This window comes from Bacillus sp. SM2101, from assembly GCF_018588585.1.
Lineage (GTDB): Bacteria > Bacillota > Bacilli > Bacillales > SM2101 > Nanhaiella > Nanhaiella sioensis.
On sequence record NZ_JAEUFG010000011.1, the window covers coordinates 1 to 57,671 of the forward strand.

Genomic DNA, 57,671 nt, shown 5'->3' on the forward strand with positions numbered 1-57,671 from the left:
CTGTCTTAGGAAGGGTAATGGCATACCCTAATCTCGAGGTCATACTCCGATAGCAGAAATGCACTTCGGTTTAATCACTCGAGAATCCCACTGGAGCCGTAAGACTATCAGCTTGCTCCTTTAGGGGTGGGAGTGTCAAACCCTCATTGTTATTAATAGATCTTCATCTGGTGTGACAAAGACCGTTTGCTGGTTGTCATAAATAACATAGCCTGGTTTTGATCCATTTGGTTTTTTCACGTTTCGAATTTTTGTGTAATCAACAGGTACAGAACTTGAATGCTTTGCTTTACTAAAATATGCTGCGAGATTAGCTGCTTCTAAAATTGTTTGATCGGAAGGTTGGTCATGTCGTATAACAACATGTGAACCTGGTATATCTTTTGTGTGTAGCCATACTTCTTCCTTTCTTGCGACTTTACTCGTTAAATAATCATTCTGCTTATTGTTTTTCCCCACAAGTATTTCTGTCCCGTCACTTGCTTTATAACGTTCAATTTGGGGCTTGGCTAGTTTATTTTTCTTTTGGCCCTTGTGCTTTTTAGATCTAATATATCTTCCTTCAACAAGCTCTTCACGGATTTCTTCGATATCGCTAGCAGTTGCAGATTGAATTTGTTGCTTAAGTGAATCGAAATATATCACTTCTTCCTCAGCATGGCTAATTTGTTCATGAATGAAGGCTATGGATTTTTTTGCTTTTTGATACTTAGTGTAGTAGCTTTGGGCATTATCTGCAGGTGTTTTTCTTGGATCTAAAGGTATTGTTATAGTAGTTCCGTTTTCGTCATAATAGTTCACTACATCAACTTCACTATCACCTTGGTTAACCATAAATATATTCGCTGTCAACAACTCACCGAGTAGTTTATATTGATCAGCATTTTTGGCTTTATTTAATGAGTTAGTTAATTTTTTTATCTTTTTTTCGTTTTTCTTTTTTTCATTTTCAATAAAACGCTCTAGGTCTACAGCTCTTTGCTTGACCCTCTCTCGGTCGGCCTTGCCATAGTAGTATCGATCGAGCAATGTACTGAGTGATGAATATGTTTTAGCCTCTCCCTTTATATGGTCTAAGGGGAATAAATAAAAACTTTCTTTCAAGTCATCCCTTGTTATTTGAGGGCAAATATCCATATTTTTCACTTTTAATATGAGAGTCATAAACGCTTTAGGTAATGAATTTCTGTTTGCAATTCCAGCATGTAACATCACTTCTTTAGCGAACATGGGAGAAACCCCAGCAAACGTATTAACTAGTTGTTGATCAAGCTTACCAGCGTTAAAATCGAGTTTTTTCAATATACGATCTTCAGTTACTGAAAAAGGGTTTTCCTTATCTTGTGACGGTGGTGCCACATACTCAAATCCAGGTAAGATTGTTCTGTGACGATTTAAGGCTGGTGTTATATGCTTAATGGAATCAAGAATCACCTGCTCATCTTTATCAACAAGAATAATGTTACTATGCCTTCCCATCAATTCAATAATTAATTGTTTATGAGAAACATCACCTATTTCATTCTTCCCTTTTAATTCAATAATCATAATTCTATCAAGCCCAACCTGCCGAATGCTTTGGATTATACTACCTTCTATATGCTTTCTTAGCAACATACAAAACATCGGTGGCTCAGGTGGGTTGTTGTATTGCTCTTCTGTCAAATGTATTCTCGCGTATGTGGGATGGGCAGAAATCAGTAACTTATGATTTTTTCCTTGCGAACGAATTTGTAGTATTAATTCATTTTGAAAAGGTTGATAAATACGGCTAATACGGCCATTTAATAATAATTGTTGTAATTCGTTAGTTATCGCATATGTAAACAGACCATCAAAGGACATTGTCATTCACCCAATTCTATTTCTAATTTTGTTTTAATTTCTTAGCTATGAAAACAAACCCTGTCCATCATTTGAATACTCATTAACATGAAAAGTATAGCATTTTTTTGGACAAGTGCGAATAAGCTGTCCTTAGAGATAATTGAAATAACCGTATAGTATAAGGGGTGAAGGTTGGATGAACTGGCATGAAATGCGCTTAGAAGAAGTGGAAAAAGTGATGAATTCCAACTCTGAAACAGGCTTAACTGAGCAAGAAGTAAATCAACGGCAACAAAAAAGTGGTTTGAATGAATTGGATGAAGCCGAGCGACCTTCTGCTTTTTTATTGTTTTTAGCACAATTTAAAGATTTTATGGTTTTAATACTTTTGATTGCTACTTTTATCTCTGGATTGTTAGGTGAGTATATTGATGCCATTGCAATCATTGCTATTGTCTTAATTAATGGTTTTCTTGGTTATTATCAAGAAAGAAGAGCAGAGAGGTCAATGGAGGCACTGAAGGAGTTAGCAGCCCCACAAGTACATGTGTTAAGAAATAAACAATGGTGTCGAATTCCATCTAAGGAACTTGTGTCAGGGGATATAATCCAATTTGTTAGCGGAGATCGGATTGGTGCCGATGTGAGGTTATTACAATCAAACAGTCTTGAGATAGAGGAATCTGCTCTAACTGGAGAATCTGTACCAGTTATGAAGGATATAAATCCAATTTTAGGTTCAAAAACTGCACTAGGTGACAAAAGCAACATGGCATTTATGGGAACGATGGTAACAAGGGGGAGTGGAACTGGCATTGTAATTGGTACTGGAATGAAAACAGAAATGGGGAATATTGCCAATTTACTCCAGTCGCAACAAACGCTTGAAACACCATTGCAACGCCGCCTTGAACAATTAGGAAAAATCTTAATTGGTGTTGCATTAATATTAACTTTTCTTGTTGTAATTGTTGGTGTGCTTCAAGGGCACGATCTATACAGTATGTTTTTGGCTGGAGTATCCTTAGCTGTAGCTGCTATTCCAGAAGGACTACCTGCAATCGTAACTGTAGCATTATCTCTTGGGGTTCAACGGATGATAAAGCAGAAATCAATTGTACGTAAACTACCTGCAATTGAAACTTTAGGGTGTGCATCAGTCATTTGCTCAGACAAAACTGGAACGTTAACACAAAATAAAATGACAGTTACACATTTGTGGACAGGTGGGGAAACCTGGAATGTAACAGGGACTGGATATGAGCCTAAAGGCAGTTTTTTTGATGGGAATACAGAGGTAGACCCAACAACCAGCAAATCATTTTATCAACTACTTACGTTCGGATTATTATGTAATCATGCTCAAATTAATGAGAAGGATAATCAATTTATTGTTGATGGTGATCCAACTGAAGGTGCTTTAGCTGTAGCTGCGATGAAAGGGAAGCTTTCAAAGCACCAACTACAAGAAGAGTTTAAGATAATTAAAGAGTTCCCATTTGATTCTTCTCGGAAAATGATGTCTATTATTGCTAGTGATAAACAGGGAAAACAATATGTAATCACAAAAGGTGCTCCTGACGTCCTGTTAAAACAATGTGATTCAATTTTGTGGAATGATAAAAAACAGCTACTAAATAACAATTATCGTAATGAAGTGGAAAAGTCGATAGCGCGTTTAGCCAATCAAGCTTTAAGAACAATTGCGATAGCTTACAAACCAATCCCTTCAAATAACAAAATAAGTATGGAGACTGAAGCGGAAAAAGACTTAGTTTTCATAGGGTTACAAGGAATGATTGATCCACCTCGTCCGGAAGTGAAGCAGGCTGTGAAGGAATGTCATGAAGCAGGGATAAAAACAATTATGATTACAGGGGATCATGTAAATACTGCACAAGCGATCGCAAAACAGATAAATATTTTACCTGAGCATGGTTTAGTCCTCGATGGCTCATCATTATCATCTATGAGCGTTGAGGAATTAGAAGAAATTGTTGATGATGTCTATGTTTTTGCTCGTGTATCTCCTGAGCATAAGCTGAAGATAGTCAAAGCGTTACAACAACAAGGTCACATTGTAGCTATGACCGGTGATGGAGTAAATGATGCACCAGCAATTAAAGCGGCCGATATTGGAATATCGATGGGTATTACCGGCACAGATGTAGCTAAAGAATCCTCCTCTTTAGTTCTCGTTGATGATAACTTTGCAACGATTAAAGCTGCGATAAAAGAAGGAAGAAATATTTATGAGAACATTAGGAAGTTTATACGTTATCTACTTGCTTCCAATGTAGGGGAAATTTTAGTTATGCTTTTTGCTATGATTTTAGCCCTTCCGCTACCGTTAGTTCCGATACAAATTTTATGGGTTAATTTAGTAACGGACGGCTTACCAGCTATGGCGCTCGGATTAGATCAGCCTGAAGAAAATGTGATGAAAAGGAGACCTAGAAGTGCTACTGAAGGTGTCTTTGCAAGAGGTTTAGCATGGAAGGTGATTAGTAGAGGCTTTTTAATTGGGATAGTTACTTTAATAGCATTTATCATCACATATTCCCGTAATCCAAATGAATTACAATATGCACAATCAATTGCTTTTGCAACGTTAGTCATGGCTCAATTAATTCATGTATTTGATTGTCGTTCTGAACGATCAATATTTGAACGGAAGCCATTTGAAAACATTTATCTAGTGTTTGCAGTACTATCTTCAATTTTACTATTAATGGTTGTTATCTATTTACCATCTCTACAAGTCATTTTTCACACTTCCTCAATCATGTTAATCGATTGGTTGCTAATTTTAGGATTATCTGCAATTCCAACTTTTTTGCTTGCTACTACACATTTTTCAAGAAAATAATTTAATTATATGATATAATACAATTGGTAATGGAGTGTACTCTATTACCTTTTTATCTTAATGCGTGAATCTATATGTGTAAAATAGTGGAATAGAGGCTAGCTCTACCATTAAACTTTGCTTAGACAAGTTCTCTTGAAATGGGTGTGTGTTTATATGGTATACAGTATGACTGGCTTTGGAAGAGCGACAGTTGAGTTGGAGCATTATTCTGTAACTGTTGAAATGAAATCAGTAAATCATCGGTTTAGTGATGTTAGCATTAAAGGGCCAAAATACATATATGCATTAGAAAAAAAAATTAAAAAATTAATTTCTACATATGTAAAACGTGGTCGTGTAGAAGTATTTATTACTATAGAAGGTGATGAATTAGTAGAGCGGTCGCTTCAAGTTGACTGGCATTTACTAGATCAATATTACGAAACGATTAAAACTGCAATAGATAAATATAAGCTTCCAGAGCAAATAACGATAAAGCAATTGTTTTCATTACATGATGTCGTCATGATTAAAGAAAAAGACGGTGGAAATGAACAAATTGAGAACACAGTACTTGAAGCGATTGAGGATGCTGTAGTACAGTTGAAAAGAACACGTTATTCCGAAGGACAGCAACTGCTAATTGATATATCAACTCAATTAGAAAATATGCAAAATAGCGTGAATGTCGTTTCAAAAAGATCAGAAATTGTGTATGATTTATACCGAGAAAAAATAACGAAACGTATTTCTGAATTTTTATCAGGTACAGTCGATGAACAGCGACTACTAACTGAAGGTGCTATTTTCGCCGATAAAGCGGATATTAATGAAGAATTAACACGAATTAATAGCCATATTAGCCATTTTTTCGACACGATGCAACGTAAGCAAGAAATTGGCAGGAAACTAGATTTTTTCGTGCAAGAATTAAATCGTGAGATAAATACAATTGGCTCAAAAGCAAATGACGTATTAATTGCTCAGCATGTTGTTGAAATGAAAAGCTTTCTGGAAAAAATAAAGGAGCAAGTACAAAACATTGAATAAGTTTCAGTGGTTACAGCAGAGCTATGACGGCTAAACTAATTAAGTAACATATAGGAGGAACCGTTATGTATATAAAATTAATTAATATAGGTTTCGGTAACATCGTTTCAGCAAATCGTATCATTTCTATTGTCAGCCCTGAATCTGCTCCTATAAAAAGGATTATTCAAGAAGCTCGTGATCGTGGAAAGCTTATTGATGCAACTTACGGTAGAAGAACGAGAGCTGTCCTTGTGATGGATAGTGAACATGTTATTCTTTCTGCGGTGCAGCCTGAGACAGTGGCACAACGTTTAATAAACAAGGATGATTTATCTGATGAAGGGTAGGTTCAAAAATAAGTTATGAAAGAAAGAGGTTTATTAATAGTACTTTCGGGACCTTCTGGTGTTGGAAAAGGTACAGTACGTAAGGCATTATTTTCACAATCTGATATAAAGTTACATTATTCAATTTCAATGACTACCCGTAAGCCGCGTGAAGGGGAAGTCGATGGGGTGGATTACTTTTTTAAATCAAGAGAAGAGTTTGAATCGTTAATAGCACAATCTAAACTGCTCGAATGGGCAGAGTTTGTAGGGAATTACTATGGAACTCCTGTAGATTATGTTGAAAAGACTCTTCAAGAAGGTAAGGATGTCTTTTTAGAAATTGAAGTTCAAGGTGCTATGCAGGTTCGTAAAGCATTTCCTGAGGGCTTGTTTATTTTCCTTATGCCTCCGAGTTTAACTGAATTAGAAAATAGAATTACTACTCGAGGTACTGAATCAAATGAGGTAATTAATAATCGAATGAACGCTGCTAGGCAAGAAATTGAAATGATGAACGCTTACGACTACGTTGTAGAAAACGATGAGGTTGAACTAGCGTGTGAACGCATAAAAGCAATCGTTACGGCAGAACATTGTCGCAGAGATAGAATTGCTAACCGATATAGAAAAATGCTGGAGGTTGAATAAAAAAATGTTATATCCATCTATTGATTCTTTAATGGGGAAGTTACATTCAAAATATACCCTTGTAACTGTTGCGTCAAAGAGGGCTCGTGATATGCAAGAAAATAATAATGCAATGCTTGAAAAGACGGTATCAGAGAAATATGTAGGTAAGGCGTTAGAAGAAATAAATGAAGGTATTCTAACATATAAGAATAAATAAGAAATTTCAAATAGATCAATGACAACCTATATTCTTAGGTTGTTTTTTTATCAACAATAGTTTTTCATCATTTTTTCTTTTTATCTTAGCTTTTTTCGCTTTAAGAGCTTAACATGAATATGGCTAACGATCGTGGCATCTTTTCTTCAGTACAACGATGACTCATAAAACCACTTTTAGAATGCCAATTTGGTAATATTAGTACAAAGTATATGAAAAGAGCCTTTTTAAATGGCTTTTTTCAACATTGATTGTTTTTCGTATTAAGAGCTTAACACTTATATAGATAGCATTCGTGGCATCTTTTCTTCAATACAACGATGACCTACACGTAAAACCACTTTTTAGAATGCCAATTTGGTAATATTAGTACAAAGTACAAGAAAAGAGCCTTTTTAAATACAGAAATAGTAATTTCATTCCAAGGTGGCGAGAATTATGTTGTTAAATAAAAATATATTGTTATGTGTGAGTGGAGGCATTGCTGTGTATAAAGCAGCGGCTTTAGCCAGTAAGCTGACTCAAGCTGAGGCAAATGTAAAAGTTATAATGACAGAATCTGCTTGTGAATTTGTAACACCACTGACATTTCAGGCACTTACTAGAAATGATGTATATATTGACACTTTTGATGAAAAAAACCCGTCTAAGATTGCTCATATTGATGTAGCTGATTGGGCTGACATCGTCTTAATTGCTCCCGCTACGGCAAATGTTATCGGCAAACTTGCAAATGGGATAGCTGATGATATGTTAACTACTACGTTATTAGCAACCACTGCGCCAGTGTGGGTTGCTCCAGCTATGAATGTCCATATGTATGATCATCCAGCTGTAACACAAAATATTAGCAAGTTAGCAAGCTTTGGATATGAATTTATTGAGCCTAGTGAAGGATATTTAGCGTGTGGATACGTTGGAAAAGGAAGGTTAGAAGAACCGGAAAATATCGTTAAACTATTAACTGAACATTTTTCTAACAGTAAAAAGCCTTTAAAAGGGAAAAAAATGATTGTGACTGCTGGACCAACACGGGAAAGAATTGACCCGGTACGTTATTTCACAAATTACTCTTCTGGGAAAATGGGTTATGCAATTGCTGAAGAAGCAGCTCGTTTAGGTGCAGACGTCGTTTTAATATCTGGACCTACAAACATTGATCCACCGTTAAATGTTGAAACCATAAAAGTAGAATCTGCTCAAGATATGTTGAATGAGATACTGAAATTATATGATCAAAGTGATATTGTCGTTAAATGTGCAGCAGTAGCAGATTATCGTCCAAAGAATGAGCGGAAGCAGAAAATAAAAAAACAACCTGTTGATTACATTGTTGAAATGGAACGTACAACAGATATCTTAAAAACATTAGGTGAAAGAAAAGAGCATCAATTACTAATTGGCTTTGCAGCTGAAACCGATCGTGTTGAAGAGTATGCCCTAGCCAAGATGAAGAAAAAGAATCTAGATATGATCGTAGCGAATAAGGTTGATGATCACGGTGCTGGTTTTGGTGTAGATACGAATATCGTCACAATTTATAAACAAGATCATACGAAAATAGCGCTCCCTTTATTAACTAAAAAAGAGGTTGCTGAATCTTTATTATTAGAAATAAGAAACATGGTTGATGTTCATCTATGAAAATAGCAAGCGTAATTGTTGATGTTCCAGCACATCAAACTGACAAAACATTTGATTATGAAATCCCTGCTAAATGGACTGTGATTATTCAAGCAGGGATGAGAGTGATTGTTCCGTTCGGCTCAAGAAAGGTACAAGGTTTTGTAGTAGAAATAAAAAACCACTCAGACTTTGATAAATTAAAGCCTATTCAAACAATATTAGACGTTACGCCAGTGTTGAATAATGAGTTACTTAATTTGGGGTCTTGGTTATCGAATTATGCACTTTGTTATACTATTTCAGCTTATCAAGCAATGCTCCCAGCAGCGTTGAGGGCAAAATATGACAAAGAAATAAAGTTGAGCTCGTCAGCAAGCTTAAAGGACTTACCAAACCAATTACAACAATTGTTTAGCAGCAAACAGACAGTGCTATGGAAAGAACTTGAACAATCAGATATGTTGTATGATATTCAAAATGAAGTGCGGCAAGGTAATTTAGAAGTGATTTATCAAGTCAAAGATCGTGCCAAAATGAAAAAAAACAAAGTAATTAACTTGGGAATCTCTATTGATGAAATTGATCACATTGTAGAGAGTTTACCAAAGCAAGCTGGTAAGCAAAAGGAAATACTCAGCTATTTTCGTGAACATTCTTCTGAGATCTCCAAAAAGGAGCTAGCTCAAATGTTTGGGAACACTTCTGCTATTAAATCATTATTGGATAAAAGCTTCCTAATCGAGCGTGAAAAAGAAGTGTATCGAAATCCGTTTGAAGGTCGCGTATTTGAGAGAACTCATCCATTACCATTAACAAATGAACAACAGGAAGTCATTTCACCAATATTAAGTGATATTGAAAAAGAAATTCATAGTGTTTTTTTAATGTACGGTGTAACGGGTAGTGGAAAAACTGAAGTATATTTGCAATCAATTGATGCAGTTCTTAAAAAAGGGAAAGAAGCAATCGTATTAGTTCCTGAAATATCATTAACCCCTCAAATGGTAAAAAGGTTTAAAGGAAGATTTGGATCAAAAGTTGCTGTTATGCACAGTGGTTTAAGCACAGGGGAAAAATACGATGAATGGAGAAAAATACAAAGGAATGAAGTGAGCGTTGTAGTTGGAGCAAGGTCTGCGATCTTTGCACCATTTGATAATGTAGGAATTATCATTATTGATGAGGAACATGAAACGAGTTATAAACAAGAGGAAAACCCTAGGTATCATGCTCGAGATGTTGCAATTTATCGAGGTGAGTATCATAATTGTCCAGTTGTGCTTGGCAGTGCAACGCCGACGTTAGAATCATTCGCTAGAGCCAAAAAAGATGTGTATAAACTATTAACACTGTCTAAACGTATGAACGACCAACCATTGCCAACAGTAGATATCGTTGACATGCGAGAAGAGCTTAGGAGTGGGAATAGATCAATGTTCTCTACCCTATTATTTGAGAGATTAATGAATCGGATTGAAAAGGGAGAACAAGCTGTGTTACTGCTGAACAAACGTGGCTATTCTTCTTTTGTCATGTGCCGTGATTGTGGTTTTGTCGTCCAATGTCCACATTGTGATATATCTCTCACGTACCATAGAACTGAACATCAGCTGAAATGTCATTATTGTGGATACGAACAACAAGCTGTTAATGAATGTCCCGAATGTCAAAGTGATCATATACGTTTTTTTGGAACGGGTACACAAAAAGTCGAGGAAGAATTAACTAAAGTAATTCCGAATGCACGAGTAATTAGAATGGATGTTGATACAACGAGTCGTAAGGGTGCGCACGAGCGTTTATTAAATGACTTTGGTGAAGGGAAAGCAGATATTTTGTTAGGTACACAAATGATAGCTAAAGGGCTTGATTTCCCAAATGTTACATTGGTTGGTGTACTAACAGCAGATACAATACTTCATATTCCAGATTTTCGTTCATCTGAAAAGACTTTCCAATTATTAACCCAAGTGAGTGGTCGAGCAGGTCGACATGAATTACCAGGTGAAGTCGTTATTCAAACATACACACCTGAGCATTATAGTATTCAATTAGCAAGTGAACATAATTATGATATTTTTTATCAAAAGGAAATGGTTCTTAGAAAGCTTCATCAATACCCACCATTCTATTATCTTGCATTAATTACAGTTTCACATGCACAATTATTAAAAGTCGTAGATATAACTGAAAAAATTACTGCATATTTAAGACAACAATTAAGTGACCGAACAATCATATATGGTCCTGTAGCATCACCGGTGGCGCGAGTAAATAATAGATATCGATACCAATGCATGGTAAAATACAAAAATGAACCCAAACTAAGATTAGCTTTAAAGAAAATAATAGATAAATACCAAGCAGAGATGCTTAGAAATAACTTATCTGTTGCTATTGATTTAAATCCACACATACTCATGTGATTAAATACAGAAGAAATTTAAAGTTAACGTATGGACTAGTAAAGTAAGAACGTATAATGAATGGTAATAGGTCATGAAATGGTTACGGACTTATTCATTCTATAGAAGGGCAGGATGAGCATGACAAGAGTAGTATTTATGGGAACTCCAGATTTTTCTGTTCCCGTATTGCAACAATTAATTAATGATGGATACGACGTAATAGCAGTTGTAACACAACCAGATCGTCCGAAAGGAAGAAAGAGAGTTTTGACCCCACCCCCTGTGAAGGTGGAAGCTGAAAAGCATGGCATACCCATTTTACAACCAGAAAGGCTTAGTTTAAAAGATGAGTATGATAAGGTGCTCAGTTTACAACCAGATTTAATTGTGACGGCAGCTTTCGGTCAACTTTTACCGATAGAAATACTAGAAACTCCTAAGTTTGGCTGTATTAATGTTCATGCTTCACTACTTCCTGAACTTAGGGGTGGTGCACCAATCCATTATGCTATTATGGAAGGGAAAAAGAAGTCTGGGATTACGATCATGTATATGGAAAAGAAGCTTGATGCTGGAGACATTATTACTCAAGTAGAGGTTCCAATAGCAGAAACTGATCATGTGGGTACATTACATGATAAGTTAAGTGTTGCTGGTGCTAAGCTATTATCAGAAACAGTTCCTTTGTTACTAAACAATGAGATTAAAGCAACAAAACAACATGAAGACGAAGTTACTTTTGCTTATAATATTAAGCGTGAACAAGAAAAAATAGATTGGTCTAGACCTGGAGATGCAATTTATAATCAGATTCGTGGCCTTCACCCATGGCCTGTAGCATATACAATGCTAGATGGACAGGTAATGAAAGTTTGGTGGGGAGAAAAGTTGAGTACACATAATGATCACGTAGCTGGAACAATCACCTCTATTGAACAGGATGGTTTTATCGTATCCACTGGCGATGATACTAGTATAAAAATTACTGAGCTACAGCCAGCAGGCAAGAAGCGCATGACTGCTGAAGAATATTTACGTGGCATGGGTTCTTCATTGCAAGTTGGTGTACAATTAGGAGAAGGACATGAAAAAAAGTAATGTAAGAAATGTTGCACTTGATATACTACTTTCTATAGAAAAAAATCAATCGTATAGCAATATTTTATTAAATCGTATGATAGAAAAAAATCACCTAAATAGCAAAGATATCGGTCTTCTTACAGAAATAGTTTACGGGACGATTCAACGAAAAATGACGCTGGATTATTTTTTACGTCCGTTTACACAATCTAAACGTAAGATAGAAAAGTGGGTATACATCCTTTTAAGAATGTCTGCTTATCAAATGGTATACCTTGACCGTGTCCCTGACCGCGCGATCATTTTTGAAGCAGTAGAAATTGCCAAGCAACGGGGGCATAAAGGTATTTCTTCAATGGTAAACGGGGTTTTAAGAGCATTTCAACGGGAAGGAGCTCCTTCCTTCGCAGAAATTACGGATCCTTATGAGCGTCTAGCTATTGAAACGAGTCACCCTAAATGGCTCATCAAACGCTGGGTTGACCAATTAGGTTATGAAGCTACTAAACAAATGTGTGAAGTAAATTTGATGCCTCCAGTTCAAACTGTTAGAGTGAATACGAATAAGTTGACGAAAGACGAGCTGTTAGCCCATCTAAATAATGAAGGATATGATGTTGTACAAGGTGATCTGTCAGACGATGCAATAAAAAGTATGAAAGGAAATCTTGCGAAAACAACAGCCTTCCAAGAAGGTTTGTTCACCGTCCAAGATGAAAGCTCTATGCTTGTAGCTAAATCTTTAAATGTAAAGGAGCAGAACACTATTCTTGATGCGTGTAGTGCGCCAGGGGGGAAGGCTACACATATAGCGGAACTATTAAAAAATACAGGACGAGTTGTGTCCATTGATCTTCATAAACATAAGGTGAAGCTTGTTCAAGAGCAGATAGATAGGTTAGAGCTGTCAAATGTTGAAACAAATGTGCTTGATAGCAGAGAAGTTCAGCAATATTATGCGCAAGAAAGCTTTGATAGAATTCTTGTTGATGCACCTTGTTCGGGGCTAGGAGTTGTTAGAAGAAAACCGGACATCAAGTATGCCAAGACAGAGGAAGATGTATTGAAGTTAGCGGAAATCCAAATGAGTATTTTAAAAGCTGTAGCACCTTTATTAAAAAAAGATGGGATATTGGTATATAGTACATGTACAATAGATAAAGCTGAAAATAGCGATGTCATCAATAAGTTCTTACTAGAACATGAAGATTATGAACAGGATTTAACAATTAATGAGAGGCTCCCAGAAAATGTACGTCCATATGTTCAAAATGGACAGCTTCAGCTTTTGCCTCATTATTTTAAAACAGATGGTTTTTATATAGCATGTTTAAGAAAGCGGGTGTAATGTAAATGGAAGATACAACAAAAACAGAACAAAAGAACAATACAACTAATGATGTGATTAAACCTTCTATTTACTCGTTGAAATTAGAAGAATTACAAAGCTGGCTCAAGTCGAATGGTGAAAAGTCTTATAGAGCTAAACAGGTTTTTGAATGGCTTTATATAAAAAGGGTTGATTCATTCGATGATATGACCAACTTATCAAAAAGTTTGAGAGAATTATTGGTGCAACATTTTTCGATCACTACTCTAAAAACGATTATTCAACAAACATCATCGGATGGAACGATGAAGTTTTTATTCGAATTGTATGATGGTTACTCAATAGAAACCGTGTTAATGACGCATAATTATGGAAATTCTGTTTGTGTAACTACACAGGTTGGATGTCGAATAGGTTGCACATTTTGTGCATCAACTTTAGGTGGTCTAAAACGAAATCTTACTGCCGGCGAAATCGTTGCACAAGTTGTAACAGTTCAAAAGGCGTTAGATGAATTAAATGAACGTGTCAGTCATGTTGTGATAATGGGTATTGGTGAACCATTTGATAATTATGATCAAATGCTATCCTTTCTAAAAATTATCAATGATGATGCAGGTTTAAACATAGGTGCGAGACACATTACGGTTTCAACGAGTGGTATTATTCCTAAAATTTATCAATTTGCAGATGAGAACATGCAAATTAATTTTGCTATATCACTACATGCACCAAATTCAGATATAAGAAGTAATTTAATGCCTATTAATAGGGCTTATAAATTGCCAGAATTAATGGATGCGGTACGTTATTATATTGACAAAACGGGAAGGCGCGTATCATTTGAATATGGTTTGTTTGGTGGGGTCAATGATCAAGTTGAACACGCAGAAGAGTTGGCCAAGCTGATAAAAGGAATTAACTGTCATGTGAACTTAATTCCAGTTAACTATGTGCCAGAACGCGATTATGTACGCACACCGAAAAACCAAATATTTGCTTTTGAGAAAACGTTGAAGAAACGTGGAATCAATGTAACGATCAGACGTGAACATGGACATGATATCGATGCAGCCTGTGGTCAATTACGTGCAAAGGAACGTAAAGAGGAGACGAGGTGAACGTTGTGAATTCAGCATTTCTCACAGACAAGGGGAAAGTTCGTCCTCATAACGAGGATAATGGTGGGATATTCAAAAATCAACATGGAGATCTTCTTGTAATCGTAGCAGACGGTATGGGAGGTCACAGAGCAGGTGATGTTGCTAGTGAAATGACGAGTAATCAATTACGAGATTTTTGGGAGAACAATGAACGTATCAACACACCAGAAGAAGCTGAGAAGTGGATGATGGAGCATGTCGTGAAAGTGAACGAAGCTCTGTTTAAACATGCTCATGACAATCCTCACTGTAATGGAATGGGTACAACTTTAGTCGTAGCATTATGCACATCTAACTTTACAACAGTTGGGCATATTGGTGATAGTCGTTGTTACCTTCTAAATGATACGGGCTTTTCTCAGCTTACAGAAGACCATTCTTTAGTTAACGAATTGGTCCGTTCAGGTCAAATCACCAAAGAAGACGCAGAACATCATCCAAGAAAAAATGTTTTACTTAGAGCGTTAGGAACTGAGGAGGATATCAAACTCGACATAAAGACCATTATTTTAGAAGAGGATGATATACTCCTATTATGCTCCGATGGACTATCTAATAAAATATCAGAAGATGAATTTACCTCGACATTACAGTCTGACCTTTCGTTAAGTGAGAAAGCTCATGCATTCATCGATCTTGCTAACGAGCATGGGGGCGAGGACAATATAACGCTTTCGATCATCGAATATACATCGGAATATGAGAGCAGGTGATCTAAAATGTTAATTGGAAAACGTCTAAATGATAGATATGATCTTGTTGAGGTGGTCGGTGGAGGGGGAATGGCTAACGTTTACCTTGCCAAAGATATGATTCTTGACAGGGAGGTTGCCATCAAAGTTTTGCGCTTAGATTTTTCTCATGATGAGGATTTCATAAGACGCTTTCGACGAGAAGCCCAAGCTGCAACGAGCTTATCCCACCCTAATATAGTGACGATTTATGATGTGGGAGAAGAGGATAATATTTATTACATTGTTATGGAGTATGTACGTGGAAAAACATTGAAGCAATATATTCAAGCATACGCTCCTTTGTCAGTGCAGGAAACTTTAAATATTATGGAACAATTGACATCAGCAATTTCTCACGCTCACCAAAACCAAATCGTTCACCGAGACATTAAACCACAAAATATATTAGTTAACAATAACGGAACAGTGAAAATTACGGACTTCGGTATAGCAATGGCATTAAGCTCAACTACGATTACACATACTAATTCTGTATTAGGTTCTGTTCATTATTTATCTCCTGAACAAGCGCGTGGTGGTTTGGCGAATAAAAAATCTGATATCTATTCATTAGGTATTGTCATGTTTGAATTGTTGACCGGAGAAATACCATTCTCTGGCGAGTCTGTAGTGTCTATCGCACTAAAACATTTACAATCAGAAACACCATCACCAAAAAGGTGGAATCCGGACATCCCTCAAAGTGTAGAAAATATTATTTTAAAATCTACTGCAAAAGATACATTGCATAGGTATGATTCTGTAGACAACATGGAAGCTGATATAAGATCAGCTCTTGATCCGCAGAAAATGACAGAAGAAAAATTTACACTGCCTGTTGAAGATGATGAGGTTACGAAAGCGATTCCGGTGTTAACTAACGAGAAGTTGTTAGCTAATGAAAAAACAAAGGTACAAGAGCCACAACAGCCATCATCTGAGGAAACAAAACAACTTAAAAAAAACAAGCGAAAAAGACTTCCTATGATTATTACTACGACGTTTTTTATGTTAGTCATTGCGGCGGTCTTAGCTGTGACCCTTATTCCTTCTTTATTAACACCAGATGATGTTGCAGTACCCGACGTTAAAAATATGGAGTACGATGAAGCTGTAAAAAAGCTTGAAGCATTAGATCTTGTTATTACAAAAACAATAGATCAAACAAGTGATGAAGTCATTGAAAGCCTTGTTATTAAGACTGATCCTGAAGACGGTGCTATGGTAAAACCTGGTGCAGGAATAAATATTTATAGAAGCAGTGGGAAAGAAAAATTTGAGTTTGGTGATTATATAGGGGACGATTACAACAGAACAAAAGACCAATTGCAAGAAAAACATAATTTTACAGATGTTACTAAAAGGGAACAGTCAAGTGATGAATATGATGCTGGAATAATCATTGATCAATCCCCAGATCCGGATTCCCTTGTCATACCTGATGAGCAGGAAGTAATTTTTACTGTCAGTAAGGGACCCGAAAAAATAATATTGAAGGATTTGACTCTAAGATCACAAAAAGGAGTCAACGACTATGCTGAAGAAACAGGTTTAAATATTAAAATAGAAGATGAATTTGATGATGAAGTCGCAAAAGGTTTGGTTTTTAAACAATCACCACAAGAAGGTACAGAGTTAGATAAAGGTGCTGAAGTGATAGTTTATTTATCAAAGGGCAAAGAGGAAGAACCAGAAGAACCAGAAGAGACCATAAAGACGCTTGAACAAACTTTTATAATACCTTTTGAGCCTAAATATGACGGAGATACATTTAATGAAATCGTTATTTATATTGACGATGCGGAAAGATATATAAATGAGGTATACGATAAATTCGATATAACTGAAACGATTGATAAAAAAATTGAGTTTATTATAGAGAAAGGCGGCAAAGCAGAATATAAAATTTTGCGTGATAAAATAATTCTTTATGAAGAAACGATTCGATACAAAGATATTCAAGACTAGATAGTAGGAGTGAGTCAATGCTAGAAGGTAAAATCATCAAAGCTTTGAGTGGATTTTATTACGTGTATAACGATGGACAAACGGTTCAATGTCGAGGTAGAGGTGTATTTCGAAAAAAAAATATTACACCACTAGTTGGTGATCAAGTTGTCTATCAAGCAGATAATGATCAAGAAGGATATATATTGGACATTAAGGAACGGAAAAATGAATTAAACCGTCCGCCAATTGCTAATGTTGATCAGGCAATCTTAGTATTTTCTGCATTTGAGCCTGCTTTTAGCACAGCATTACTAGATCGTTTTTTAGTATTGATAGAGTCAAAGAATATTGAGCCGCTTATTTGTATAAGTAAAATTGATTTAGCCAGTGAGACATTGATTCAAGAAATTCACCAATATGCTGATGATTATCGCCAAATTGGATATGAAGTAGTTTTGACATCGTCGATTACAACGGAAGGTATTCAAAAGCTCACACCTTTCTTGAATAACCATATTTCTGTTTTTGCAGGCCAATCTGGTGTTGGGAAATCTTCATTACTCAATGCACTCAGGCCAGAGTTGGAATTAAAGACAGACGATATTTCTTCACATCTAGGGAGAGGAAAACATACGACACGTCATGTGGAGTTATTATCCATCGGTAATGGGTTAGTCGCCGATACCCCAGGATTTAGTTCTTTGGATTTTACCGATATTGAAGCGAATGAGCTTTCTTATTGTTTCCCCGAGATGAGCGACATAAGTTCACGTTGTAAATTTCGGGGATGCACTCATGTATCGGAACCTAAGTGTGCTGTAAAAGATGCTGTAAAATCCGGTACTATAGCTTCTTATCGATATGATCACTATATTCATTTTTTACAAGAAATTAATGATAGAAAGCCGAGGTATTAATATATGATAAAGGTAGCACCTTCAGTATTAGCAGCAGATTTTTCACGATTAGCGGATGAAATAACAGATGTGGTTGAAGGAGGCGCTGATTATATTCATATTGATGTGATGGATGGGCATTTTGTCCCAAACATTACAATAGGCCCTCTAATCGTTGATGCGATTCGTCCAATTACAAATATACCGCTAGATGTTCATCTAATGATTGAGAATCCAGATACATACATTCCATTGTTCGCAAAGGCAGGAGCTGATATTATTTCAGTTCACGTAGAAGCATGTCCTCATTTGCATAGGACCATTCACCTTATTAAAGAACACGGCGTGAAGGCTGGTGTAGTCCTTAATCCATCAACTCCAGTTGAATCAATTCAACATATTCTAGAAGATATTGATTTAGTATTACTAATGACAGTGAACCCAGGTTTTGGAGGTCAACAATTTATACGTTCAGTTGTTCCGAAAATAGAAGCAGTATCAAAGATGATACAAGATAAAAGGTTACAAGTTGAAATTGAGGTTGACGGTGGTGTAAATGTTGAAACAGCCCCAATATGCGTAGAAGCAGGAGCAAATGTCTTAGTGGCTGGATCTGCAGTGTATAATAAACAAAATCGTAAAGAGGCTATTGAGAGTATCCGAGGGATAAACTAAACTCTCTTATTGGTAGCTTACATACGAACTTGAAAGGATATCTTTGGTGATATCCTTTTTTTACGTAGGCTACGGAATTCTGCGAGTTATCCTAAAAACATAAACACATTTTCAGATCAATTTCGTGGTACTCTTTCTTCGATAAAACAATGGTAATCGAATAAACAACAATAGATAGCTAAAATAATGTTGTAACAATAGTAACAAAGTTTATTAAAAGAGCTTTTACAAATATAACGTAATATAAAGATAGGTGATGGTAGGAATGATCATAAATATTGTAGGTGGAGGTCCTGTTCGTTATGTTCCGTCACTTCAGCAGTATAACTGTGAAGAGTGCTTATGGGTTGGTGCTGACAGAGGTGTGTTATATTTAATCCATTCAGATATTGTTCCGAGACATGCATTTGGAGACTTTGATTCTATTACAGCAGATGAGATGAGGTATATTGAACAACAGCTAAAACACGTTCATATATTTCCGGAAGAAAAAGATTTAACTGATATAGAAATTGCTCTTCAATGGGCTTTAGCACAACAACCAACAACCATTCAACTGTTTGGCTGTTCTGGGGGGAGATTAGATCATCTGTTAGGCAATATACAGCTTCTCGTGAATGGACTGGCAAAAGACGTACAAATTCATTTAATTGATACCCAAAATATTGTGACGATGTATGAACCAGGTTCATACTCTGTAAAAAAACATGAAAGTTATCGTTACATATCTTTTCTTCCTTTTTCTAAAGAAATAGAGCAACTATCATTATCTGGGTTTAAATATCCATTAGAAAATTGTCATATTAAATTAGGGTCGACATTATGTATTAGTAATGAACTAAATGATGATCGAGGTACTTTTTCATTTACTAGTGGCATATTATTGATGGTAAGAAGCACAGACTGATACCGCTAATGAGAGTGTTAATAGGTACTTTTTTTGCATTCTTGAATATACTTATAGAGGAAATTATACAGAAAAATTACAGGCTTATTGAATCGAAATGTCATGCGTGGACCATTGGTGAGGAGGGAAACAATGAAATTTTATACGATTAAATTACCGAGATTTTTAGGTGGAATTATTAGAGCAATGCTTGGGACTTTTAAGAAAAAGGAATAGTAAAAAAAGCACCGATAGTCAGGTGCTTTTTTTACTGATGCAAACGGTTAATATACTTTATTAAACGCGTTCTACCTTACCAGATTTTAGAGCTCTAGCAGATACATATACACGTTTAGGTTTTCCGTCAACTAAAATACGTACTTTTTGAAGGTTCGCACCCCATTTGCGCTTTGTAGCGTTCATTGCATGGGAACGTGCATTACCTGAACGAGTCTTTCTACCAGTAACAACACATTTACGTGCCATGTCTATCTCCCTCCTAACTTCCATAAAGCTTTCAAAAAGACTTCAATATTTGCTATAAGAAATACTTATATAATTTACCACACATCAATTCATATTGCAACAGTTCAATAAGAAGCTTTCAAGAAAATCTACTTGACAGATACGTATTGGGGCAGATTATAATTAGCCGTCGGCTAATTTACAGTATTACTTTTAAAAAAATTGTTATTATAGTAAAATGACCTTAATCAGGTGTACAATTCCAAAGGAGGAACGTTTATGTCCATTGAACTAAAAACAAAATACGGGCAGATTGAAATCTTGAACGATGTGGTTGCAACGATTGCTGGCGGAGCTGCAATAGACTGCTACGGGATAGTTGGTATGGCATCAAAGAATCAAATTAAAGATGGCTTAACGGACATATTACGCAAAGATAATTTTACCAAGGGAGTCATTGTTCGACAAGTGGATGATAACCTTCAGATTGATATGTATATTATAGTTGGTTATGGAACGAAGATTTCCGAGGTTGCAAATAATGTACAAACAAAAGTGAAATATACGTTAGATCAAACAATCGGACTAGCAGTAGACGCTGTAAATATTTATGTACAAGGAGTTCGTGTTACGAACGCATAGTAAGGAGGAAACATCTTGTCTTTAACGAAATTAAGTGGAGAACGTTTTATTAAAATGGTCATCCAGGGGTCTAAAAATTTAGCTAATCATTCAAAACTAGTGGATGCACTAAACGTTTTTCCTGTTCCAGACGGTGACACTGGAACTAATATGAATTTATCTATGTCGTCTGGAGCAAAGGAAGTTTCCAACGTTACTTCCGACCATATTGGGAAAGTAGGAAAATCGCTTTCAAAAGGTTTGTTAATGGGCGCGAGAGGTAATTCTGGTGTTATATTATCTCAGCTTTTTCGAGGATTCGCTACAGCGATAGAACATAAGGAAAGTATTAATAGCGTGGAGTTTGCTGAAGCGTTTGCCTCGGGAGTTAAAACTGCTTATAAATCTGTGATGAAGCCTGTTGAAGGGACGATCTTAACAGTCGCAAAGGATGCTGCAAATCGAGGACTTTCAGCTGCTGAACATGAAACAGATATAATCCTGTTAATGGAAGAGATTGTGAAGGAAGCGAGATCTTCTCTTAGTAGAACGCCTGAATTGTTACCAGTATTAAAGGAAGTTGGGGTTGTTGACAGTGGAGGTCAAGGCCTTGTTTTTGTGTATGAAGGTTTTTTGGCGGAACTTAAAGATGAAACAATTATACAATCATCTACCATCCCTACTATGACTGAATTAATTAACGCAGAACATCATAAAAGTATACAAAGCCATATGGATACAGAAGATATTGAATTTGGGTATTGTACAGAATTTATGGTGAAGTTTAGTGAAGACAACCAAGATACGCCATCTTTTTCTCAAGAGCAATTTCGTAATGATTTAAGTGCACATGGTGATTCATTATTAGTTGTTTCTGATGAAGAGGTTGTGAAGGTCCACATTCACACTGAAGAACCAGGAGAAGTACTGTCATATGGGAAACGATACGGCTCTTTAATTAATATGAAAATAGAAAACATGAGAGAGCAACATAGTAATATAGTTAACACTACGGAAGAAATAATACAGCCAAGAGAGGTTGCTCAACAAAAGCCTTATGGAATTATTTCAGTAGCAATGGGGTCAGGAATTGCAGATTTATTTAAAAGCATTGGCGCACATTCTGTCATTGAGGGCGGACAAACGATGAATCCGAGTACTGAAGACTTTGTTAATGCGATAAATGAAGTAAATGCCGATAATATTATTATTCTACCGAATAATAAAAATATCATCTTAGCTGCTCAACAAGCAGCTACAGTTGTTGAAGGAAATGTAGTAGTCATTCCGTCTAAAACAGTACCTCAAGGTATGGTTTCATTACTGGCTTTTAACCCGACAATCGAATTAACTCAAAATGAACAGTTAATGACAGATGCACTAAGTGGTGTGAAAACTGGACAAGTTACTTATGCCATTCGTGATACGAATATTGATGGCTTAGATATATCCAAAAACGATTTTATGGGAATAAATGATGGCAAGATTGAAGTAACGAATGAAGACAAGGTAGCTGTTGCGGAAGAATTGCTCGACAATATGATAGATGAAGATGATGAAATTATCACGATTCTCTTCGGTGAAGATGCTGCTGAAGACGAAGTAGAGGAGCTTGTCTCTTATATAGAAGCTCAGCATTCAGAAATTGAAGTTGAAGTGCATAATGGGAAGCAGCCTCTTTATTCATTTGTTTTTGCTATAGAATAAATGGCGTAGGTTAACAAATTATATCATTCATATACGCTCTTTCATTTTAATTTAGCTGATATTCTTCTTCGCTAGAGTTTCTTCACCCATTCTCCAAAGATAAAGTCTTAGGTGAATGGGTGAAGCACTTATAATAGATAAAGCACTAAAAAGCAGCTACGTAATTATTATCGGCTGTTTTTACTTTGAATGTTTATTCATAGGCTGTTTTCGCATAGCTTGTTACTTTTCGTTCTAAAACGTATACGCTCGTAATCATCTAGCTTTTGTGGCATCTTTTCTGCTTTTAGAATGATGTTGAGCTCTCATAACATTGATTATATTGTCCAATTTTAGTAAAAATAGCAACCGTGTTTACAAAAAGAACTTTGTATAATTAGAAATTAACACGCATACAACTAGAATTCGGTGCATCCTTCGTGATAAGTGTTGTGGTAAACCACATCTTTATCCTCAATTATAGGAACAAGTATACGAATAGAACCTTATAATAATTAAAGGTGTTGCACTAGCTATGTTGTCTAGCACAGATGCTAATCCCATCGAGGTTTCTTCATCAATGCACTCGACATCAGAAAGCGCATTCATTGAAACGGCACCAGTATTGTCTTCTGGAAGCTACTTGTCTTTAGTGCATCTCAAATATGATAATAAAGGGAGAAGTTTATTGTGAAATATAAAAGTGTATTTGATATTATTGGCCCTATTATGATTGGTCCATCAAGTTCACACACTGCAGGTGCTGCGAGAATAGGTAAAGTTGCGCGAAGTCTATTTGGGCGTCAGCCTAAATGGGCAAAAATATCTTTTTATGGGTCTTTTGCTGAAACGTATAAAGGACATGGTACTGACATTGCACTTGTTGGTGGATTGCTCGACTTTGAAACAGATGATGAACGAATTAAATCGTCGCTAGATATTGCCAATCAGTTAGGCATAAATATTATTTTCCGAAGAGCAGAAGCTATTACTGACCACCCTAATACTGCTAGGGTACGTATAGGAGATGATGATGGAGAATTAGAGCTAGTTGGTATATCCATCGGCGGTGGGAAAATTGAAATTATTGAACTAAATGGATTTGAACTTAAGCTATCTGGTCATCATCCAGCAATACTCATTGCTCATAATGACAAATTTGGAGCGATAGCTGCTGTTGCCAACGTATTAGCAAAATTTAAGATTAACGTTGGACATATGGAAGTTTCACGTAAAGAAAAAGGCAAGCTTGCATTAATGACAATCGAACTAGATCAAAATATTGAGCAATTTGTTTTAGATGAGCTTGATTCACTTCCGAATATATTACAAGTGACGAAAATCGTAGATTAAGAAAAGTATGTCCAGCTAAGTATATAAGGGGGAAATCTAAATGTTTCGTAACGTAGCTGAGTTAATTGAGTTAGCGAATGAGCAGAACGTAAAAATTTCTGAAGTGATGATTCAGCAAGAGATGGAAGTAAAGCAAAAGAGTCGTTCAGAAATACTCAATCAAATGGGAAAAAATTTAGAGGTTATGGAAAAAGCAGTTGAGAAGGGTCTTTCAGGAGTAAAATCATTTTCTGGATTAACAGGCGGAGACGCATTGTTATTACAATCATATATACAAAAAGGAAATTTCTTATCAGGAGAAACGATTTTGGATGCAGTAAGTAAAGCAGTAGCGACAAACGAAGTTAATGCTGCAATGGGAACGATATGTGCTACACCAACTGCTGGTTCAGCAGGAGTTGTACCTGGCACACTCTTTGCTGTCAAAAATAAGCTAAATCCATCTAGGGAACAGATGGTAGAGTTTTTATTCACTTCAGGAGCTTTCGGTTTTGTAGTAGCTAACAATGCATCAATTTCAGGTGCTGCAGGTGGATGTCAAGCTGAGGTGGGTTCAGCCGCAGGAATGGCAGCAGCAGCAATCGTTGAAATGGCAGGGGGAACACCTAGTCAATCAGCAGAGGCGATGGCTATTACGTTAAAGAATATGCTCGGCTTAGTTTGTGACCCAGTTGCAGGGTTAGTAGAAGTTCCTTGTGTGAAAAGAAATGCCATGGGGGCTGCAAATGCAATGGTTGCAGCAGATATGGCATTAGCAGGTATAACGAGTCGAATCCCTTGTGATGAAGTAATAGATGCTATGTATCAAATTGGTCAAAATATGCCAACTTCATTAAAAGAAACAGCGCGAGGAGGGTTAGCGGCAACGCCAACTGGTAAAGAGCTTGAACAAAAAATATTTGGCGTTTCGCTAGGTACAAGTGAGTAAGGAAATAACAGACTTAGTAACTTCAATTAAAGGGATTGGTGAAGAAACAGCACTATCATTAAATGATATGGGTATCCACACCGTGTTAGATCTCCTTGAGTATTTTCCTTACAAATATGAAGACTATCAATTGAGGGATTTAGCTGATGTAAAACATGAAGAAAAAGTTACAGTGGAAGGGAAGGTCCATAGTGAACCTTCTCTAACTTATTATGGAAAAAAGAAATCTCGACTCACATTTCGTTTACTTGTCGGTAGGTATTTAATTACGGTAACCTGTTTTAATAGACCGTACTATAAAAAACAGCTGTCTATCAATGCAATCATCACCGTTACTGGCAAATGGGATCAGCACCGCCAAACAATAACAGTAAGCGAACTTTCTTTCTCACCTCATCAAAAAAATAGTGAGATAGAGCCAACCTACGCAATCAAAGGGAAGGTAACTGTTAAAGGAATGCGAAGATTTATGTCTTTAGCACTAAATCAATATAGCACATTAATTGAAGAAAATTTGCCTAGCTCTTTACTACAAAAGTATCGATTAGTTGGTAAGAAAGATGCTATACAAGCGATTCACATACCTCTATCACATGAAGATCTAAAACAAGCAAGAAGAAGGTTTGTTTACGAAGAATTTTTACTATTTCAATTACAAATGCAAACACTTCGAAAGTTCGAGAAGGAACAATCTATAGGAGTAGTCATGGAATATTCAAGAAATGAGCTTGACAGCTTTATTGATCAATTACCTTTTCCACTAACTACTGCCCAAAATCGTGTCGTCCACGAAATTACAAGTGACTTAGCGACACCCTACCGTATGAACCGGTTATTACAAGGTGATGTTGGGTCTGGAAAGACTGTTGTAGCAGCGATTTCGCTATATGCAACTGTGTTGGCAGGCTATCAGGGAGCCTTGATGGTTCCAACAGAAATATTAGCAGAACAGCATGAATCCTCATTAAAGCAGTTATTTAGTTCTTTTCCAATGCGTATTGAGCTGTTAACTAGCTCTGTAAAAGGTAAAAAGCGTAGAGCAATAATTGACCAACTAACACGCGGTGAAATAGATATTATCGTCGGAACACATGCATTAATTCAAGATGAGATTTCATTTAATAAATTGGGTCTTGTTATTACTGATGAACAGCATCGTTTTGGTGTAGCACAACGTAGAACGTTAAGAGAAAAAGGTGAAAATGCTCATGTTCTATTTATGACTGCTACTCCTATCCCTCGAACTCTAGCAATCACGGTTTTTGGAGAAATGGATGTTTCAGTAATAGACGAAATGCCAGCTGGAAGAAAAGAAATAGAAACGTACTGGGCAAGACACGACATGCTTGAGAGAGTCCTTGAGTTCATGAGGCAAGAACTGATCAAAGGGAGACAAGCTTATATTATCTGTCCGCTCATTGAAGAGTCTGATAAATTGGACGTGCAAAATGCGATAGATGTCCATAGTATTTTGACGCAGTATTTTAGCAATCAATATAATATTGGACTAATGCATGGTAAACTTCCTTCTGCTGAAAAGGAAGCTGTCATGAGAGACTTTAGTACAAATAACGTTCAAGTGCTTGTTTCAACAACTGTTGTCGAAGTTGGAGTAAATGTTCCAAATGCCACATTTATGTTGATTTATGATGCAGATCGTTTCGGGTTGTCACAATTGCATCAGCTTCGAGGCCGGGTTGGTCGTGGTGAGAATCAGTCTTATTGCATATTACTAGCGGACCCTAAATCAGAAGTAGGTAAAGAACGAATGAACATCATGACAGAAACAAATGATGGATTTAAGCTATCTGAAAAGGACCTAGAACTTCGTGGACCTGGTGATTTCTTTGGTAAAAAGCAAAGTGGCGTGCCAGAGTTTAAAGTCGCAGATATGGTACATGATTATCGTGCATTGGAAGTAGCGAGAGATGATGCTGCTAAGCTCATTCATTCAACGGCATTTTGGCAAAATAATGAGTATGAAGCGCTAAGAAATTATTTACAACAAACCGGTGCTTTACATGGAGAAAAACTGGATTAATAACAGATTGTTTATTTGCAAATTGAAGTAATTAATTATATACTACTATTAGTACCTAGTCATAATAATACGGATGGTGTTTTCTCATATGCGTAAAAATAAAAAAGTACGACAGGAGCAATTACAACAGACAATAACTGAAAATCCATTCGTCACCGACGAAGAATTAGCAGTACAATTTTCTGTGAGCATCCAAACGATACGACTTGATAGAATGGAATTATCGATTCCTGAATTACGTGAGCGAATTAAATATGTTGCAGAAAAGAATTTTGATGAACAAGTTCGTTCGCTTCCGATTGAAGAGGTAATTGGAGAAATTGTAGATATTGTTCCTGATGAAAGTGCTATTTCAATATTTGATGTAGAAAAGGAACACGTTTTTAAAAGAAATAAGATAATGCGTGGTCATCATCTTTTTGCTCAAGCTAACTCCCTTGCGGTTGCAGTTATTAACGATGAACTAGCGTTAACAGCCCAGGCAACAATCCGTTTCATGCGTCAAGTAAAAGAAACTGAGCGCGTGATAGCTAAAGCCAAAGTTATAGGTTTGGATAAGAAGAAAGGGAGAACAATAGTAGAAGTAACTAGCTTTGTCGGAGCAGAAATGGTTTTTTCAGGGGAATTTGAGATGTATCGTTCAAAAAGTAATTAAAAGGTAGGTCCAACAAATGAGAATCGCAATCGATGCAATGGGTGGTGACCATGCACCTAAAGAAATTGTTTTAGGCACACTAAAAGCACTAGAAGCTTTCCCTAACTTACATATTACTTTAATAGGGAATGAAGACAAAATTAAGACATATGTTTCTGAACAGAAACGTCTTTCCATAATACATGCTAATGAAATCATTGAAGCAACAGATGAGCCTGTAAGGGCAGTTCGTAGAAAGAAAAACGCCTCAATGGTACTTATGGCAAAAGAAGTGAAAGAAGGGCGTGCGGATGCTTGTATTTCTGCAGGGAATACGGGTGCTCTTATGGCAGCGGGTTTATTCATTGTCGGTCGAATCGATGGAATTGATCGCCCTGCATTAGCTCCCACATTACCAACTGCAGATGGACGTGGTTTTATTATGCTAGATGCTGGAGCTAATGTGGATGCCAAAGCTCAACATTTGCTCCAGTATGCGATTATGGGATCGATTTATGCTGAGAAAGTACGTGGTGTTCCATCACCTAGAGTGGGTTTATTAAATATTGGAACAGAAAAAAATAAAGGAAACGACCTGATGAAGCAAGTCTTTCCTTTGTTAGAAAAAGCGTCATTACACTTTATTGGTAATGTTGAGGCGCGAGACTTATTAGAAGGGGTTGCAGATGTAGTCATAACAGACGGCTTTACGGGTAATGTTACATTAAAAGCAATAGAGGGAACCGCACAATCAGTTTTTTCTATGTTAAAAACAACATTAACAAGCAATTTTAAGAGCAAATTTGCAGCTTCTGTATTAAAGCCCCAACTGTTAGATTTAAAAGCTAAAATGGATTATTCAGAATATGGTGGAGCTGGGTTGTTTGGATTAAAAGCTCCAGTAATCAAAGCACATGGTTCTTCTGACGTCAATGCGATCTTCAACGCTATTCGTCAAGCAAAAGATATCGTTGATAACAATGTTACTGAATTAATAAAGCAACAAGTTGAATCTGATGATTGATAAGTAAAGAGAGGAATGATCATATGGGGAAAATTGCATTTGTTTTTCCAGGCCAAGGTTCACAAATTGTTGGTATGGGACAAAGCCTTGCACAAAAATATGACAATGTGGCAGCTGTTTTTAACAAAGCTGATGAAAAACTAGGTTTGTCACTAACTGACCTTATTTTCCAAGGTCCAGCTGATAAATTAACGCTAACGATGAATGCACAGCCAGCTTTATTAACGACGAGCATAGCTATTCTTGAACGGTTCAAAGAAGAAAATATACGACCTGATTATGTTGCCGGTCATAGTTTAGGAGAATATAGCGCACTTGTGGCTGCCGAAGCAATGTCATTTGAAGATGCAGTGTATGCAGTCAGGAAGCGAGGCGAATTAATGGAAGAAGCTGTTCCTGCTGGAGAAGGGTCAATGGCAGCTGTGTTAGGGATGGATCAAGGTCAGTTGCAAGAAATCACAACCCAAATTACAGCTGATGGATATCCAGTTCAACTAGCTAATTTGAACTGTCCTGGTCAAATTGTTATTTCTGGAACAGCTGAAGGAGTATCAATCGCAACGAAACAATGTAAAGAACATGGTGCAAAACGCGTCATCCCTTTAGTTGTAAGTGGGCCATTTCATTCATCACTCATGCAACCAGCTGCTAATAAATTCGATGACATATTGAACGAAATTACAATTAATCATGCAAAGGTTCCAGTAGTAGCAAACATTCATGCAACGCCATTAACGAAGAGCACAGATATAAAGCAAGCTTTAATTGAACAATTATATTCTCCAGTTTTGTGGCAACAGTCTGTAGAATACATGCTAGAAAATGGTGTAGATACCTTTATAGAAATTGGTCCTGGTAAAGTTCTTTCAGGACTCATCAAAAAGGTAAACAGAAGGGTTAATGCCTATTCAATAAATGATGAAGAGTCAATGCTATTGACAATTGAAAGATTGAAAGGGGAATAAAAATATGACGTTGCAAGGAAAAATTGCCTTAGTGACAGGTGCATCTAGAGGGATTGGTCGTGCTATTGCATTGGAACTAGCGAAGCAAGGTGCTAGCGTAGTAGTAAATTTTGCAGGAAGTGAAGCTAGGGCTAACGAAGTAGTGGATGAAATTAAAGCACTCGGCTCTGAAGCAGTAGCGATGCAAGCTGACGTTGGAAATTCTGAAGCGGTATCTTCTATGATTAAAGATGTGATCGCTAAATTTGGTAAGTTAGACATTCTAGTAAACAACGCGGGAATAACGAGGGATAACTTGTTAATGAGAATGAAAGAAGATGAGTGGGATTCTGTCATTAATACAAATTTAAAGGGCGTATTCAATTGTACAAAGGCTGTTACACGCCAAATGATGAAGCAAAGAGCTGGAAGAATAATTAATATTGCTTCCGTCGTTGGAGTTGCAGGTAACCCTGGACAAGCAAACTATGTTGCTGCAAAAGCTGGTGTGATAGGTTTAACAAAAAGCTCTGCTAAGGAATTAGCTAGTAGAAACATTACAGTAAATGCGATAGCTCCAGGCTTTATTACAACCGATATGACTGATGAACTAAATGAAGATATTCGTAATGAAATGCTGAAACAAATTCCACTTGTGAAATTTGGTGAACCGACAGACGTAGCAGCTGTTGTAGCATTTATAGCTTCTGAAGCGAGTGGGTATATGACTGGACAAACATTGCATGTTGATGGCGGAATGGTCATGTAAAGAGCTTGGTAAAAGGTGCTTTTAATATGGCTGTTATCGTAAAATTTGTTGTTTTTTTAATTGAATATGAACAGCTAGATGATATTATTATCTGATTGTCCTAAAAAGAAGAGAAGGTACGACGAACACTATATAAAGACGTGATCTCTGAATATGAAAAACAACAATCGATACGAAAACAGTCTTTTAAAATAATACAACTAGTTTTTTGAATGAAAATACACTATAATATTTGAGGGGAGGTGAGCAATAATGGCAGATGTTTTAGAACGTGTAACTAAGATTATCGTTGATCGCCTTGGAGTTGAAGAGTCAGAGGTGAAATTAGAATCTTCATTTAAAGATGATCTTGGTGCTGATTCCCTAGATGTAGTAGAGCTAGTGATGGAGCTTGAAGACGAATTCGATATGGAGATTTCCGATGAAGATGCTGAAAAGATAGCTACAGTTGGTGACGCTGTTAACTACATAAACGGTCAGCAATAATTTTGTCTATTAAAAGTCCCGTTTAAGGCGGGACTTTATCATCATAATAGGTGCCATTTAGTACATAGGCAATAAAGTGCAATTGATCAACCTCTATAAGTGAACAATTCCTAACATCAAGTTTTGTTGGAGGTACCTAAAATAACATGAGAAAAACAGGTATTGAAAAGCATGCGAAATTTAATGAATTTCAAGAAAAAATAGGTTTTCAATTTCAAAATAAAAAATTGTTGTTGCAAGCATTTACGCATTCATCTTATGTGAATGAGCATCGAAAACGGCTCTATGAAGATAATGAGAGATTAGAGTTTTTAGGAGACGCAGTTCTTGAGTTAACTATTTCCCAATATTTGTATAAAAAATACCCATTGCTAAGTGAAGGCAAATTAACGAAACTTCGTGCTGCTGTAGTTTGTGAATCTTCTCTTGTTTCTTTTGCAAATGAGCTATCCTTCGGTAAGCTAGTTATGCTAGGCAAAGGAGAAGAATTAACTGGTGGGCGAGAACGACCGGCATTATTAGCAGATGTATTTGAGGCATTTATTGGAGCTTTATATTTGGATCAAGGAATTGACGCTGTTTGTTCCTTTCTAGATAAGGTTGTATTTCCTAAAATAAATGATGGTGCTTTTTCTCATACGATGGATTATAAAAGTCAGCTTCAAGAATTAATTCAGAGAGATGGAGCTGGTTCACTCGAATATAAAATCCTACAGGAAAACGGTCCTGCTCATAATCGAGAGTTTGTATCTTCAGTTTGTATAAATAACAAAACACTTGGTGAAGGTAGGGGAAAGTCAAAAAAAGAAGCGGAGCAAAACGCTGCGAAAAAGGCTTTGCAAAAAGTAAAAGAATCTTTATAACACCATTAATGCCCCCTTTATGGGGGTATTTTTAAAAAGGCTCTTTTCGAATTTGTTACTATTCCACATTTGTTCCAAAGCTAAAGTTATGGAAATTATGGTATAAAAAATAAATTGCTAAAGAACTTTATTTGTGAAGTATTAAAGCACTAGCTAGGAAAGCTACAAAGATAGCTACAAAGATAGCTATTCATAAACAACACTTACCAATTAAAGTGAACTATAAGGCTGATCAAATGAAATGCTGCCTGTGCTAGGCAGAGATGATCAAATGTGCGCACGTCATAATAAAAGAATTTTTACCTAATAGGAGGGATATTCATGTTCCTCAAACGGTTAGATATCGTTGGATTTAAATCGTTTGCAGAAAGAGTTTCCATTGATTTTGTGCCAGGTGTAACCGCAGTAGTTGGTCCGAACGGCAGTGGAAAAAGTAATATTACCGATGCTATAAGATGGGTATTAGGGGAACAATCCGCAAAATCTCTACGCGGAGCAAAAATGGAAGATATTATTTTTGCAGGTAGTGACTCAAGAAAGCCATTAAATATAGGAGAAGTAACGTTAACATTAGACAATGAAGATCAGTTTTTACCGATAGATTATCATGAAGTAAGTGTGACAAGGAGAGTTTTTCGTTCAGGAGAAAGTGAATTTTTAATAAATAAACAGCAGTGTCGACTAAAAGATATTGTTGATTTATTTATGGATTCAGGTCTTGGAAGAGAAGCTTTTTCAATTATAAGCCAAGGTAAAGTAGAAGAAATTTTAAGCAGCAAAGCTGAAGAAAGGCGCTCAATATTTGAAGAAGCTGCTGGAGTGTTAAAATACAAAACTCGTAAGAAAAAAGCAGAATATAAATTAGCCGAGACCCAAGAAAATTTACATCGTGTCTCTGATATCGTCCACGAGCTTGAAGGTCAAATAGAGCCATTAGAAATTCAATCATCAATTGCTAAAGATTATATTGAAAAAAAGGATGACCTCGAAAAAATTGAGGTTGCCTTAACAGTATTTGAAGTAGAAGACCTTCATAAAAAATGGGAGGATCTTCGTAAAATATTTCAGCAACATAAAAATGATGAAATCGAATCCTCTTCTTCTTTACAGAAATTAGAATCTGAAATTGAGCACCACCGTGAGCAAATAATCGCGCTTGATGAATCTATAGATGATCTTCAAGAAGTACTACTGCTCGCTAGTGAAGAATTAGAAAAGCTAGAAGGCCGGAAAGAAGTACTTAAGGAGCGCAAGAAGAACGCCTCCCAAAATAGAACACAATTAGAAAAAATAATTGATGAATTTGAGATGAAAAGACACGAGCATAGTGCTCAAAGAGATGAAGAAGCTCAGCTACTGAAACATTATGAAGAAGATGTGAATGTTAAGCAGCTTGACTTAAAGCAGAAAACACAAATGTATGCATCTTATGATCAAAATATTGAAGACGTAATTGAAGGGTTAAAAAGTGACTATATTGAATTATTAAATAAGAAAGCTGCCTTGAATAATGAACTTACGAATATTGAAGATCAGCTGAAACAACAAAATGTCCGTAAATCAAACTTAGAAGAAGTAAATCAAAAATATATAATTCAACGAAAAGAAACGAATGATCAAAAGCTACTACTACAAGCTAAAATTTCGAAAGTTCAAGAAGAAATTAACGATCAAATTAGTACATTTCGAAACAAACAAACAAACCTTGAACACTCGAAGACCAAGTACCAAAAAAAAGAGAATTTACTTTATCAAGCATATCAGTACTTGCAGCAGACCAAATCTCGTAAAGAAATGTTGGAAGAAATCAAAGAAGATTATTCAGGATTTTTTCATGGTGTTAAAGAAGTATTAAAAGCTAGAGATAAACATTTGCAAGGTGTTGAAGGTGCGATCGCAGAATTAATTCAAGTACCTCAGGAGTATGAAATTGCTATAGAAATAGCATTGGGAGCAGCAACACAGCATATTGTCGTTCATGATGAACAACATGCTAGGCAAGCTATTAATTATTTAAAGAAAAACTCATATGGCAGGGCTACATTCTTACCATTATCAGTCATTAAAGAGCGTAAGATTTCAGACCTGCAACTGAATCAAATAAAAAACCACCCATCATATGTAGGGGTTGCTTCAGACTTAATAACATTTGATGAAAGGTATAGTGCTGTCTTAAAAAACGTACTAGGGACGGTAGTCATTACTACGGATTTAAAAGGTGCAAATGATTTAGCAAGACAATTACAGTTTAGGTATCGTCTCGTTACACTTGAAGGTGATGTAGTAAATCCTGGTGGGTCCATGACAGGTGGGGCAGTAAAGCAGAAATCAAATTCGTTATTAAGCAGAGGGCGTGAGCTTGAAGAACTTTCAGTAAAAGTACTTGATATGGAGCAAAAGACTTCACAGCTTGAAGCTCAAGTAAAGGAACTGAAGGACACCATTAAAGAAGATGAGGCAGGGCTTGAGGTATTACGTGAAACGGGTAATACGCTTCGTTTGAGTGAACAGTCGATAAAAGGAGAAATTCGAGAGCTTGAAATAGAAGAAAAAAATGTTAACGATCGTTTAACTGTTTACGACTTTGAAAAAGAAAATTTCTCACAACAGATGGATGAAATGAATGCAAGAACAAGAACGATTAAAGAACAAGTGAGCGTCATCGAAAACCAAGTGATGAATCTTGATCAAGAAATAGAAAAACTTACTTTAGAAAAGAATGACCAACAAATATCAAAAGAGTCACTACAAAAAGAAATAACGGAATTAAAGGTTGAATTAGCCAGCCAAGAGCAGCTGTTAGCGAATCATCAAGAGAAAGCAGGTCGCACATTACATGCTATTGCTGAAATTGAAGATAAATTGCAGGAAGCGAAGGAGGATCTTTCATTACTGCAAAATGAGATGAGTTCAAACTCATCGGGTGAAGAGGTTTTAGTCTCTGAAGCTGTAAAAAAGAAACAGGATAAATCAGCTACTGTTCAGCTTATCGCAGAACGTCGTGATCAACGCCTTCATCTACAGCAAAAATTAGAAGATCAGGAGCGCGAAGCGAAAGAACAAAAACGACAATATAAGCAGCTTGTAGAGGTTTTACGTGATGAAGAAGTAAAAATTAATCGTTTAGACGTGGAATTAGAAAACAGATTAACTCACTTGCGTGAAGAATATATGTTAACTTTTGAGGCTGCGAAAGAAAGGTATCCTTTGGAATTGGATATAGAGGAAGCTAGGCAGAAAGTAAAATTAATTAAGCTTGCAATTGATGAGCTTGGAAATGTAAATCTTGGTGCAATTGATGAGTTTGAGCGTGTAAATGAGCGTTATTCCTTTTTACAAGAGCAGAAGGAAGATTTACTACAAGCAAAGGACACATTATATCAGGTTATCGATGAAATGGACGATGAAATGAAGCGAAGGTTTCAAGCAACATTTAACAATATCAGTTCTCACTTCGAGCCTGTTTTCCAAGCATTATTTGGTGGTGGACGGGCAGAATTAAAGCTTACTGATCCAGGGGATTTATTAAATACTGGAGTTGAAATTGTTGCACAGCCACCAGGGAAAAAACCTCAAAATTTAAGTTTATTATCAGGTGGAGAAAGAGCTTTAACTGCTATAGCATTACTGTTTGCAATTTTAAAGGTTCGCCCTGTTCCATTTTGTGTTTTGGATGAGGTAGAAGCTGCGCTAGATGAAGCCAATGTGCATCGTTTTGCACAATATTTACAACGTTATAGCTCAGATACACAATTTATAGTTATTACTCACCGAAAAGGTACAATGGAAGAAGCTGATGTTCTTTATGGAGTTACGATGCAAGAATCGGGTGTGTCTAAGCTAGTTTCAGTTCGACTCGGTGAAACTGCTGAATTGGTTAAGTAAGGATCTTTTCGTAAACTTTGTTACTATTGTAATTAAATTATTGCTATAAAAAGTGGTTTATATAGTGATTCAACGTTATATAAAAGAAAAGATGCCACGAACGCTAATTGTGTACGTGATTAACTTTTAATACGAAAAGCAACAATTTATGCGAAAATAACCTAAAGTAAAGAAAAGATTACATGATATTAACTAAAGGATCTTTTCGTAAACTTTGTTACTATTGTAATTAAATTATTGCTAAAAAAAGTGGTTTATATAGTGATTCAACGTTATATAAAAGAAAAGATGCCACCGATGCGAAAACAACCTAACTAAAGGATCTTTTCGTAAACTTTGTTACTATTGTAATCAAATTAGTTCTATAAAAAGTGGTTTATATAGTTATTCAAAGTTATGCAATAGAAAAGATACCACGAACGCTAATGGTGTACGTGATTAACTTTTAATACGAAAAGCACCAATTTATGCGAAAATAACCTAAAGTAAAGAAACCATTACTTGATATTAACTAAAGGATCTTTTCATAAACTTTGTTACTATTGCAATTAAATTAGTTCTATAAAAAGTGGTTTGCTCCGTCCCAGAACATAAAGAATTAAAACTAAAAAGCCACTGGTTTATATAGTTATTCAAAGTTATGCAATAGAAAAGATGCCACCGAACGCTAGTTGTATAGGTGTTGTTTCTAAATGCGAAAACAACCTAACTAAAAGGTACGTGAGTAACGATTTTATGACATAAGAAGGGAAGAACAATTATGAGCTTTTTTAAAAAATTGAAAGAAAAAATTACTAAGCAGACAGATTCTGTAACAGAAAAATTTAAAGATGGTTTATCGAAAACAAGGAATTCTTTTTCAGAAAAGATGAATGACCTTGTTGCGAGATACAGGTCTGTAGATGAAGATTTTTTTGATGAGTTGGAAGAAATCTTAATTGGAGCAGACGTAGGTGTAGCAACTGTAATGGAATTAATTGATGAATTAAAAATGGAGGTAAAGCGTAGAAATATACAGGACACGAGAGAAGTTCAAGATGTTATTACGGAAAAGCTAGTTGATATTTATGAAGGACAGGACGATTTATCTGCAAATATAAATATTCAAGAGCAGTCTTTAACTGTCATTTTGTTCGTTGGAGTTAATGGTGTTGGGAAAACAACTACGATTGGGAAGCTTGCAAATAAATTTAAAAATGAAGGAAAATCAGTATTATTAGCAGCAGGAGATACATTTCGTGCTGGTGCTATAGACCAACTGGAAGTATGGGGAGAAAGAGTTGGTGTGGATGTAATTAAGCAATCTCCAGGCTCTGACCCTGCTGCTGTTATGTACGATGCTGTTCAGGCAGCTAAAGCTCGTAACGCTGATATTTTATTATGTGACACAGCCGGTAGATTGCAAAACAAAGTCAATCTAATGAAAGAACTTGAGAAGGTGAAGCGTGTGATCGAACGGGAAGTTCCTGGGGCTCCCCACGAAGTCTTACTCGTTTTAGATGCTACCACAGGTCAAAATGCTATGAGTCAGGCCAAGCAATTTGCAGAATCAACAGATGTGTCAGGAATTGTTTTAACAAAGTTAGACGGTACTGCAAAGGGAGGTATCGTATTGGCTATTCGAAACGAGCTATCGATTCCTGTTAAATTGGTCGGTCTTGGGGAACAAGTTGATGATTTACAACAATTTGATCCAGAACAATACGTCTTTGGCTTGTTTGCTGGTTTAATCGCAGATACTGAAGCATAAAAGAGCTGTTAAGAAAAAAACTTGACATTAATGATTCGACCTAGTACAATTTGTAAAGGTAATTCACTTAACATAGGGGGAAAGACTATGCTTGAAAAAAAGACAAGAATGAATTATCTATATGATTTTTATCATTCGTTGTTAACGGAAAAACAACAAAGCTATATGTCTTTATATTATTTAGACGACTTTTCCCTTGGTGAAATTGCTGAACTGTTTAATGTTAGTCGCCAGGCAGTATATGATAACATTAAACGTACAGAAACGATGCTTGAACAGTATGAAGAAAAGTTGTTGTTATTTCAAAAATTTCAGCAACGTCAACAACTTTTTTCTGATCTGAAAGAAATCATGTCAAGTAGCGTTCAAGATAATACAAAACAGCTTGCAGTACTTAATGAACTCGAGAAATTAGAGTAAGGGAGCGGCACAGAAATGGCATTTGAAGGATTAGCCGACCGACTGCAAAATACAATTAAGAAAATCACAGGCAAAGGAAAAGTAACGGAAGCAGATGTAAAAGCGATGATGCGAGAAGTGCGTCTTGCATTATTAGAAGCGGACGTTAACTTTAAAGTTGTTAAGGATTTTGTGAAACGAGTCAGTGAAAGATCCGTCGGTCAAGAGGTTATGAAGAGCTTAACCCCTGGTCAACAGGTTATTAAAGTAGTAAAAGAAGAGCTGACTGAACTGATGGGTGGAGAGCAAAGTAAAATTGCAGTAGCAAATCGTCCACCAACTGTTATTTTAATGGTAGGGTTACAAGGTGCAGGTAAAACAACTCATACTGGGAAAATAGCAAATTTACTTAGAAAGAAATATAACAAAAATCCACTTCTAGTAGCTGCTGATATTTATCGACCTGCTGCTATAAAACAACTACAAACGTTAGGGAAACAGCTGAATATGCCGGTTTTCTCTCTTGGTGACCAAGTGAGCCCGGTGGAAATAGCTAAACAGGCAATCGCGCAAGCAAAAGAAGAACATAATGATTATGTTCTTATTGATACTGCTGGGCGACTCCATATCGATGAAGCATTAATGGATGAGTTAGCTCAAATCAAAGAGGTAACAAACCCTCATGAAATTTTCTTGGTCGTCGATGCAATGACAGGTCAAGACGCTGTTAACGTAGCTGAAAGCTTTAATAGCCAACTTGGAATTACAGGTGTAGTTTTGACGAAGCTTGATGGAGACACACGTGGTGGTGCAGCATTATCGGTAAAGGCTGTTACAGGTAAACCAATTAAGTTTGTTGGTTTGGGAGAAAAGCTTGATGCGCTTGAAGCATTTCATCCTGAACGCATGGCATCTCGTATACTAGGTATGGGGGATGTACTAACATTAATTGAAAAAGCTCAAGCTACAGTTGATGAAGATAAAGCCAAAGAGTTAGAACAAAAAATGAGGACAATGTCCTTTACTTTTGATGACTTTTTGGAACAACTATCCCAAGTTCGTTCAATGGGCCCTCTAGATGACTTAATTAATATGTTACCTGGAGCAAACAAAATGAAAGGTCTAAAGAACGTTCAAGTGGATGAAAAGCAAATTGGTCATGTTGAGGCTATTATTCGCTCGATGACCAAAGTTGAAAAAGTTCAGCCAGAGATTATTAATGCAAGTAGAAAGAAGCGAATTGCAAAAGGAAGCGGAACTTCTGTTCAAGAAGTTAACCGTTTGTTGAAGCAGTTCGAGGACATGAAGAAAATGATGAAACAAATGACGAACATGTCCAAAAGTAAGAAAAAGGGTATGAAATTCCCTTTTATGTAGGGAAAATAATACTGTTAAGAAAAAACACTTTACAAACATATTGATTTTTTGATAATATACTATTCTGTGTGAAATATTTTCGGAGGTGCTTATAATGGCAGTAAAAATTCGTTTAAAACGTATGGGAGCAAAAAAATCTCCTTTTTATCGTATTGTAGTAGCAGATTCACGTTCACCACGTGATGGTAGAATCATCGAAACAGTTGGAACATACAACCCAGTTGCAGAACCAGCTCAAGTAAACATCAATGAAGAGTTAGCTCTTAAGTGGATGCAAGATGGAGCAAAACCATCTGATACTGTTCGTAATCTATTCTCAAAACAAGGGATTATGGAAAAATTCCATAATGCTAAAAACAGTAAGTAACAGTTGTGAATCGGATGAGACAGTTAATTGAAACGATCGTAAAAGCCCTTGTCGATTATCCGGATGATGTATTGGTGAAAGAAACATCTGATGAACGCAACATAACATACCATTTATCTGTTCATAAAGAAGACATGGGGAAAGTAATTGGTAAGCAAGGTCGAGTGGCAAAAGCGATACGCACTGTTGTTTATGCAGCGGGTGCAAGTGAAAAGAAACGAATTCATCTAGAGATTAATGACTAATAGCAATGTTAAGCAAATCACATGAACGGGATTTACGTGGGATCAAGCCAACGCAGTAATTCTACAAACATATTTCCCAGACGATTTGAACATCCGCTAAATGTACGTGTTCAAATGGGAGGAGAAAAAGGTCTGAGAAGAACAAGCCAACGCAGTAATTCTACAGACATATTTCCCGGACAATTTGAACATCCGTATATAGAGAAAAGGGTGGGGGGTAACCTCCTCCCTTTCTTTACATTTTAGACGTGCTTTGTTTAGGGAAGAGAAAACTACTAACAAAGGTCGTCACTTCACCTATCCATATGAAGGTCAAATGGTTTCGTGTGTATGGGTGAAGTACTAAGCTTGAATGAGAACGATATACTTCTTTGTTATAATTGTAGGTATACAAGTGTAGTTAACATGAGTTTCAATGTACAATTAGGCTAGAACGAACCTATCAAAGGGATGGTTGCGATGAAAATTATACAAAATATAATTGTAAAGCAAGTTCTCACTGAGAAAAGTAAAGACGGTCTACTAGATAAGTTTCAACAGTCAAAATTTCAATTACAAAAAGAATGTGATCAGCTACGATTTGAACGTAAGAAAATGGAAAATAATAAGAAGTATCAGGCATCAACACTACATACATATTTTGAACGAGAAATAAATTCGAGACTGGATAAAATTAAAGTTTTGGATTTTCAAATTGAACAGCTAGAAATTTTACCTATTGGCAGTGAATTAAGAGAAAAAGAAGTGCAGGCCATTGTCGATATAAATGTTGGTGATAGTTGGGACGACATATCTCATGAGAAAACAATTATTATCAAGGAAGGTATTGTAGTAGAAATGAGATAGAGGTGAAGTTAAATGGGTAAGTGGTATAATGTTGGGAAAATTGTTAATACTCATGGTATTAAAGGAGAAGTAAGAGTCATTTCTAAAACTGATTTTGCTGAAGAACGTTATGAACTAGGGAATAAGCTGTATATTTTTACAGGTGAAAATAATCAACCTATCGAGGTTGTAGTTAAAAGCCATCGCTTGCATAAAAATTTTGATCTGTTGACTTTTGAGGGCTACCACAACGTAAATGAAGTTGAGAAATATAAGGGCTCCTTACTAAAAGTGCCTGAGGATCAATTAAGTGAACTTGATGAAGGTGAATTTTATTTCCATGAAATTATCGGTTGCCATGTGTATACAGATGAGGCGAAAGAACTAGGTACGGTTAAGGAAATATTAACACCAGGGGCAAATGATGTGTGGGTCGTCAAAGGACATAATAATCAAGAAATACTCATTCCGTATATCGATGACATTGTGCTAGATATTAATATTCATGACAAGAAGATTGTTATAAAACCTTTAGAGGGGTTACTTTAAATATGAAGATTGACATACTTACATTGTTCCCTGAAATGTTTGAAGGCGTATTCGGTCAGTCTATATTAAAAAAAGCACAAGACAAAGAAGCTGTATCATTAAAAGCAACTAATTTTCGTGATTATACGACTAATAAGCATGGGAAAGTTGATGATTATCCATATGGTGGTGGGGCAGGTATGGTATTAACCCCACAACCTATTTTTTCAGCTATTGAAGACTTGAGCAAAGATATAAATACGAATCCTCGAATTATATTAATGTGCCCTCAAGGTGAGAAGTTTAATCAAAGTAAGGCAAAAGAACTATCAACAGAGGATCATCTAGTGTTCATTTGTGGCCATTATGAAGGGTACGATGAAAGAATACGCGAACAACTAGTTACTGACGAAATATCCATTGGTGATTTTGTATTGACAGGTGGAGAATTGGCTTCGATGGTCGTTATTGATAGTGTTGTAAGACTCCTTCCTGGAGTGTTAGGAAATGATGAATCAGCTGTTGAGGAGTCATTTTCAATGGGTTTGCTTGAACACCCTCAATATACAAGACCAGCAAACTTCCAAGATCATCAAGTGCCAGAAGTTTTATTATCTGGGAATCATCAAAAAATTTCAGAGTGGCGTCAAAAAGAATCTTTGAGACGTACACTGCTTCGCCGACCAGATTTATTGAATCAAGCTGACCTTACACCTCAACAAGAAAAATGGTTAGAAGAGTTAAAAAAACAATAAAGCTAGTTATTGCATGTCATTCATTTTTATGCTATGATATTTTTTGTGACTAAGGATGAATATCCTTATGTTACTGATGACTGATGTTCCGCTGTAATGTAAAACATTGGAATGAACATCTGTGGAAGGAGTTGAAAACGATGCAACAATTAATTGAAGAAATCACAAAAGAACAGTTAAGATCAGATCTTCCTGAATTCCGTTCTGGTGACACTGTACGTGTACACATTAAAGTTGTCGAGGGTAGCCGTGAGCGTATCCAGGTGTTTGAAGGTGTAGTAATTAAGCGTCGTGGTGGCGGGATTAGCGAAACATTTACTGTCCGTAAAGTATCTTACGGTGTAGGTGTTGAACGTACATTGCCATTACATTCACCTAAAATTGCTAAACTTGAAAGAATTCGACGTGGTAAAGTACGCCGTGCAAAACTTTACTACTTACGTAACCTTAGAGGTAAGGCTGCGCGTATTAAAGAAATTCGATAATAGAACTAAAAAGGAGCTTGTCTATCAAGCTCTTTTTTCATATATAAGATTAAAAAAGTATAGGTGGTAGCGTTATGACAACTAAAAAAAATGAATTATTTGAGTGGGTTAAAGCCTTAATTATTGCCATATTGTTAGCTGCGGTCATCAGATACTTTCTATTCGCTCCAATCGTCGTTGATGGAGAGTCAATGATGCCAACCTTAAATAATACAGACAGAATGATTGTCAATAAAATCTCATACACAATCGGCGAGCCTCACCGCTTCGATATCGTTGTTTTTCATGCTAATGCTGAAAAAGATTACATTAAAAGAGTGATTGGTTTGCCAGGTGATCATGTAGAATACAAAGATGATACACTTTTTATTAACGGTGAAAAGTTTGAAGAGCCATATTTAGATGAGAAAAAGAAAGAGCTAATAGCAGGTACACCTCTTACGGACCCATTTGAAGTCACAGTTCCGGATGGAGAGTTATTTGTTTTGGGAGACAATCGTCGTGCAAGCAGAGACAGCCGTCATATTGGAACGATACCTATTGACGAAGTCCTTGGAAAAACTAGTGTTGTGTATTGGCCGTTTTCTAAAATAAGGATAGCAAACTAGTAAGAGAGGATGAAATGAAAAAATGACAATTCAATGGTTTCCGGGGCATATGGCTAAAGCAAAACGCCAGGTCATTGAAAAAATAAAACTCATAGATATCGTCTTTGAGCTTGTAGATGCACGTATTCCAGCTTCTTCAAGAAATCCAATGGTTGATGAAATGATTAGTAATAAGCCAAGGCTTATACTACTTAATAAAGCAGATATGGCCGACCCAAGTAAAACAAAAGAATGGATTGATTACTTCCAACAACGAGGGGATCGAGCTATACCAATTGATTCACAGTCAGGTAAAGGAATGAAGCAGATTGTTGCCATTTCCAAAGAAATGCTGCAAGACAAATTTGATAAGATGAGACAAAAAGGCGTGAAACCACGTCCGATTAGAGCTGTTATAGTAGGAATTCCTAATGTAGGTAAATCAACGTTAATCAATCGTCTTGCAAAGAAAAAAATTGCACAGACAGGTGATAGACCGGGAATAACAAAAGCACAACAGTGGATTAAAGTTGGTAAAGAATTAGAACTCTTAGATACTCCGGGTATTTTATGGCCGAAGTTTGAGGACGAAGCTGTTGGGTTAAAGCTTGCTACAACAGGTGCTATAAAAGATACGATATTAAACTTACAAGATATTACTGTATACGCTTTAAGATTCTTAAGCCATCAATATCCAGATCGGCTGAAAGATAGATACAATTTGCAAGAAATTCATGATGACATCGTCATAACATTTGATGAAATCGGCAAAAGACGAGGCTGTATCATGGCTGGTGGGATAATAGATTACGATAAAGTATCTGAGTTAGTGTTAAGAGAAATACGTTCAGAAAAACTAGGACCATTAACATTCGAAAGTCCTGCCGAAAATGAATAACATAGTGTTTTAAGAGGTGATATACATATCTCCTCACGTCAATTGACATGAAGTCTCTTCAGGGTAGCACGAGGTCACTAGCCCTGTTCTTTGTGTAACAAATGTCTTCGATTGACGTCGCTCAGTTAAGGCCTTACCTTATCTGAGTTTATCTTGCCTTGCTCGCTTATGTTAGCGAGCCTTTATTTTTTTTATTTAGAACCGATATAATGACTATGCTGTTTGCTATTGATTGTTGTACTTCGTACGAATAAATAAGTACGGATACAACGATCGTTTCGTGGAATCTTTACTACTATAAAATGTTGATAATCACATAAGAACTTCTTTATAATGTGGTATTTAGTATAAATATTAACAAAGTTTACATAGATAGTCTTATATAAAGAGTCTACTTCTAAGCAGTATTGACACGGGTCAATGACAGCTGTATACGTAGCGCGTTGATTTTTTCTTACAAAAGATCAACACATGTAAAGTGTTATGGCGTTTGTTTCCACAAACATATTACTACATAATAATAATTTTGAAAGAATGATAAAGTTTACGCAGAGAGCCATATTGAAAGAGTGATTGAGAATGAATAAACTTACAGTAAAACAAATAAAGCAAATTTTAGATGGGACGACTAATATAGAGGATCCAATTATTAAAAAATGCGAGGATGATGATCGAAAAGGTGTTCAACAACTACTGACTAGGTGGTTGAAACAACAGGAGGAACATCACACTCAACAACAGCTATTTATTGAGATGAGTACATATGAGCAAAGCCTATATAAACAAGGGTATAATAGCATTGCAGGTATAGATGAGGTTGGTAGGGGACCACTTGCTGGTCCAGTTGTAGCTGCAGCTGTGATATTACCTAAAGACTTTTATTTACCAGGGTTAAATGACTCCAAAAAGCTATCATTTAAGAAGAGGGAATATTTGTATGATTATATTATGGAGCATGCGGTTACAACAAGTGTTGGCATTGTTTCTGCACAGAAAATAGATGAAATAAATATATATCAAGCAACAAAATATGCCATGAAACAGGCAATTGAAGACCTTAACGTACAGCCTGATTTTCTATTGATCGATGCCATGGAATTGTCAACGGACTTACCACAGTTATCGATAATAAAAGGTGACTCAAAAAGTATTGCAATAGCAGCTAGCTCTATTGTAGCTAAAGTGACACGAGACAGGATAATGATTAACTTAGCAGAAGAGTTTCCTCAATATCAATTCGAAAAGCATATGGGGTACGGCACAAAAGAGCATATGACAGCGTTGCAACAATTTGGCGTAACGAGAGAACATCGTAAAACATTTAGCCCGGTGCGTGAGACATTAGAAATGGTCAGTGAGGTGTAAACAATAATGATTCATCCGTCGCTTATACACACTTTTATTAACGATACACAGATTCAACAAACTAAAGCGGTATCAATAAATCAAGGAGATATTTTTCAAGGGAAAGTAACGAAGCTTTTTCCTAATGATATTGCTGCTGTTCAAATTGGTGGAATGAAATTATTGGCTTCATTTGAAGTACCGTTATCGGTAGGTGTAAACTATTGGTTTCAGGCTACAAATCATGAGGGGCAATTAAATTTAAAAGTAATAGGAAATGCCGCATCTACAAAAAATCAAATGAACGAATCTAATATGATCACCCAACTGCTCAGTCAATTTCAATTGGATGACTCAAAGGCTAATATAGCTCTTCTCCGTTTTTTGATGAAAGAAAACATGCCCTTCACGAAAGGGGAGATCAACCATGCTAGTAATTGGTTTCTACAATCTACTGATCGTGAAGGAACGTTACAAACGATTAAAACGATGCTCGTTAATGACCTCCCATTTACGGATGAAGTTTATCATTCAATTTCTTCTACATACGGCAAAGAGCCGTTAAGCAAACAGTTGCATCAAATTCAAGAATTATTAGGAGCTCAACAGTTCCAATCAGCAGAGAATAAACTGCTGCAAGCGAAAATAGCGTCGATTATTTCGGTAAATAGTCAATCGCAAGAAACCACTTTAAGTAAGCTTTTGCAGACGCTCGTTGATGACAATACTCACATAGCGGACAAACAAACTATATTATCAATACTTGATAAACTTACTGTACAAACAAACAAATCCAACAATACTATACAAGTAGATATTGATTCTTCCAAGGAGCTAGGGAACAGGTCTAATTTATTACCAAGTGTTGAAAAAGTGGTTTCTCAACTACATACGATATTAACGGCGGAGGGAATAACCGACAAAGATAAAAGTATCATCGGAACAATTTCTTCACGTCTAGGATCAAATATGGATGTGAGTGGCATAGGCAATAAATTAAATGAAATTGTTGAGCAAATAACAAAAGGTAAAGATGATTTAATAGGTTTTAGTACTAAGGAGAAACAGCTTCTTTTCCAACTTGGTCAATCAATTCAAAATAATGATGGTTGGGAAAATGGAACGGCAGTTAAAATGGCATTTCAACAAATTAGTAATTCGATGGGCTTAGACTATGAATCACTATTAAAAGACTTTACAAAAACCCCTCACGAAATTGAAAGATTAGAGTCAATAAAACCATTGCTGTTAACTATTTTACAACAGTCTATTTCTAAGCAGCTAAATGAAAGCATTGAGGGCGTTTTATACAGATTAAATGCTCAACAGTTGTTAAGTCAGGAACAAGGTCCATTTCAACATATAATGATGCAGCTACCTGTACCGTTATACGATCGGTTGACTGATGTATCAATTCAATGGAGTGGAAAAAAACAACAGAGTGGCGAAATTGACCCGAATTTTTGTCGAGTCATCTTTTTTGTGGAGTTAGAATCAATAAAGGAAACAGTTATAGATGTACACATTCAAAATCGTATTATTAATATTTCAATTATTAATGATACGGAAGGACTGGCTAATCTCATTAAAAGTATGCAAAATGTTTTGAAAGAAAATTTACTTTCGTTAAACTATCAGCTATCTTCAGTTAAAGTTTTGCAATCGGCTGAAGGAAAACAAAATGTGTCAATCACTCAATCTATAGCAGAGAAAAAGCATGTCGATAACAACTATTATGGAGTAGATATACGTATATGAGTGAAAAAGTAGATTTAATTAAAGAAGTGATTGCACTTAAATATGATAGCGAAAAAAAATCTTCCCCAACGGTTGTTGGCAAGGGAAGAGGGATTGTTGCAGAGAATATTATTTCTCTAGCTGAAGAGCATAATATCCCTCTTCAGGAAGACCCTACACTCGTAAATTTGTTAAGTCAGCTAAATATAAACGAAGCAATTCCTGAAGAATTATATGAAGCAGTAGCAGAAATATTTGCCTTTATTTACCGTGTGGATAAACAACAAGGTGAAAGATAAAAATAATAATTTTGTTGGAATGCTAGACAATATACTAGCCATTATATAAAATGAAAGCGCAGTCTATTTTATTTTGTTATTTAGTAGGAGGATGGGAAATGAATATCCATGAATATCAAGGGAAAGAAATCCTCAGAAGTTACGGGGTAGCCGTTCCGAATGGCAAAGTTGCCTTCTCAGCTGAAGAGGCAGTTGAGGCAGCGAAGGAACTAGGAACGGAAGTTTGTGTTGTGAAAGCGCAAATCCACGCTGGTGGTCGTGGTAAAGCAGGTGGCGTAAAAATTGCGAAAAGTATTGATGAAGTTCGTACATATGCAAATGACCTTTTAGGTAAAATACTTGTTACTCATCAAACGGGTCCAGAAGGTAAAGAAGTCAAACGCCTATTAGTTGAAGAGGGCTGCGATATTAAAAAGGAATACTATATAGGACTTGTATTGGATCGTGAAACTTCCCGTGTTGTCTTAATGGCATCAGAGGAAGGCGGTACAGAAATTGAGGAAGTAGCAGAAAAAACACCAGAGAAAATTTTTAAGGAGTACATTGATCCTGTAGTTGGATTAACTGGCTTCCAAGCACGACGAATTGCATTTAATATTAATATTCCTAAAGAACTAGTGAACAAGGCTGTCAAATTTATGATAGGTCTTTATACAGCATTTATCGAAAAAGATTGTTCCATTGCTGAAATTAACCCACTTGTTGTAACAGGTGATGGGAACGTTATGGCGCTAGATGCAAAATTAAACTTTGACTCAAATGCTCTCTATCGTCAAAAAGATGTTTTAGCTTACCGTGATCTTGATGAGGAAGACCAAAAAGAAATTGAAGCTTCGAAATATGACTTAAGTTATATTTCATTAGACGGTAATATCGGTTGTATGGTTAACGGAGCGGGTCTTGCTATGGCGACGATGGATATTATTAAACATTACGGCGGTGACCCAGCAAACTTCCTTGATGTTGGTGGTGGTGCAACTGCTGAAAAAGTAACAGAAGCTTTCAAAATCATTCTATCTGATGAAAGTGTTAAAGGGATTTTTGTTAATATTTTCGGAGGAATTATGAAATGTGATGTTATTGCAACGGGTGTTGTAGAAGCAGCTAAACAAGTAGAATTAAGCGTTCCTCTTGTTGTCCGTTTAGAAGGAACAAACGTCGACCTAGGGAAGAAAATTTTACAAGAGTCTGGTTTAAATATTATTGCAGCAGAATCAATGGCTGATGGTGCTCAAAAAATCGTAGAACACGTAGGGTAAGAAAGGCAGGGGAACGAAATGAGTGTATTTATTAATAAAGATACAAAAGTAATCGTCCAAGGTATCACAGGTTCAACAGCTCTTTTTCATACTAAGCAGATGTTAGAATATGGCACGCAAATCGTTGCTGGTGTGACACCAGGAAAAGGTGGAACTGAAGCTGAAGGCGTTCCAGTATTTAACACGGTTGAAGAAGCAGTGAAGGCAACAGGCGCTAATGTATCTGTCATATATGTGCCAGCTCCTTTTGCAGCTGATGCAATTCTAGAAGCAGTAGATGCTGAGCTTGACCTTGCGATTTGTATTACTGAACATATTCCAGTTCTTGATATGGTAAAGGTTAAGAAGTATATGGAAGGTAAAAAGACCCGTTTAGTTGGACCAAATTGTCCAGGGGTTATTACTCCTGAGGAATGTAAGATCGGTATTATGCCTGGGTACATTCATACAAAAGGGCATGTAGGTGTAGTGTCTCGTTCTGGAACATTAACCTATGAAGCAGTTCATCAGCTATCACAAGCTGGAATTGGTCAATCTACTGCAGTAGGGATTGGTGGAGACCCTGTGAATGGGACGGATTTTATCGATGCTCTCAAAGCATTTAATGAAGATCCAGACACATATGCTGTAATTATGATCGGGGAAATCGGTGGTACAGCTGAAGAAGAAGCTGCATTATGGGTGAAGGAAAATATGACAAAACCTGTAGTCGGATTTATCGGTGGGAGAACAGCGCCTCCAGGAAAACGTATGGGACATGCTGGTGCCATTATTTCTGGTGGAAAAGGTACCGCTGACGAAAAGATTAAAGTGATGAACGAGTGTGGAATTCAAGTTGCTGATACTCCAGCTGTAATGGGAGAAACTTTAATTTCTACCCTTAAGGAAAAAGGCATTTACGAAAAATGTAAAACTCATTAATCTATAAATAAATAGTCCCATACCACTCGGTTTGGGGCTATTTAGTCTGAAAGGAAGGAGCTCATGGACACTTTTCGCAAAAGATTAATACATTTACATCATTGTAGAGGCATCGGATGGAGGTCAATAAAAAACCTCTTAACTTACGATCCGAATTTAACAAGAATCTATCAATCTTCTTTTACAGATCTTCAACCACATCTCCCAATCTCCACTTCTCAGCTGAAAAATCTCATGAAAGATTTGCATTCTTCTAACATCCAAAGTATGCTAAATAAGTATAGTGATTACAATATTCACATTGTTACAAAATTTGACGATGAGTATCCAAACATGCTAAAACAAATATATGATCCCCCTTGGGTAATCTATGCCAAAGGAGATATTCGATTACTTTCAGATCAAAAATGTCTTAGTGTTGTGGGGGCGAGATATCCTTCTTCATATGGTTTGAAAAGTATAGAAAGGGTCATTTTACCTTTAATTCAGTCGGGGTGGACCATTATTAGTGGCTTAGCAAAAGGCATTGACTCTAAAGCACATGAGTTAGCTTTATTAAACAAGGGGAAAACTATCGCTGTTATTGCAGGTGGTTTTCAATATATTTATCCAAAAGAGAATGCAAAACTTGCAAATATGTTAAGTAAGGAAAATTTATTATTATCAGAATACCCGCCCTTCGTAAGACCTGAACGCTGGCAATTTCCTATGAGGAATAGAATTATTAGCGGTTTGTCGTTCGGTACAGTTATTATAGAAGCAAGAGAATCGAGTGGTTCGCTCATTACAGCTGATCAAGCCTTAGAGCAAGGGAGAGAGGTATTTGCTATACCAGGTTCAATTTTTGCTGAGCATTCAATTGGAACGAATAAGCTCATTCAACAAGGGGCAAAGCTCGTTATGTCGAGCAACGATATTGAAGCTGAAATGATATCACAAATATAAGGTTTGTTAACTTTTTTGAGAGTAGTGTTTGACAAACTGTATGTGAATATTTAATAATAGTGAAGATTTTATAAATCAGAAAAAATTATATTAATATTGAGAGTTGAGAAAATAGATAGGCCATTTGTAAACGCCTAGAGAATTATTATCATTACCCTCTTGAGGAGGACATTTGAATGTCAGATTATCTAGTTATTGTGGAATCGCCTGCTAAGGCGAAGACGATTGAACGATATTTAGGAAAAAAATATAAAGTAAAAGCTTCCATGGGACATGTTAGAGATTTACCGAAAAGTCAAATGGGTGTCGATATAGACAAAAACTTTGACCCAAAGTATATTACGATAAGAGGTAAAGGGCCAGTCTTAAAGGAATTAAAAAATGCTGCTAAAAAAGCAAAAAAGATTTACTTAGCGGCTGACCCTGATCGTGAAGGAGAAGCGATCGCTTGGCATCTTGCTCACAGCCTAGCAATCGATGTTAATTCAAACTGCCGTGTCGTATTTAATGAAATAACGAAGGATGCGATTAAAGAGTCATTTAAGCATCCCCGTGCGATAAACATGGATTTAGTCGATGCCCAGCAAGCTCGAAGAGTACTTGACAGATTAGTAGGGTATAATATTAGTCCTTTATTGTGGAAAAAAGTAAAAAAAGGATTAAGCGCTGGAAGAGTACAGTCAGTAGCGGTTAGATTAATTATTGATCGAGAAAAAGAAATAGGGGAATTTATCCCAGAAGAATATTGGTCAATCAGATCCGATTTTGTTAAAGGCAAAAAACAGTTCGAAGCTTTCTTTCATAGTATCGAGGGTGAAAAGTTAGAGTTAAAATCGGAAGACGATGTAAAAAGTGTACTAAGTAAAATAAACGGGAATGAATTTAAAGTAAATAACGTGACAAGAAAGGAACGAAAACGTAATCCAGCGCTGTCATTTACGACATCATCATTACAACAAGAAGCTGCACGAAAGCTAAATTTCCGTGCAAAAAAGACAATGATGCTTGCACAGCAACTCTATGAAGGGATTGAGCTTGGTAAGGGTGGTACGGTCGGTCTCATTACATACATGCGTACTGATTCTACAAGGATTTCTGATACTGCCCAAAATGAGGCTGCTGCTTACATAGAAGATAAATATGGAACCCAATATTTATCCGAGGATAAACGCAACAAAAAAAAGAAAGCAAATACTCAAGACGCACATGAAGCAATAAGACCAACTGGTACACATCGAGATCCAGCTTCAATTAAACAGTATTTAAGTAGAGATCAATTTCGTTTATACAAGCTTATTTGGGAACGGTTCGTTGCGAGTCAAATGGCTCCAGCAATAATGGATACGATGACTGTTGTGCTAGAAAATGAAGGTGTGATGTTTAAAGCACATGGCTCAAAAGTAAAATTCCCTGGGTTTATGAAAGTGTACGTTGAGAGTACAGATGATCAAGAAGAAGAAAAAAATCATATGTTACCTGATCTACAAAAGGGTGATACAATCATTTCGAAGGACCTAGAGCCAAAGCAGCACTTTACACAACCACCTCCGAGATATACAGAAGCAAGGCTAGTAAAGACGCTCGAAGAGTTAGGGATTGGAAGACCATCAACGTATGCGCCTACCTTAGATACCATCCAAAGACGTGGTTATGTTGCGTTAGAAAATAAGCGGTTCACTCCAACTGAATTAGGTGAAATAGTATTGGACCTCATAGTTGAATTCTTCCCAGATATTATTGATGTAGAATTTACAGCTAATATGGAACGAAATCTTGACGAAATTGAAGTTGGAGATGTTGAATGGATTTCGATTATTGATAAATTTTATCAAGACTTTGAAAAGCATTTAACAAAAGCAGAGAAAGAAATGGAGAAAGTCGAGATTAAGGATGAACCTGCAGGTGTTGATTGTGAGCTTTGTGGGAATCCAATGGTCATAAAGATGGGAAGATACGGTAAGTTCATGGCCTGCTCAAATTTTCCTGATTGTCGTAACACGAAGCCAATCGTAAAAGAAATTGGTGTTCAATGTCCAAAATGTAATAAAGGGAGTATCGTTGAACGTAAAAGTAAAAAGAAAAGAGTATTTTATGGATGTAACTTATATCCAGAATGCGATTTTGTTTCTTGGGATAAACCGATTGCACGTATGTGTCCTAAATGTGACCACATGCTTGTTGAGAAAAAACTGAAAAAAGGTATGCAAGTTCAATGTGTAAATTGTGACTATAAAGAAGAGCAACAGAAGTAACCATAAAGGTGAGCTGACTTGACGCTCACCTCTTTTAGATAGCAAAAAACTGTGAAAGTTAATGCAATAATGGAGGAAAAAGAATGACTACAAAAGCTATAAACGTAATTGGTGCAGGACTTGCTGGAAGTGAAGCTGCTTGGCAAATTGCTAAGCGTGGTTTTCAGGTGAATTTATATGAGATGAGGCCTGTTAAACAAACTCCTGCACACCATACAGATAAATTTGCTGAACTAGTTTGTAGTAACTCTCTGAGAGGAAACAGCTTAACAAACGCTGTAGGCGTACTTAAAGAAGAGATGCGTATGTTAGATTCAGTTATAATTAAAGCAGCGGACGAATGTGCTGTGCCAGCAGGTGGAGCGTTAGCTGTTGACCGCCACGAATTTGCGGGCAAAGTCACAGATTATGTGAAAAATCATCCGAATGTTACAGTGTTTAACGAGGAAATTACTGACATAGATGATACCCCTACAGTTATCGCAACAGGACCTTTGACATCAAAGGCATTGTCGAACAACATAAAAGAGCTAACGGGTCAGGATTATTTTTATTTTTATGATGCAGCTGCACCGATTATTGACAAAGAAAGTATAAATATGGACAAGGCTTATTTAAAATCTCGCTATGATAAAGGTGAGGCTGCTTATATTAACTGTCCTATGAACGAAGAGGAATTTAATACATTTTACGAGGCATTAATCAATGCAGAAGTAGTTCCACTAAAAGAATTTGAAAAGGAAATTTATTTTGAGGGCTGTATGCCAATTGAGGTTATGGCACAACGTGGTCACAAAACAATGCTTTTTGGCCCGTTAAAGCCTGTTGGTTTAGAAGATCCGCGTACCGGAAAAAGACCGCATGCTGTTGTTCAGCTTAGACAAGATGATGCAGCAGGAACGTTATATAATATAGTGGGCTTTCAAACGCATTTAAAGTGGGGAGCACAAAAAGAAGTGTTACGACTTATTCCTGGTTTAGAAAATGCTGAGATCGTTCGGTATGGGGTGATGCACCGAAACACATTTATTAACTCACCTCACTTACTTAAGCCAACATATCAATTCCATAATAAGCCGAATTTGTTTTTTGCAGGACAAATGACAGGGGTAGAAGGGTATGTTGAATCTGCTGCTTCAGGTTTGGTAGCTGGAATTAATGCATCCAGATCAGTGGACGGAAAGAGCTTGTTAGTATTCCCAGAAGAAACAGCGATAGGAAGTATGGCTAAGTATATTACAACGACAAACGAAAAAAACTTCCAACCAATGAATGCGAATTTTGGTTTGTTTCCTGACCTAGGTGTAAGGATAAAGAATAAAAAAGAACGCTATGAAAGCTATGCAAATCGCGCGTTAGAAACAATTCAGAATTTTATAAAAAATGTATAGAAATTGTTTGCAAGGGGCTACTAAAGTATGTTACTATTTAGTAGCCCTTGCGAGGTGTATGGTGAATTGAAAAATGTGAACAAACAATTACAATTATTTATTGAATATTTACAAATTGAAAAAAACTATTCAGAATATACCATAATGCATTATAAAAATGATATCTTGCATTTTCTTCAGTTTATGAATCAACAGGCGATTGATAAGCTTTTGGATGTTTCATATGCTGATGTTCGTATCTATTTGACTGAACTTCATAGCAAGAAATATGCAAGAAAGTCTATAGCAAGAAAAGTTTCGTGCCTGCGTAGCTTTTTCGCCTTTTTGTTAAGAGAAGAATTAGTGAACGAAAATCCCTTTTCCATCGTTTCTTTACCGAAGCAGGAACAAAGGATACCACAATTTTTATATGAAGAAGAGCTAAAACAATTATTTGCTGTCAGTGATATTTCAACGCCTTTAGGGCTGCGTAATCAAGCAATACTAGAATTGTTGTATGCTACTGGTATTCGTGTTAGTGAGTGCTGTAATATTCAAATACAAGACTTGGATTTTTCAATTGGTACAGTATTAGTTACTGGAAAAGGAAATAAACAACGATACGTGCCATTTGGTAGCTTTGCTCATGAATCAATAGAAAAATACATTTCTGAAGGTAGGCAAATCTTGCAGGATAAGTCGCAAGTAAAAACAGGACATCTGTTTTTAAATTACAGAGGTGAGCCTTTAACTGCAAGAGGAGTTCGTGTCATACTCGATAAGATGATAAAGCAGGCTTCCATAACTATACATATAAGTCCACACGTTCTTAGGCATACATTCGCCACACATTTATTAAATGAAGGTGCGGATATGCGATCTGTTCAAGAACTTTTAGGGCATGAGCATTTGTCATCAACACAAATATATACGCATGTAACTAAAGATCATTTGCGTAATATTTACATGAAGCACCATCCAAGAGCCTGAGTGAGTGTAAAAAAGGAGGATATGTCATGTCAACGTTTCATGCTACAACAATTTTTGCTATTCACCACAATGGGCAATGTGCGATGGCAGGTGATGGTCAAGTGACTTTCGGTAATGCCGTTGTAATGAAACACACTGCCAAAAAGGTTCGAAAACTATTTCAAGGAAAAGTTATAGCAGGCTTTGCTGGCTCTGTTGCAGATGCCTTTACGCTGTTTGAGCTATTCGAAGGAAAGCTTGAAGAGTATAATGGAAATATTAAAAGGGCAGCGGTTGAACTCGCGAAAAAGTGGAGGTCAGATAAAGTTCTCCATAAATTAGAAGCGATGCTAATTGTAATGGATAAAACGCATTTGTTACTTATTTCGGGCACCGGTGAAGTGATCGAACCTGATGATGGAATTTTAGCTATTGGGTCAGGTGGTAATTATGCATTATCTGCAGGCAGAGCACTTAAAAATTATGCCGGAGATAATTTATCAGCTGAAGAAATCGCCAAAGCTGCTTTAGAAATTGCTGGTGAAATTTGTGTGTATACAAATGATCAGATTATCGTTGAACAACTTTGAGCAATGAAGGAGGGTTTTTAATGAGAAAGAATCTCACTCCGAGACAAATTGTAGAGCAGTTAGATAAGTTTATTATAGGTCAAAGTGATGCAAAAAAAGCTGTTGCTGTTGCTTTAAGAAATCGTTTCCGTCGAAGTCTTCTCGATGAGAAGCTTAGAGATGAAGTTGTACCGAAAAACATCTTAATGATAGGACCCACTGGCGTTGGTAAGACTGAAATTGCTAGACGTTTAGCTAAGCTTGTTGGAGCTCCATTTGTTAAAGTAGAAGCGACTAAGTTTACTGAAGTAGGTTATGTTGGTCGTGACGTTGAATCTATGGTCAGAGACCTTGTGGAGACGTCAGTCCGTCTTGTTAAAGAGGAAAAAATGTTAGCAGTGAAGGAAAGAGCGGAAGAAAACGCCAACAAACGTCTTGTTGAGCTGCTAGCTCCAGGGAAATCTAAACAAACAAATTATAAAAATCCATTTGAGATGTTATTTGGAGGTCAATCTTCCCAAAGTGACAATGAGGAACAAGCTGACGAGGTTTCAGTAAAAGAAAAACGCAAGCAAATTGCCCATAAGCTTGCATTAGGAGAGCTTGAAGATTATTATGTGACTGTTGAAGTAGAGGAACAGCAACCGTCAATGTTCGACATGCTTCAAGGCTCAGGTATGGAACAAATGGGCATGAACATGCAGGATGCTTTGAGTGGGCTGATGCCAAAGAAACGGAAAAAGCGCAAATTAACTGTACGTGAAGCTCGCAAAGTATTAACACATGAAGAGGCCCATAAGCTTATTGATATGGATGAAGTAACACAAGAAGCCGTTCAAAAGGCAGAGCAAACAGGAATTATATTTATTGATGAGATTGATAAAATCGCAAGTAAAAGTCAACAATCATCGTCTGGTGACGTATCTCGTGAAGGTGTGCAGCGAGACATTTTACCAATTGTTGAAGGTTCAACCGTCGTTACAAAATATGGATCGGTAAAAACAGACCATATATTATTTATATCAGCTGGAGCATTCCACATCGCTAAACCGTCGGATTTAATTCCAGAGTTACAGGGGAGATTTCCGATTCGTGTAGAATTAACGAAGTTGACGATTGAAGACTTTGTTAAAATTTTAACAGAGCCAAATAATGCCTTATTGAAACAATATTCAGCATTATTAGGCACAGAAGGTATACAACTTGAATTTTCTGACGATGCTATTCGTAAGCTTGCTGAAATCGCATTTGACGTAAATCAAAACACTGACAATATAGGAGCACGAAGACTTCATACAATCTTAGAGCGACTTCTTGAAGAATTATCTTTTGAAGCTCCTGATATTACGATGGAGAGCATTACGATAACACAACAATATGTTGAAGAAAAACTGAGCATGATAGCAAAAGATAAAGACTTAAGTCAATTTATATTATAACTAGGTGTTCTAACGGAGGATGAAAAGATCGGATTAGAACAGAAAATTCTACTATGATCTTCTTAGTATTATCGTTCTGCACCCGACTTTTTACATAACCTCTGAAGTTGATGAATGCAAAGTACAGGAGGAAGAAAGAAATGAATTTGTTAGAAAAAACGAGAAAAATTAATGCTATGCTCCAAAGAGCGGCTGGAAAACCAGTAAATTTTAAAGAAATGTCTGATACGCTACGTGATGTAATTGAATGTAATATTTTTATTTTAAGTCGCCGTGGTAAACTACTTGGCTTTTCAATTAATCGATTAATAGAAAATGAGCGCATGAAGAAAATGCTAGAAGATCGCCAATTTCCAGAAGAGTATACGAATAACTTATTCAATATTACTGAAACATCTTCTAATTTAGATGTACAAAGTGAATATACAGCCTTCCCTGTAGAAAATAGAGAATTATTTAAATCTGGGCTAACTACGGTCGTGCCAATTAATGGTGGTGGAGAACGTCTTGGAACATTGATTTTGGCTCGCGTTGAAGCAGAGTTCCATGATGATGATCTCATTCTTGCTGAGTACGGAGCAACTGTTGTAGGAATGGAGATTTTACGTGAGAAAGCTGAAGAAATTGAAGTAGAAGCTAGAAGTAAAGCTGTCGTACAAATGGCTATCAGCTCACTTTCTTATAGTGAATTGGAAGCGATTGAGCATATCTTTGAAGAGTTAAATGGCAACGAGGGTCTATTAGTCGCTAGTAAAATCGCTGACAGAGTAGGGATTACCCGATCTGTTATTGTAAATGCATTGAGAAAATTAGAAAGCGCTGGTGTAATAGAGTCTCGTTCACTAGGAATGAAAGGTACGTATATTAAGGTGTTAAATGATAAGTTTTTAGTAGAGCTAGAAAAGCTTAAATCTAATTAATTTCATTGGAGAAGGCTGTACGTTAACTAGTTAACAAATAAAACAGCTAAAGAAAAATTACCTATTTTTCTTTAGCTGTTTTTGTGTTATTTAGGAGA

General features: G+C 36.5%; 53 protein-coding genes. 51 read left to right on the forward strand and 2 right to left on the reverse strand.

Going from position 1 to position 57,671, the window contains the following annotated elements:
* Window positions 1–135: 135 nt before the first annotated feature.
* A complete protein-coding gene (locus tag JM172_RS12200; RefSeq protein ID WP_214482629.1) occupies window positions 136–1,845 on the reverse strand; it encodes an Rqc2 family fibronectin-binding protein in 1,710 nt (569 codons plus the stop codon).
* A gap of 178 nt (window positions 1,846–2,023) precedes the next feature.
* Here JM172_RS12200 and JM172_RS12205 point away from each other — a divergent pair, with 178 nt between their 5' ends.
* The 16 genes from JM172_RS12205 to spoVM all read left to right on the forward strand — a co-directional run bounded on the left by JM172_RS12205 (window position 2,024) and on the right by spoVM (window position 19,871).
* Window positions 2,024–4,696 (forward strand): calcium-translocating P-type ATPase, SERCA-type, encoded by a 2,673-nt coding sequence (locus JM172_RS12205; RefSeq protein ID WP_214482630.1) that lies wholly within the window; start codon window positions 2,024–2,026, stop codon window positions 4,694–4,696.
* Between the two features lie 156 nt (window positions 4,697–4,852).
* Window positions 4,853–5,728 carry a YicC/YloC family endoribonuclease gene (locus JM172_RS12210; protein WP_214482631.1) on the forward strand — a complete coding sequence of 292 codons (876 nt, stop codon included), beginning with the start codon at window positions 4,853–4,855 and terminating at the stop codon, window positions 5,726–5,728.
* A 65-nt stretch (window positions 5,729–5,793) separates the two neighbouring features.
* A complete protein-coding gene (remA, locus tag JM172_RS12215; RefSeq protein ID WP_214482632.1) occupies window positions 5,794–6,057 on the forward strand; it encodes an extracellular matrix/biofilm regulator RemA in 264 nt (87 codons plus the stop codon).
* Between the two features lie 15 nt (window positions 6,058–6,072).
* Window positions 6,073–6,687, forward strand: coding sequence for a guanylate kinase (gene gmk, locus JM172_RS12220; RefSeq protein ID WP_214482633.1), 615 nt, complete (start codon window positions 6,073–6,075; stop codon window positions 6,685–6,687).
* Window positions 6,688–6,691: 4 nt separating this feature from the next.
* Entirely contained in the window at window positions 6,692–6,886 is a 195-nt protein-coding gene (gene rpoZ, locus JM172_RS12225; protein WP_214482777.1) for a DNA-directed RNA polymerase subunit omega, read from the forward strand.
* A gap of 438 nt (window positions 6,887–7,324) precedes the next feature.
* On the forward strand, window positions 7,325–8,530 hold the full coding sequence (gene coaBC, locus JM172_RS12230; RefSeq protein WP_214482634.1) for a bifunctional phosphopantothenoylcysteine decarboxylase/phosphopantothenate--cysteine ligase CoaBC: 1,206 nt from the start codon (window positions 7,325–7,327) through the stop codon (window positions 8,528–8,530).
* The gene (gene priA, locus JM172_RS12235; RefSeq protein ID WP_214482635.1) at window positions 8,527–10,938 is read left to right on the forward strand and encodes a primosomal protein N'; all 2,412 of its coding nucleotides are present in this window, start codon (window positions 8,527–8,529) and stop codon (window positions 10,936–10,938) included. Before coaBC ends, priA begins: the two co-directional genes overlap by 4 nt.
* Before the next feature lie 120 nt (window positions 10,939–11,058).
* Window positions 11,059–12,018: a methionyl-tRNA formyltransferase gene (gene fmt / locus JM172_RS12240; RefSeq protein WP_214482778.1), complete on the forward strand. Its 960-nt coding sequence runs from the start codon at window positions 11,059–11,061 to the stop codon at window positions 12,016–12,018.
* Window positions 12,005–13,348, forward strand: coding sequence for a 16S rRNA (cytosine(967)-C(5))-methyltransferase RsmB (rsmB, locus tag JM172_RS12245; protein ID WP_214482636.1), 1,344 nt, complete (start codon window positions 12,005–12,007; stop codon window positions 13,346–13,348). The genes fmt and rsmB overlap by 14 nt, the downstream gene beginning before the upstream one ends.
* Before the next feature lie 5 nt (window positions 13,349–13,353).
* On the forward strand, window positions 13,354–14,451 hold the full coding sequence (gene rlmN, locus JM172_RS12250; protein ID WP_214482637.1) for a dual-specificity RNA methyltransferase RlmN: 1,098 nt from the start codon (window positions 13,354–13,356) through the stop codon (window positions 14,449–14,451).
* A gap of 5 nt (window positions 14,452–14,456) precedes the next feature.
* A complete protein-coding gene (locus JM172_RS12255) occupies window positions 14,457–15,206 on the forward strand; it encodes a Stp1/IreP family PP2C-type Ser/Thr phosphatase (RefSeq protein ID WP_214482779.1) in 750 nt (249 codons plus the stop codon).
* A 6-nt stretch (window positions 15,207–15,212) separates the two neighbouring features.
* Window positions 15,213–17,195 carry a Stk1 family PASTA domain-containing Ser/Thr kinase gene (gene pknB / locus JM172_RS12260; protein WP_214482638.1) on the forward strand — a complete coding sequence of 661 codons (1,983 nt, stop codon included), beginning with the start codon at window positions 15,213–15,215 and terminating at the stop codon, window positions 17,193–17,195.
* A gap of 17 nt (window positions 17,196–17,212) precedes the next feature.
* Window positions 17,213–18,094 (forward strand): ribosome small subunit-dependent GTPase A, encoded by an 882-nt coding sequence (gene rsgA / locus JM172_RS12265; protein ID WP_214482639.1) that lies wholly within the window; start codon window positions 17,213–17,215, stop codon window positions 18,092–18,094.
* A gap of 3 nt (window positions 18,095–18,097) precedes the next feature.
* Window positions 18,098–18,748, forward strand: coding sequence for a ribulose-phosphate 3-epimerase (gene rpe, locus JM172_RS12270; protein WP_214482640.1), 651 nt, complete (start codon window positions 18,098–18,100; stop codon window positions 18,746–18,748).
* Between the two features lie 265 nt (window positions 18,749–19,013).
* Entirely contained in the window at window positions 19,014–19,655 is a 642-nt protein-coding gene (locus JM172_RS12275) for a thiamine diphosphokinase (protein ID WP_214482641.1), read from the forward strand.
* A 132-nt stretch (window positions 19,656–19,787) separates the two neighbouring features.
* Window positions 19,788–19,871, forward strand: a complete 84-nt coding sequence (gene spoVM / locus JM172_RS12280) for a stage V sporulation protein SpoVM (RefSeq protein ID WP_214482780.1) — start codon at window positions 19,788–19,790, stop codon at window positions 19,869–19,871.
* A 60-nt stretch (window positions 19,872–19,931) separates the two neighbouring features.
* On the opposite strand, the gene rpmB is transcribed toward spoVM, so the two are convergent.
* Window positions 19,932–20,120, reverse strand: a complete 189-nt coding sequence (gene rpmB / locus JM172_RS12285; RefSeq protein ID WP_214482642.1) for a 50S ribosomal protein L28 — start codon at window positions 20,118–20,120, stop codon at window positions 19,932–19,934.
* Window positions 20,121–20,378: 258 nt separating this feature from the next.
* Between rpmB and JM172_RS12290 the strand changes: the two genes are divergently transcribed.
* The 35 genes from JM172_RS12290 (at window position 20,379) to codY (ending at window position 57,573) form a co-directional block, all read left to right on the forward strand.
* Window positions 20,379–20,741: an Asp23/Gls24 family envelope stress response protein gene (locus tag JM172_RS12290; protein WP_214482643.1), complete on the forward strand. Its 363-nt coding sequence runs from the start codon at window positions 20,379–20,381 to the stop codon at window positions 20,739–20,741.
* 15 nt (window positions 20,742–20,756) lie between these two features.
* Window positions 20,757–22,427 carry a DAK2 domain-containing protein gene (locus JM172_RS12295; protein WP_214482644.1) on the forward strand — a complete coding sequence of 557 codons (1,671 nt, stop codon included), beginning with the start codon at window positions 20,757–20,759 and terminating at the stop codon, window positions 22,425–22,427.
* Window positions 22,428–23,096: 669 nt separating this feature from the next.
* Window positions 23,097–23,759, forward strand: coding sequence for an L-serine ammonia-lyase, iron-sulfur-dependent subunit beta (sdaAB, locus tag JM172_RS12300; protein ID WP_214482645.1), 663 nt, complete (start codon window positions 23,097–23,099; stop codon window positions 23,757–23,759).
* Between the two features lie 40 nt (window positions 23,760–23,799).
* Window positions 23,800–24,687: an L-serine ammonia-lyase, iron-sulfur-dependent, subunit alpha gene (gene sdaAA, locus JM172_RS12305; RefSeq protein ID WP_214482646.1), complete on the forward strand. Its 888-nt coding sequence runs from the start codon at window positions 23,800–23,802 to the stop codon at window positions 24,685–24,687.
* The gene (recG, locus tag JM172_RS12310) at window positions 24,680–26,728 is read left to right on the forward strand and encodes an ATP-dependent DNA helicase RecG (RefSeq protein WP_214482647.1); all 2,049 of its coding nucleotides are present in this window, start codon (window positions 24,680–24,682) and stop codon (window positions 26,726–26,728) included. Before sdaAA ends, recG begins: the two co-directional genes overlap by 8 nt.
* 88 nt (window positions 26,729–26,816) lie before the next feature.
* Window positions 26,817–27,383, forward strand: a complete 567-nt coding sequence (gene fapR / locus JM172_RS12315) for a transcription factor FapR (protein WP_214482648.1) — start codon at window positions 26,817–26,819, stop codon at window positions 27,381–27,383.
* Window positions 27,384–27,399: 16 nt separating this feature from the next.
* Window positions 27,400–28,386, forward strand: coding sequence for a phosphate acyltransferase PlsX (gene plsX, locus JM172_RS12320; RefSeq protein WP_214482649.1), 987 nt, complete (start codon window positions 27,400–27,402; stop codon window positions 28,384–28,386).
* Window positions 28,387–28,409: 23 nt separating this feature from the next.
* Window positions 28,410–29,351 carry an ACP S-malonyltransferase gene (fabD, locus tag JM172_RS12325; RefSeq protein ID WP_214482650.1) on the forward strand — a complete coding sequence of 314 codons (942 nt, stop codon included), beginning with the start codon at window positions 28,410–28,412 and terminating at the stop codon, window positions 29,349–29,351.
* Window positions 29,352–29,355: 4 nt separating this feature from the next.
* Window positions 29,356–30,099 (forward strand): 3-oxoacyl-[acyl-carrier-protein] reductase, encoded by a 744-nt coding sequence (gene fabG / locus JM172_RS12330; RefSeq protein WP_214482651.1) that lies wholly within the window; start codon window positions 29,356–29,358, stop codon window positions 30,097–30,099.
* Window positions 30,100–30,351: 252 nt separating this feature from the next.
* Complete coding sequence (gene acpP / locus JM172_RS12335; RefSeq protein ID WP_214482652.1) at window positions 30,352–30,585, forward strand: acyl carrier protein; 234 nt, start codon at window positions 30,352–30,354, stop codon at window positions 30,583–30,585.
* Between the two features lie 146 nt (window positions 30,586–30,731).
* Window positions 30,732–31,448 (forward strand): ribonuclease III, encoded by a 717-nt coding sequence (rnc, locus tag JM172_RS12340; RefSeq protein ID WP_214482653.1) that lies wholly within the window; start codon window positions 30,732–30,734, stop codon window positions 31,446–31,448.
* A gap of 321 nt (window positions 31,449–31,769) precedes the next feature.
* A complete protein-coding gene (gene smc, locus JM172_RS12345) occupies window positions 31,770–35,333 on the forward strand; it encodes a chromosome segregation protein SMC (protein WP_214482654.1) in 3,564 nt (1,187 codons plus the stop codon).
* A 760-nt stretch (window positions 35,334–36,093) separates the two neighbouring features.
* The gene (gene ftsY, locus JM172_RS12350) at window positions 36,094–37,083 is read left to right on the forward strand and encodes a signal recognition particle-docking protein FtsY (RefSeq protein ID WP_214482655.1); all 990 of its coding nucleotides are present in this window, start codon (window positions 36,094–36,096) and stop codon (window positions 37,081–37,083) included.
* 87 nt (window positions 37,084–37,170) lie between these two features.
* Window positions 37,171–37,503 (forward strand): putative DNA-binding protein, encoded by a 333-nt coding sequence (locus JM172_RS12355; RefSeq protein WP_214482656.1) that lies wholly within the window; start codon window positions 37,171–37,173, stop codon window positions 37,501–37,503.
* 15 nt (window positions 37,504–37,518) lie between these two features.
* Complete coding sequence (gene ffh / locus JM172_RS12360; protein WP_214482657.1) at window positions 37,519–38,859, forward strand: signal recognition particle protein; 1,341 nt, start codon at window positions 37,519–37,521, stop codon at window positions 38,857–38,859.
* Between the two features lie 94 nt (window positions 38,860–38,953).
* On the forward strand, window positions 38,954–39,226 hold the full coding sequence (gene rpsP, locus JM172_RS12365) for a 30S ribosomal protein S16 (protein ID WP_214482658.1): 273 nt from the start codon (window positions 38,954–38,956) through the stop codon (window positions 39,224–39,226).
* 14 nt (window positions 39,227–39,240) lie between these two features.
* Entirely contained in the window at window positions 39,241–39,471 is a 231-nt protein-coding gene (locus JM172_RS12370) for a KH domain-containing protein (RefSeq protein ID WP_214482659.1), read from the forward strand.
* A 459-nt stretch (window positions 39,472–39,930) separates the two neighbouring features.
* Window positions 39,931–40,317 (forward strand): YlqD family protein, encoded by a 387-nt coding sequence (locus JM172_RS12375; protein ID WP_214482660.1) that lies wholly within the window; start codon window positions 39,931–39,933, stop codon window positions 40,315–40,317.
* Window positions 40,318–40,329: 12 nt separating this feature from the next.
* Window positions 40,330–40,845 carry a ribosome maturation factor RimM gene (gene rimM, locus JM172_RS12380; protein ID WP_214482661.1) on the forward strand — a complete coding sequence of 172 codons (516 nt, stop codon included), beginning with the start codon at window positions 40,330–40,332 and terminating at the stop codon, window positions 40,843–40,845.
* Window positions 40,846–40,847: 2 nt separating this feature from the next.
* Window positions 40,848–41,579, forward strand: coding sequence for a tRNA (guanosine(37)-N1)-methyltransferase TrmD (trmD, locus tag JM172_RS12385; RefSeq protein ID WP_214482662.1), 732 nt, complete (start codon window positions 40,848–40,850; stop codon window positions 41,577–41,579).
* 140 nt (window positions 41,580–41,719) lie between these two features.
* Window positions 41,720–42,064: a 50S ribosomal protein L19 gene (gene rplS / locus JM172_RS12390; protein ID WP_214482781.1), complete on the forward strand. Its 345-nt coding sequence runs from the start codon at window positions 41,720–41,722 to the stop codon at window positions 42,062–42,064.
* 74 nt (window positions 42,065–42,138) lie between these two features.
* Complete coding sequence (gene lepB, locus JM172_RS12395; protein ID WP_214482663.1) at window positions 42,139–42,672, forward strand: signal peptidase I; 534 nt, start codon at window positions 42,139–42,141, stop codon at window positions 42,670–42,672.
* Between the two features lie 22 nt (window positions 42,673–42,694).
* On the forward strand, window positions 42,695–43,549 hold the full coding sequence (gene ylqF, locus JM172_RS12400) for a ribosome biogenesis GTPase YlqF (protein WP_214482664.1): 855 nt from the start codon (window positions 42,695–42,697) through the stop codon (window positions 43,547–43,549).
* Between the two features lie 579 nt (window positions 43,550–44,128).
* Window positions 44,129–44,914: a ribonuclease HII gene (locus tag JM172_RS12405; protein WP_214482665.1), complete on the forward strand. Its 786-nt coding sequence runs from the start codon at window positions 44,129–44,131 to the stop codon at window positions 44,912–44,914.
* A 6-nt stretch (window positions 44,915–44,920) separates the two neighbouring features.
* Complete coding sequence (locus JM172_RS12410; RefSeq protein WP_214482666.1) at window positions 44,921–46,651, forward strand: hypothetical protein; 1,731 nt, start codon at window positions 44,921–44,923, stop codon at window positions 46,649–46,651.
* On the forward strand, window positions 46,648–46,929 hold the full coding sequence (locus JM172_RS12415) for an EscU/YscU/HrcU family type III secretion system export apparatus switch protein (protein WP_214482667.1): 282 nt from the start codon (window positions 46,648–46,650) through the stop codon (window positions 46,927–46,929). The genes JM172_RS12410 and JM172_RS12415 overlap by 4 nt, the downstream gene beginning before the upstream one ends.
* 98 nt (window positions 46,930–47,027) lie before the next feature.
* Complete coding sequence (sucC, locus tag JM172_RS12420) at window positions 47,028–48,188, forward strand: ADP-forming succinate--CoA ligase subunit beta (protein ID WP_214482668.1); 1,161 nt, start codon at window positions 47,028–47,030, stop codon at window positions 48,186–48,188.
* A gap of 18 nt (window positions 48,189–48,206) precedes the next feature.
* Entirely contained in the window at window positions 48,207–49,109 is a 903-nt protein-coding gene (gene sucD / locus JM172_RS12425) for a succinate--CoA ligase subunit alpha (RefSeq protein WP_214482669.1), read from the forward strand.
* Between the two features lie 63 nt (window positions 49,110–49,172).
* A complete protein-coding gene (dprA, locus tag JM172_RS12430; RefSeq protein ID WP_214482670.1) occupies window positions 49,173–50,054 on the forward strand; it encodes a DNA-processing protein DprA in 882 nt (293 codons plus the stop codon).
* A gap of 176 nt (window positions 50,055–50,230) precedes the next feature.
* Window positions 50,231–52,306, forward strand: a complete 2,076-nt coding sequence (topA, locus tag JM172_RS12435) for a type I DNA topoisomerase (protein ID WP_214482671.1) — start codon at window positions 50,231–50,233, stop codon at window positions 52,304–52,306.
* Between the two features lie 83 nt (window positions 52,307–52,389).
* Complete coding sequence (gene trmFO, locus JM172_RS12440; RefSeq protein WP_214482672.1) at window positions 52,390–53,697, forward strand: FADH(2)-oxidizing methylenetetrahydrofolate--tRNA-(uracil(54)-C(5))-methyltransferase TrmFO; 1,308 nt, start codon at window positions 52,390–52,392, stop codon at window positions 53,695–53,697.
* Between the two features lie 66 nt (window positions 53,698–53,763).
* Entirely contained in the window at window positions 53,764–54,666 is a 903-nt protein-coding gene (gene xerC / locus JM172_RS12445) for a tyrosine recombinase XerC (protein ID WP_214482782.1), read from the forward strand.
* Window positions 54,667–54,692: 26 nt separating this feature from the next.
* Window positions 54,693–55,235, forward strand: coding sequence for an ATP-dependent protease subunit HslV (gene hslV / locus JM172_RS12450; protein WP_214482673.1), 543 nt, complete (start codon window positions 54,693–54,695; stop codon window positions 55,233–55,235).
* A gap of 20 nt (window positions 55,236–55,255) precedes the next feature.
* On the forward strand, window positions 55,256–56,653 hold the full coding sequence (gene hslU / locus JM172_RS12455) for an ATP-dependent protease ATPase subunit HslU (protein ID WP_214482674.1): 1,398 nt from the start codon (window positions 55,256–55,258) through the stop codon (window positions 56,651–56,653).
* Window positions 56,654–56,793: 140 nt separating this feature from the next.
* Window positions 56,794–57,573 carry a GTP-sensing pleiotropic transcriptional regulator CodY gene (gene codY, locus JM172_RS12460; RefSeq protein WP_214482675.1) on the forward strand — a complete coding sequence of 260 codons (780 nt, stop codon included), beginning with the start codon at window positions 56,794–56,796 and terminating at the stop codon, window positions 57,571–57,573.
* Window positions 57,574–57,671 lie beyond the last annotated feature (98 nt).

Coding starts and splice junctions, on each gene's coding strand:
- JM172_RS12410 (WP_214482666.1), top strand. CDS start 44,921: ATGATTCATCCGTCGCTTATACACACTTTTATTAACGATACACAGATT.
- smc (WP_214482654.1), top strand. CDS start 31,770: ATGTTCCTCAAACGGTTAGATATCGTTGGATTTAAATCGTTTGCAGAA.
- remA (WP_214482632.1), top strand. CDS start 5,794: ATGTATATAAAATTAATTAATATAGGTTTCGGTAACATCGTTTCAGCA.
- rsgA (WP_214482639.1), top strand. CDS start 17,213: ATGCTAGAAGGTAAAATCATCAAAGCTTTGAGTGGATTTTATTACGTG.
- JM172_RS12290 (WP_214482643.1), top strand. CDS start 20,379: ATGTCCATTGAACTAAAAACAAAATACGGGCAGATTGAAATCTTGAAC.
- fmt (WP_214482778.1), top strand. CDS start 11,059: ATGACAAGAGTAGTATTTATGGGAACTCCAGATTTTTCTGTTCCCGTA.
- JM172_RS12355 (WP_214482656.1), top strand. CDS start 37,171: ATGCTTGAAAAAAAGACAAGAATGAATTATCTATATGATTTTTATCAT.
- codY (WP_214482675.1), top strand. CDS start 56,794: ATGAATTTGTTAGAAAAAACGAGAAAAATTAATGCTATGCTCCAAAGA.
- ffh (WP_214482657.1), top strand. CDS start 37,519: ATGGCATTTGAAGGATTAGCCGACCGACTGCAAAATACAATTAAGAAA.
- spoVM (WP_214482780.1), top strand. CDS start 19,788: ATGAAATTTTATACGATTAAATTACCGAGATTTTTAGGTGGAATTATT.
- hslV (WP_214482673.1), top strand. CDS start 54,693: ATGTCAACGTTTCATGCTACAACAATTTTTGCTATTCACCACAATGGG.
- JM172_RS12200 (WP_214482629.1), bottom strand. CDS start 1,845: ATGTCCTTTGATGGTCTGTTTACATATGCGATAACTAACGAATTACAA.
- JM172_RS12370 (WP_214482659.1), top strand. CDS start 39,241: ATGAGACAGTTAATTGAAACGATCGTAAAAGCCCTTGTCGATTATCCG.
- JM172_RS12275 (WP_214482641.1), top strand. CDS start 19,014: ATGATCATAAATATTGTAGGTGGAGGTCCTGTTCGTTATGTTCCGTCA.
- priA (WP_214482635.1), top strand. CDS start 8,527: ATGAAAATAGCAAGCGTAATTGTTGATGTTCCAGCACATCAAACTGAC.
- JM172_RS12405 (WP_214482665.1), top strand. CDS start 44,129: ATGAATAAACTTACAGTAAAACAAATAAAGCAAATTTTAGATGGGACG.
- plsX (WP_214482649.1), top strand. CDS start 27,400: ATGAGAATCGCAATCGATGCAATGGGTGGTGACCATGCACCTAAAGAA.
- fabG (WP_214482651.1), top strand. CDS start 29,356: ATGACGTTGCAAGGAAAAATTGCCTTAGTGACAGGTGCATCTAGAGGG.
- hslU (WP_214482674.1), top strand. CDS start 55,256: ATGAGAAAGAATCTCACTCCGAGACAAATTGTAGAGCAGTTAGATAAG.
- JM172_RS12210 (WP_214482631.1), top strand. CDS start 4,853: ATGGTATACAGTATGACTGGCTTTGGAAGAGCGACAGTTGAGTTGGAG.
- topA (WP_214482671.1), top strand. CDS start 50,231: ATGTCAGATTATCTAGTTATTGTGGAATCGCCTGCTAAGGCGAAGACG.
- rnc (WP_214482653.1), top strand. CDS start 30,732: ATGAGAAAAACAGGTATTGAAAAGCATGCGAAATTTAATGAATTTCAA.
- sucC (WP_214482668.1), top strand. CDS start 47,028: ATGAATATCCATGAATATCAAGGGAAAGAAATCCTCAGAAGTTACGGG.
- sucD (WP_214482669.1), top strand. CDS start 48,207: ATGAGTGTATTTATTAATAAAGATACAAAAGTAATCGTCCAAGGTATC.
- trmD (WP_214482662.1), top strand. CDS start 40,848: ATGAAGATTGACATACTTACATTGTTCCCTGAAATGTTTGAAGGCGTA.
- pknB (WP_214482638.1), top strand. CDS start 15,213: ATGTTAATTGGAAAACGTCTAAATGATAGATATGATCTTGTTGAGGTG.
- dprA (WP_214482670.1), top strand. CDS start 49,173: ATGGACACTTTTCGCAAAAGATTAATACATTTACATCATTGTAGAGGC.
- rpmB (WP_214482642.1), bottom strand. CDS start 20,120: ATGGCACGTAAATGTGTTGTTACTGGTAGAAAGACTCGTTCAGGTAAT.
- trmFO (WP_214482672.1), top strand. CDS start 52,390: ATGACTACAAAAGCTATAAACGTAATTGGTGCAGGACTTGCTGGAAGT.
- fapR (WP_214482648.1), top strand. CDS start 26,817: ATGCGTAAAAATAAAAAAGTACGACAGGAGCAATTACAACAGACAATA.
- JM172_RS12375 (WP_214482660.1), top strand. CDS start 39,931: ATGAAAATTATACAAAATATAATTGTAAAGCAAGTTCTCACTGAGAAA.
- gmk (WP_214482633.1), top strand. CDS start 6,073: ATGAAAGAAAGAGGTTTATTAATAGTACTTTCGGGACCTTCTGGTGTT.
- JM172_RS12205 (WP_214482630.1), top strand. CDS start 2,024: ATGAACTGGCATGAAATGCGCTTAGAAGAAGTGGAAAAAGTGATGAAT.
- rlmN (WP_214482637.1), top strand. CDS start 13,354: ATGGAAGATACAACAAAAACAGAACAAAAGAACAATACAACTAATGAT.
- fabD (WP_214482650.1), top strand. CDS start 28,410: ATGGGGAAAATTGCATTTGTTTTTCCAGGCCAAGGTTCACAAATTGTT.
- rplS (WP_214482781.1), top strand. CDS start 41,720: ATGCAACAATTAATTGAAGAAATCACAAAAGAACAGTTAAGATCAGAT.
- lepB (WP_214482663.1), top strand. CDS start 42,139: ATGACAACTAAAAAAAATGAATTATTTGAGTGGGTTAAAGCCTTAATT.
- coaBC (WP_214482634.1), top strand. CDS start 7,325: ATGTTGTTAAATAAAAATATATTGTTATGTGTGAGTGGAGGCATTGCT.
- ylqF (WP_214482664.1), top strand. CDS start 42,695: ATGACAATTCAATGGTTTCCGGGGCATATGGCTAAAGCAAAACGCCAG.
- sdaAA (WP_214482646.1), top strand. CDS start 23,800: ATGTTTCGTAACGTAGCTGAGTTAATTGAGTTAGCGAATGAGCAGAAC.
- rpsP (WP_214482658.1), top strand. CDS start 38,954: ATGGCAGTAAAAATTCGTTTAAAACGTATGGGAGCAAAAAAATCTCCT.
- rsmB (WP_214482636.1), top strand. CDS start 12,005: ATGAAAAAAAGTAATGTAAGAAATGTTGCACTTGATATACTACTTTCT.
- acpP (WP_214482652.1), top strand. CDS start 30,352: ATGGCAGATGTTTTAGAACGTGTAACTAAGATTATCGTTGATCGCCTT.
- rpe (WP_214482640.1), top strand. CDS start 18,098: ATGATAAAGGTAGCACCTTCAGTATTAGCAGCAGATTTTTCACGATTA.
- rimM (WP_214482661.1), top strand. CDS start 40,330: ATGGGTAAGTGGTATAATGTTGGGAAAATTGTTAATACTCATGGTATT.
- JM172_RS12415 (WP_214482667.1), top strand. CDS start 46,648: ATGAGTGAAAAAGTAGATTTAATTAAAGAAGTGATTGCACTTAAATAT.
- ftsY (WP_214482655.1), top strand. CDS start 36,094: ATGAGCTTTTTTAAAAAATTGAAAGAAAAAATTACTAAGCAGACAGAT.
- rpoZ (WP_214482777.1), top strand. CDS start 6,692: ATGTTATATCCATCTATTGATTCTTTAATGGGGAAGTTACATTCAAAA.